General features: G+C 33.9%; 30 protein-coding genes and 9 pseudogenes (1 of these 39 only partly in view). 23 read left to right on the top strand and 16 right to left on the bottom strand.

The features are described 5' to 3' along the window. On the bottom strand, window positions 1–875 hold the 5' portion of the coding sequence (locus tag OM967_RS01665) for a Na+/H+ antiporter NhaC family protein (protein WP_211908158.1). Its footprint begins 412 nt before the window's first position; the window shows 875 of its 1,287 coding nt (coding positions 1–875); its start codon is at window positions 873–875; its stop codon lies off the left edge, out of view. 179 nt (window positions 876–1,054) lie between these two features. On the opposite strand from OM967_RS01665, the gene OM967_RS01660 reads away from it, so the two are divergent. Both OM967_RS01660 and OM967_RS01655 read left to right on the top strand, forming a co-directional pair. Next, window positions 1,055–3,403, top strand: a complete 2,349-nt coding sequence (locus OM967_RS01660) for an ankyrin repeat domain-containing protein (RefSeq protein WP_264337466.1) — start codon at window positions 1,055–1,057, stop codon at window positions 3,401–3,403. A gap of 108 nt (window positions 3,404–3,511) precedes the next feature. Continuing rightward, window positions 3,512–4,435 (top strand): RluA family pseudouridine synthase, encoded by a 924-nt coding sequence (locus OM967_RS01655; RefSeq protein ID WP_264337565.1) that lies wholly within the window; start codon window positions 3,512–3,514, stop codon window positions 4,433–4,435. Window positions 4,436–4,442: 7 nt separating this feature from the next. Here the strand turns inward: OM967_RS01655 and OM967_RS01650 are convergent, their stop codons facing one another. Continuing rightward, window positions 4,443–5,705 (bottom strand): MFS transporter, encoded by a 1,263-nt coding sequence (locus OM967_RS01650; protein ID WP_211908156.1) that lies wholly within the window; start codon window positions 5,703–5,705, stop codon window positions 4,443–4,445. Between the two features lie 177 nt (window positions 5,706–5,882). Between OM967_RS01650 and OM967_RS01645 the strand changes: the two genes are divergently transcribed. Beyond that, window positions 5,883–6,515 carry a glycoside hydrolase family 25 protein gene (locus tag OM967_RS01645; protein WP_211908154.1) on the top strand — a complete coding sequence of 211 codons (633 nt, stop codon included), beginning with the start codon at window positions 5,883–5,885 and terminating at the stop codon, window positions 6,513–6,515. Window positions 6,516–6,613: 98 nt separating this feature from the next. On the opposite strand, the gene aspS is transcribed toward OM967_RS01645, so the two are convergent. Beyond that, window positions 6,614–8,416, bottom strand: a complete 1,803-nt coding sequence (gene aspS, locus OM967_RS01640; protein WP_264337464.1) for an aspartate--tRNA ligase — start codon at window positions 8,414–8,416, stop codon at window positions 6,614–6,616. Between the two features lie 133 nt (window positions 8,417–8,549). Here aspS and OM967_RS01635 point away from each other — a divergent pair, with 133 nt between their 5' ends. Both OM967_RS01635 and ltrA (OM967_RS01630) read left to right on the top strand, forming a co-directional pair. Next, window positions 8,550–9,926 carry an ankyrin repeat domain-containing protein gene (locus OM967_RS01635; RefSeq protein ID WP_264337462.1) on the top strand — a complete coding sequence of 459 codons (1,377 nt, stop codon included), beginning with the start codon at window positions 8,550–8,552 and terminating at the stop codon, window positions 9,924–9,926. 546 nt (window positions 9,927–10,472) lie between these two features. After that, window positions 10,473–11,786, top strand: a complete 1,314-nt coding sequence (gene ltrA / locus OM967_RS01630; RefSeq protein WP_264337461.1) for a group II intron reverse transcriptase/maturase — start codon at window positions 10,473–10,475, stop codon at window positions 11,784–11,786. Window positions 11,787–11,904: 118 nt separating this feature from the next. On the opposite strand, the gene mutS is transcribed toward ltrA (OM967_RS01630), so the two are convergent. Continuing rightward, window positions 11,905–14,406, bottom strand: coding sequence for a DNA mismatch repair protein MutS (gene mutS, locus OM967_RS01625; protein ID WP_264337459.1), 2,502 nt, complete (start codon window positions 14,404–14,406; stop codon window positions 11,905–11,907). A 113-nt stretch (window positions 14,407–14,519) separates the two neighbouring features. Here mutS and OM967_RS01620 point away from each other — a divergent pair, with 113 nt between their 5' ends. Further along, complete coding sequence (locus OM967_RS01620; RefSeq protein ID WP_264337458.1) at window positions 14,520–16,847, top strand: ankyrin repeat domain-containing protein; 2,328 nt, start codon at window positions 14,520–14,522, stop codon at window positions 16,845–16,847. 50 nt (window positions 16,848–16,897) lie between these two features. Here OM967_RS01620 and OM967_RS01615 read toward each other — a convergent pair whose 3' ends face one another. Next, window positions 16,898–18,979, bottom strand: coding sequence for a heme lyase CcmF/NrfE family subunit (locus OM967_RS01615; protein WP_458694663.1), 2,082 nt, complete (start codon window positions 18,977–18,979; stop codon window positions 16,898–16,900). A 155-nt stretch (window positions 18,980–19,134) separates the two neighbouring features. Here OM967_RS01615 and OM967_RS01610 point away from each other — a divergent pair, with 155 nt between their 5' ends. After that, window positions 19,135–20,376 carry a hypothetical protein gene (locus OM967_RS01610; RefSeq protein WP_211908146.1) on the top strand — a complete coding sequence of 414 codons (1,242 nt, stop codon included), beginning with the start codon at window positions 19,135–19,137 and terminating at the stop codon, window positions 20,374–20,376. 222 nt (window positions 20,377–20,598) lie between these two features. On the opposite strand, the gene radC is transcribed toward OM967_RS01610, so the two are convergent. Further along, the gene (radC, locus tag OM967_RS01605; RefSeq protein WP_211908145.1) at window positions 20,599–21,279 is read right to left on the bottom strand and encodes a RadC family protein; all 681 of its coding nucleotides are present in this window, start codon (window positions 21,277–21,279) and stop codon (window positions 20,599–20,601) included. A gap of 686 nt (window positions 21,280–21,965) precedes the next feature. Between radC and OM967_RS01600 the strand changes: the two genes are divergently transcribed. Further along, window positions 21,966–23,072, top strand: coding sequence for a D-alanyl-D-alanine carboxypeptidase family protein (locus OM967_RS01600; RefSeq protein ID WP_250119957.1), 1,107 nt, complete (start codon window positions 21,966–21,968; stop codon window positions 23,070–23,072). Window positions 23,073–23,104: 32 nt separating this feature from the next. Here OM967_RS01600 and OM967_RS01595 read toward each other — a convergent pair whose 3' ends face one another. The 4 genes and pseudogenes from OM967_RS01595 to OM967_RS01580 all read right to left on the bottom strand — a co-directional run. Then, window positions 23,105–24,445, bottom strand: coding sequence for a DNA recombination protein RmuC (locus OM967_RS01595; RefSeq protein ID WP_211908142.1), 1,341 nt, complete (start codon window positions 24,443–24,445; stop codon window positions 23,105–23,107). A gap of 263 nt (window positions 24,446–24,708) precedes the next feature. Then, window positions 24,709–25,869: a porin gene (locus OM967_RS01590; protein ID WP_211908140.1), complete on the bottom strand. Its 1,161-nt coding sequence runs from the start codon at window positions 25,867–25,869 to the stop codon at window positions 24,709–24,711. 100 nt (window positions 25,870–25,969) lie between these two features. Next, complete coding sequence (locus OM967_RS01585) at window positions 25,970–26,773, bottom strand: hypothetical protein (RefSeq protein ID WP_264337455.1); 804 nt, start codon at window positions 26,771–26,773, stop codon at window positions 25,970–25,972. Window positions 26,774–26,893: 120 nt separating this feature from the next. Further along, window positions 26,894–27,397 (bottom strand): annotated as a pseudogene (locus OM967_RS01580) (DNA-processing protein DprA); the annotation flags it as partial. A 61-nt stretch (window positions 27,398–27,458) separates the two neighbouring features. Here OM967_RS01580 and OM967_RS01575 point away from each other — a divergent pair. The 4 genes from OM967_RS01575 to OM967_RS01560 all read left to right on the top strand — a co-directional run bounded on the left by OM967_RS01575 (window position 27,459) and on the right by OM967_RS01560 (window position 30,388). Beyond that, a complete protein-coding gene (locus tag OM967_RS01575) occupies window positions 27,459–27,836 on the top strand; it encodes a ferredoxin family protein (protein ID WP_211908136.1) in 378 nt (125 codons plus the stop codon). A gap of 441 nt (window positions 27,837–28,277) precedes the next feature. Continuing rightward, window positions 28,278–28,505: a hypothetical protein gene (locus tag OM967_RS01570; RefSeq protein ID WP_211908132.1), complete on the top strand. Its 228-nt coding sequence runs from the start codon at window positions 28,278–28,280 to the stop codon at window positions 28,503–28,505. A gap of 190 nt (window positions 28,506–28,695) precedes the next feature. Beyond that, window positions 28,696–29,649, top strand: a complete 954-nt coding sequence (locus OM967_RS01565; protein WP_250119959.1) for a D-alanine--D-alanine ligase — start codon at window positions 28,696–28,698, stop codon at window positions 29,647–29,649. Then, entirely contained in the window at window positions 29,630–30,388 is a 759-nt protein-coding gene (locus OM967_RS01560; protein WP_211908130.1) for a cell division protein FtsQ/DivIB, read from the top strand. The genes OM967_RS01565 and OM967_RS01560 overlap by 20 nt, the downstream gene beginning before the upstream one ends. Before the next feature lie 133 nt (window positions 30,389–30,521). Here the strand turns inward: OM967_RS01560 and OM967_RS01555 are convergent, their stop codons facing one another. Together OM967_RS01555 and OM967_RS01550 are read right to left on the bottom strand one after the other, a co-directional pair. Continuing rightward, entirely contained in the window at window positions 30,522–31,424 is a 903-nt protein-coding gene (locus OM967_RS01555) for an ankyrin repeat domain-containing protein (RefSeq protein WP_264337564.1), read from the bottom strand. A gap of 162 nt (window positions 31,425–31,586) precedes the next feature. Then, window positions 31,587–32,458, bottom strand: a pseudogene (locus OM967_RS01550) (IS982 family transposase). Between the two features lie 96 nt (window positions 32,459–32,554). Here OM967_RS01550 and OM967_RS01545 point away from each other — a divergent pair. Together OM967_RS01545 and mutL are read left to right on the top strand one after the other, a co-directional pair. Continuing rightward, a pseudogene (locus OM967_RS01545) lies at window positions 32,555–32,765 on the top strand (helix-turn-helix domain-containing protein); the annotation flags it as partial. A 51-nt stretch (window positions 32,766–32,816) separates the two neighbouring features. Next, entirely contained in the window at window positions 32,817–34,568 is a 1,752-nt protein-coding gene (gene mutL, locus OM967_RS01540; protein WP_405197050.1) for a DNA mismatch repair endonuclease MutL, read from the top strand. Window positions 34,569–34,672: 104 nt separating this feature from the next. Here the strand turns inward: mutL and OM967_RS08180 are convergent. Further along, window positions 34,673–35,634: pseudogene (locus tag OM967_RS08180) on the bottom strand (IS5 family transposase). Between the two features lie 468 nt (window positions 35,635–36,102). Here OM967_RS08180 and OM967_RS01525 point away from each other — a divergent pair. From OM967_RS01525 to tnpC, 4 genes are all read left to right on the top strand, one after another. Further along, complete coding sequence (locus OM967_RS01525) at window positions 36,103–37,341, top strand: hypothetical protein (protein ID WP_208571676.1); 1,239 nt, start codon at window positions 36,103–36,105, stop codon at window positions 37,339–37,341. A 100-nt stretch (window positions 37,342–37,441) separates the two neighbouring features. Continuing rightward, entirely contained in the window at window positions 37,442–40,111 is a 2,670-nt protein-coding gene (locus OM967_RS01520; RefSeq protein WP_264337452.1) for a hypothetical protein, read from the top strand. Window positions 40,112–40,813: 702 nt separating this feature from the next. Beyond that, entirely contained in the window at window positions 40,814–47,497 is a 6,684-nt protein-coding gene (locus OM967_RS01515; RefSeq protein WP_264337451.1) for an ankyrin repeat domain-containing protein, read from the top strand. 384 nt (window positions 47,498–47,881) lie between these two features. Next, window positions 47,882–49,234: an IS66 family transposase gene (gene tnpC, locus OM967_RS01510; protein WP_264337407.1), complete on the top strand. Its 1,353-nt coding sequence runs from the start codon at window positions 47,882–47,884 to the stop codon at window positions 49,232–49,234. Here the strand turns inward: tnpC and OM967_RS01505 are convergent. From OM967_RS01505 to OM967_RS01495, 3 genes and pseudogenes are all read right to left on the bottom strand, one after another. Continuing rightward, a pseudogene (locus tag OM967_RS01505) lies at window positions 49,231–49,551 on the bottom strand (Rpn family recombination-promoting nuclease/putative transposase); the annotation flags it as partial. The gene tnpC and the pseudogene OM967_RS01505 sit on opposite strands and share 4 nt — an antisense overlap. Window positions 49,552–49,646: 95 nt before the next feature. Next, entirely contained in the window at window positions 49,647–51,410 is a 1,764-nt protein-coding gene (gene ltrA, locus OM967_RS01500) for a group II intron reverse transcriptase/maturase (RefSeq protein WP_264337448.1), read from the bottom strand. 451 nt (window positions 51,411–51,861) lie between these two features. After that, window positions 51,862–52,401, bottom strand: a pseudogene (locus tag OM967_RS01495) (Rpn family recombination-promoting nuclease/putative transposase); the annotation flags it as partial. Window positions 52,402–52,514: 113 nt separating this feature from the next. Between OM967_RS01495 and wmk the strand changes: the two are divergent. From wmk to OM967_RS01470, 5 genes and pseudogenes are all read left to right on the top strand, one after another. Then, the gene (gene wmk, locus OM967_RS01490; RefSeq protein WP_264337447.1) at window positions 52,515–53,417 is read left to right on the top strand and encodes a WO male-killing family protein Wmk; all 903 of its coding nucleotides are present in this window, start codon (window positions 52,515–52,517) and stop codon (window positions 53,415–53,417) included. Between the two features lie 169 nt (window positions 53,418–53,586). Further along, window positions 53,587–54,242, top strand: a pseudogene (locus tag OM967_RS01485) (JAB domain-containing protein). A gap of 106 nt (window positions 54,243–54,348) precedes the next feature. Continuing rightward, a pseudogene (locus OM967_RS01480) lies at window positions 54,349–54,801 on the top strand (hypothetical protein); the annotation flags it as partial. Beyond that, window positions 54,752–55,393, top strand: a pseudogene (locus OM967_RS01475) (P-loop NTPase family protein); the annotation flags it as partial. The pseudogenes OM967_RS01480 and OM967_RS01475, both read left to right, overlap by 50 nt. Before the next feature lie 150 nt (window positions 55,394–55,543). After that, a complete protein-coding gene (locus tag OM967_RS01470; protein WP_264337445.1) occupies window positions 55,544–57,214 on the top strand; it encodes a hypothetical protein in 1,671 nt (556 codons plus the stop codon). Window positions 57,215–57,671: the final 457 nt, after the last annotated feature.

The raw sequence follows: 57,671 nt of genomic DNA, 5'->3' as shown, positions 1-57,671 counted from the left end.
ATAAATAGAGCAAATATCACTATCTCGTTTACTTTTTTGAAACCGTCATATATGTCATGAGAGAGTTGAATGATAGTATAGTCAAAAAAAGTCATCCCTAATACACTAGCAACAATTATATTTATAGTTATTGTTACTAAAGTAGTAACTTCAAATAACCCCATGATTATTAAAGAAATATAAGGAATAATCTTTATTACTGATAAATAATCTAAATTTGATGTAGGAATAATTTTTGTACTATCTGCCATAATTGCCAGATAGACAAGCGTTATAATGCTGGCAACAAATGCTACTTTAGAATTCACTTTAAGTTTATCCTTTATCGTGGCCCCCTGTGAAGAAACAGATGCAATAGTAGTGTCAGATATCATTGAAAGATTATCACCAAATACGGCACCTCCAACTACAGTTGCAGTTCCTATTTCAAGACCAAAAGCCCCACTTTTTGCTAAGTTAACAGCTATTGGTACCATTAATACAACAACTCCCATAGACGTACCAATTGCAGTTGATATAAAAGCGGAAGCCAAAAATACTCCAGGCAGTAGTAATCTTGCTGGAAGGAAATTGAGAATTAAATCAGCAACAGTATCTGCACTACCAATTGATTGAGTCACCACAGAAAATGCTCCAGAAAATAGAAAAGTTAAACACATAGTAAGGGTGTTTTTATCGCCCATACCCTCGATGACAGTATCGATGTTACGTTGAATTTTACCTGCACTGCATGCAACAGCAAAAAATAGCGCCGGTAGTAGGCAAATTACCGGTGAAACTTGGCGAAGCGGATTATCAATTCCAATAAAGGAAAAATAGACACCACTTCCAAGGTATAAGATCAAAAAAATAACCAAAGGAAAAAAAGCTGTCATTTTACTGCCTTAAAACCTATGGTTATAATCAATTAAGTGGTTTCAGGCAAGCTTGGTTTTCTGTAAGTTAATAACAGTCCTTTTAGACTCTCAAGTTACGCTATGGAAAATGCGTTGACTATTCTACCATAATATATAGCATCAAAAAATACTCTATAGTATGAGGTAAAGCTATGGTAATGACATATGAACAGTGGAACATAATATTAGGTGTAATTGATCAAGAGGTAAATTTAAGTAAAGACAATGTAATTGAAAGAATAAGAGAGCTATTAAAGGAAGTAAAGATACTAGGGCAAGCAGAAACATCAAGAATGTTAGAAGAGATATCGCATGGATTAGAAGTATCAAGCAAGATTCCAAGAGTACAAGAGACACAAGAGCCATTAAAAAAGAGACTAAAGGTGGTAAATGTACCGCAGACAAAAGAAGAAGCAAAAAAGATACTAAAGAAGTCAAGGGTGTCAAATGCGCAACAGATGGTAAAAAGAATGCTAAAAAGGTTAGGTGTACAAGAGACATCAGAAGAATCAAAAGCAGTGGCGCTAGAGGATGTGCTAAATGCACGAAAGATCTCAGAAAAGGTACCAGTGATGCTAGATACACAAAAGATACTAAAAACATTAAATAGACTAAAGAAAGAAAGTAAAAATGTGTATAAAGAGTGGAAGAAAGCCAAATTTGATGTAAATTATTGGTTTGAAATAGATTGTTTGCATGAACGCTTTTCATACACGTTATTATATTTAGCTATTGATTTTAAGCTGAGCAATTTAATAAATGCTATGCTTAAAGTAAAAGGAATCGATATTAATGCACCAGGTCCGTTTTCCGAATGGACTGCTTTACATTGGGCTGTTGAAGATAGGAACACAGAAGTAGCACGCAAGCTAATAGAAAAAGGGGCAAATGTTAATCAGTTGGATTCATCTCAACGGACTACTTTATATCAGCCAGCTGTAAATGGCGATATAGAAATAACAAAAATCTTAGTAATGAATAAGGTAAATCCTAATGTGGAAGATCTGATGAACTTGACTGCTTTATATGAAGCTGCCAGGAATGGCCATAAAGAAGTAGTAAGGTTCTTAATGAATAATGGAGCAGATGTTAAGAAGAATGGGGCGCTTAAACTTACTCCTTTACATATTGCTGTTGCAAATGTTGATAGAGCAATGGTGGATTGTATAATAAAAAACGACAAGAATATTGACAAAAATATTGAGATAGTAGATGTATTTGGATGGACTCCTGTATATTGGGCTGCTACAAAGAACGATATTTCAATATTAGAAGCCCTATTAAAGTGCATATCAGAACATGGAGCAGATGTTAATCTAGAGGATAATTTAATTGGACGATCTCCCTTACATATTGCTGCTACGAATGGTAATGTGGAAGCAGTAGAGCTCTTAATAAAATATGGAGCAAATGTTAACCATAAGGATGCATGGGGATGGACTCCTTTTAATTGTGCTGCTACAAAAGGCAATAGAAAAGTAATGTATTATCTAATAGCCCATGGAGCAAGTATTGAGACGAATGATCCACAGAAAATATTACTTTCTATTTGTCCATATAATTATCTAGAAGCAGTAACTACTATGATACAACTTGGAATATGGAAGGATGTGATGAAATTGATGGGAGCTGAGTTTTTACGTTGTGCTGCCGGACATGGTGATACACTAATGGTACATGCTCTATTAGAAGCTGGAGTAAATGCTAATGCAGGTGATGATTTAGGATCAACTGCTTTACATAAAGCTGCCAAGTATAACCATCCGGAAGTAGTAAAGATCTTAATTTTATATAGAGCAAATGTTAATGCGCAGAATGACTTAGGGGAATCTCCTTTAACTTATGCTGTCGAACGTAGAAACTGGATAGTAGTAATAACCTTACTATGCTATGGCGCAAATCCTTCATTGCCTGATAATTGTTATGAAACTGTAAGAGATTTAGCTAAACGTCAAGGTATAAGTAATCTTCTAGTGGAAGCAGAACAAAGAGCACTAGCTATACTTACACAGCTTGACTTAGAATCAAGTATACTCAGAAACACAGCATTAATGACAGTGCAACACATAGCATCACATATGTTGAGAGAAATAGAATTACATCTATCTATCAACTTTGAACGTATGATAAGAGATCAAGCTAATCAAATTGAACAATTACAGTATAACGCTAAACTTAATGAAAAAGGAGTAGCACTTATAACTGACCGCATTAAATGTGTGCAGTTAGGGACTAACACTAAAGCGTGTCCAGCTGAAATGGATGGAGTAAAAGAACAAATATTACATAGTCCTTTCAGGTGGTCATATCGCACTAAAAATGTTAATGTAGGAAGAGTAACATCTTTAGCTAACGGCATTGAGTGTATGAAGTTAGGGCCTAACACTGAAGCGTGTCCAGGCCCTAGTATTAAAGAGCCTAATACTCACCTCTCTATGATCGAGAAACTATCATTGTTACCACTTTACTCAGCTGTAGGAAAATATGAAGCTGTTATAAATAGTTAAATAATCCTCTAAATTCCAGCACGTAGCACTCGATGCAAGTAGCTGAAACTGAGGAGTACATTAGCTATGTTAGATTTTAGTTTACACAATAAAATTTTTATAAGTAAGATGTCAGAAGGTATCAAAACTATATTAGTAGAAGACAATAACGTTAGGCTCGATAGGTACATCAGAAGAATTTTTCCCAATTTGAAACAATCTGCAATTGAGAAGTCTTTAAGGAAAGGATTAATCAAGGTTGATAATTGCACGGCAAAATCCAGCGATAGGGTAAGCTCTGGGCAAGCTATAATGATAAGATACTTAGACTATATTGAGAACACTAATTCTGACTGCAAATATAATGAAAAGTCAGTGAATCTACTAAGAGAGAACATATTATATGAAGACGAATATATACTAGCTATAAACAAACCCGCAGGGGTCATTGTTCAAGGCGGCATAAAGGTAAAAATTAGCATTAGTGATTTACTTGACCAAATAAGAGAGAGAGAAATATTTAAAATTGTTCATAGGCTGGATAGGGATACAAGCGGAGTAATAATATTCGCACGCAATGCTAGCGTTGCAAGATACCTTATGGAAGAATTTAAAGGACGGAGGATAAAAAAAACTTACCTAGCATTAACTTCTGGTATACCGAGCAAAGATAATGGAACAATAGACTATCCGTTGGTGAAAAAATATATTTCAGGACAAGAAAGAGTGGTCATTGATGAAGACTCACTACAGAATGCCACTACACACTTTTCAATTGTGTCAGGGCTAAAACACAATGTCGCTTATCTAAAATTACAACCAATTACTGGTAGAACCCATCAGTTACGTGTACATTTAGCTCATATAAATTGCCCTATTCTTGGTGACGGTAAATATGGCGGTAAAAAAGCTTTTATTGATGGAGTAGCAAATCAGATTCACCTGCATTCATATTCTTTGTCTTTAAAATTGCCAAATAATAAAGAAGTCACTATTACTGCTCCTGTCCCTAAACATATCGAAAAATCTATTGAAGCGCTATCTTTTGACTGAAGCGATTTCACCAATCAATTTTTTTGTCTTTGGCTTTAATTTGAAGTACAGATATTAGGCTAATCAATGCACAAACAGTAAGGTAAATCCCTGCTGCAAGTTTTGTTTCAGTTTTTTCTATAAGCCACATGCATATCGATGGAGAAAGGCCACCAAAAATACCTGCTGATATGTTATGAGCTAAGCTGAAGCCAGTGCATCTAACTTTCGTTGGAAATAACTCGCAGGCAAGAGAATTATATATTCCAAAAGATGCACCTATCGGTATGCTCATCAACAGAAAAGTGAATGTTATAATATAGTGATTATCATATGATAATAGCGAAAGTACCGGCAAGCTAACACAAGCTAAAGTTACTAATGTAGGAATTATCACATTTTTTCTTCCAATTTTATCAGAAAGTATTGCAAACAGCACTGCAGACGTTCCAAATGTGATTTCAACCATGATCCTTACTAGATTTTTAATATCAATGCCTGAGAAGGTAAGTTCTTTGACAGATATGTTATAAAACATAATTACCGAATAAACGATTGCATTTTGGGCAATACCAAGTCCAATTGCTAATATAAATGCTTTTTTGTAGGTTTTGATTAGTTCAAAAAATGGAGAACTAGATAAGCTTTTATTTTGGTCATGAGTTTTGTACGCTAAACTCTCTTCCATTATGTATCTTATTAAAAAGCCTATTACACCCATAATAGAGCAAAAATAGAAGGGCAGCCTCCAGCCCCAAATTTCATAACTTTCACCTGTAAACTTTTTGCAAATAGCTATCATTACAAAGCATAGAATAGAACCAAGAGCACCACTAAAAGCTTTCATGCTACCTAAAAAGCCTAGATTTTTTTTATCGCTTGAATGCTCTATTAAAAAAGCTGAATTGATACTTGTTTCTCCACCTGCTGCCATTCCTTGTGTTATTCTACAAAGCAGAAGCAATATAGGAGAAAATATTCCTATTTCTTTAAAGCTTGGTATAATCGCAATTGTAGTAGATGATATCGAAGCTAATATTACGGAAGTCAGCAAAATTTTCCTTCTGCCGTATTTATCTCCAATGTAACCAAAAATAAATGCACCAAGTGGTCTAAATCCAAATCCAATTGCAAAACTGCCAAGAAATTTGATTGTGCTTAAATAATCACTTTCTGAAGGAAAAAAAACGTTGCTTATTATATGCGTTAAAACTCCAAACAGAGTTATTTCATACCATATAATCATATTGCAGATTATGCTTGATAGTATTGCTTTTTGAATATTGTTCATGATTTTTAACTCACTATAATTTAACTTACTAATAACAAGTATTTTTGTCTATAGATTGTAGTTTAGAACTTTGTAACTGTTTTAGTATAAAATTGTTTACAATATGCTCAAAAGATATTCATTAAATTTTCACTATTATATTTTATATTCAACATTTATTGTAATTATGAGGTTAGTATGAGTGAAAAAGGTATAGACGTATCTCATTGGAATGGAGAGATTGATTGGTCGAAAGTTGCAAAGGATGGGGTAAGGTTTGCATTTGCCAAAGCAACTGAGGGAGAAACTTCTCAAGACACTAAATTTGGACAAAATTTTCAAAGTATGAAAGATAATAATGTGCAAGCTGGGGCATATCACGTATTTAGGATGACCTCAACACCTGAAGGTCAGTTGAATAATATAGTTAACGAACTTAAAAAAGCTAATTTTGAGCCAGGTACAAATAAGTTAGCTGTTAGTGCTACAACTGGTATTTGCGAAGGAAGAACAACAAAATGTGATGATCCTACAAAACACACTAACACACAGAGAGCCGAAAAACTTCATTCTTTATTGACTCAATTGAATGAAAAAGGATACAGTCCAATTGTATATGCTTCACCAAAAACGTGGAATGATTACTATACACAAGAAGAACATAATTTTTCTCACTACCCATTATGGGTTGCTGATTGGAGAGGAAGATCGGAGCCTGAATTACCTAAAGATTGGAAGGATGCGGGTAAAAACTATACTTATTGGAATTACACCTCTCAAGGAGAAGTAGACGGAACAGAGGGCCAAGTCCCGCTAGACCAAACGTTTTGATATCCTAAAACTATAAAGTAGTGCTAGGGCCTAGCACTACTTTAACAGAATTCAATATTCTTGTTTTTTCCCCACCTAAACTCAAGTTATATACAACTTTATTCAACAACCTTTAAAGACAACTCACGTAAATGCTTATCCTCTACTTTAGAAGGAGCACCCATTAGAACATCTTCACCTTGCTGATTCATAGGAAAACAGATTACTTCACGAATACTAGGCTCATCAGCAAGTAGCATAACCATTCTATCAACTCCTGGTGCTATTCCACCATGAGGTGGCACTCCAAACCTAAATGCACGCACAAGCGCACCAAATTTTGTATCAACTTCTTCTTTACTGTAGCCTGCAATGGCAAAAGCTCTGTACATAATATCTAGTTTGTTATTACGAATTGCTCCACTTGACAGCTCTATTCCATTGCAAACAAGATCATATTGGTAAGCAAGGATATCCAGTGGATTCTTTTCTTCTAAATCTTTCAAGCCACCATGTGGCATAGAAAATGGATTATGAAAGAAATCAATTTTTTTACTTTTATCGTCATACGCAAAGTAAGGAAAATCAATCACCCAACAGAATTTGAAGATATTGTCATCTATAAGACCTAGTTCTGATCCCAAAAGAATACGCACTTTCCCTGCAATTATTGCTGCTTCATTTTCCTTATCAGAAGCAAAAAATACACTATCTCCAGGTTCTATATTTGTTATTTCTTTTATGGAATTTAACCTATTGTCATCAAGGAATTTAGCAATTGGTCCTTTTGCAATTCCATCTTTATCGAACGTTATATATCCAAGACCTTTAGCACCGAATTCCTTTTGTGCATGTTCTATTTTTTTATCAAAAAAGCTACGAGGTTCCTCTGCTGTTTTAGGAGCAGGAATGGCTCTCACTACCATACCGCGTTCAATATTGCTTTTGAAAATATTGAACTCTGAATCACGGAAAATTTCTGTTACATCGCTAATTAATAATGGATTACGCAAATCTGGCTTATCAGATCCATATTTGAGCATTGCTTCTTTGTATGTAATACGTGGAAAATCTTTATCGACAGACTTGCGAGAAAATTTCGCGAACACTTTATATAAAGTAGATTCAATAACCTGAAATATATCTTCTTGAGTCACAAAAGACATTTCAAGGTCGAGCTGATAAAACTCCCCAGGAGAACGGTCAGCCCTTGCGTCCTCATCACGAAAACAAGGTGCAATTTGAAAATATTTATCAAACCCTGAAACCATAAGCAACTGCTTAAAAATCTGTGGAGCTTGTGGTAATGCATAGAATTTACCAGGATTTAGTCTGCTTGGCACTAAGTAGTCACGTGCACCTTCAGGAGAAGAGGCAGTAAGTATTGGAGTTTGAATTTCCAAAAATCCTTGCTCTATCATGAGCCTCCTGAGCTCTGAAATGATCTGTGAACGCAGAATAATGTTATTACGAACCTTTTCACGTCTTAAATCAAGAAAACGGTATTTAAATCTCATGTTTTCTGGGTATTCTTGCTCGCCGGCGATACTTGCTAATATACTCCTTTCTTCTTTTGCTATTTCTTCATCACAGTGGAACTCAACTTCCGATTCAACTTGTAAATTACTAACTATAACTTCAATTTCTCCTGTGTAAATAGAGCTGTTTACCGTATCTTCAGTTCTAGCTTTGACTGTTCCTGTGACAGTAATCACACTCTCTGATTTTAAATTTGAAATTTCATCAAAAAAGTCTTTGTCATTATTGAATACCAGTTGAGTAATTCCATAAAAATCTCTTAAATCAACAAAGATTAGGTTACCATGGTCACGTTTACGGTACAGCCACCCAGAGAGAGTAACTTCCTTTTCTACATCATTCTTCCTTAATTCATTACACGCGTGAGTTTTATAGCAGTTCATTTAATTGAAATTTCTAGAATACAGAAAGATTATAAAATAAATTAACCTTTGGGCAAGATAATATCTAAAGATCCTTTACAAACAATTCCGATTTGGATATAATTTCTTTGATTGTGTGTGTTGAGGTGTATTTATGAATCCTAAAGAACTACAGAAAATTCTAGCTGAAAATAAGAAGAAAGATTCTGTATTAAAAAAGCTTCTTAGAGCTGTTAAGGAGAATGACTTAGAAAAAGTAAAATCAATTTTTGAGAAAAACAGCTCTATTATTAAAGATGTTGTTGCTGAGATTAATTCCCAAAATGGTACAAATTTATTAGGTTATGCTGTTGATAGTAAAATGGCCAAATATCTAATAGAAAAGGGTATAAGCTTTAGCGCTGCAGTCACAAAGGCAGTTCGAAGAAGAGATTTAGAGTCAGTAAAATCAATCTGTCAGGTGAGTAGCTTAATAGCTAAAGATGAGTTACAGCAAAATCCTGAGCCACTACAATCTGCAACTTATGATCACAAATTTAATGATAAAATTGCAAGGTATTTGATTGAACAAGGTGCAAATCCTAATGCAACTGATCATCTTGGTCGTTACTTACTTCATCTGCAAATTGCAAAAAGCAATTTCAAAGGAGCTAAGGCTTTAATAGAAAACGGCGCGGATGTTAACTTAATAAATCAAGGGGTAAAAAGCTATCAGACATTAATTATGGGTGGTAGTGAGTTGAAGGGTGAAACTGCGTTGAATTTTGCAATTAGAATATATTACAAACATAAAGACATAGACAATCAAAAATCTGATGAAACCTTAAAATTTATAAGTTATTTAATAGAACAAAAAGCAAACTTAAATATTAAAGATTGTAATGAGATGGTCCCTTTAGATATTGCTATATTTCATAATTCTCCAAAGATAGTAGAATTATTGATAAAAGCTGGTGCTGATCTTAATGTTGGAAGGGAAAAAGCAGAAGGTGTTTTAAAGTATGCAATTACTGAAGGGCATATAGATATAGGGAAAGCTACAATTAGATATATTTTGGAACATGACTCACACTGGTTAACAACTTCAAATAAACCAGATCTTCTCAATGACCAACAAGAGTTATCAAACTATTGGGATGAATATAAAGCTCAAGTTAAAGAGCTTCATGATATAGTGGGAGATAGAATTTACTTGACTGGTGACCGCTCTACCCGTCCTATAATGAGAACAGTGAGTGGCTTTTTAGATCATGAAAGTAGAAAAAATCTAGTAAAATCATCATTCATATCTAGTGCTGAGGCACCAGAAAATTTTTGTCCGAGAAAGCTGGCTGTTATAAGTGTAGCTGCAATAACTTGCGCTTTAGCATTATATTTTCTTGCTCCATTAATCATTGGGTCTTCTGCTGGAATTGGTACTCAACTAGCATTAGGAGCTGTAGGTGCAGTTGTAGGTGGTGGAATTGGAATCTTGACCAATGTGGCAATAGATCAATGCTACGTTAATTCAGCTACTCAGAAAGCTGACTAAAATTAAAGCGCCATAGATTGCTAAAACTCCATAATTGTGGAGTAATATAATGTGTGCGCCAAGAAGTGCGTAAGGAACAGTTGGTGAAAATCCAACACGGGTAAAGCTTAGCCAGCAACCTGGAACAAACCATTATGCTGCGTAAGGTAACGAGCGTAGTAAAGCTAATGGAATGGACAACATAGGGTGCAACGAAAGTGAAGGTATTGAGTCCCGTAATTCACGCGTCATGGGGGCCGACACTTTACATTTGGTGGAAGGCAACATGGGTAATAACGCTAAGGAAAGATATTACTCACCCCATCGGGATCGAAGGCCGCGTCATGTGTTGAGATGGACCTTACGTGAACTTGGGAGATCCTTTGTATTCCTGTAAGGGTACTCTGGAACAAGTCAATAAAGGCAAGGACTGGAGGAAGATGCAAAGGAAGTCGGACTAACTGATAGTACTCGGAGTGTGGGAAAGCCACATACAAGGGGAAGCGGTTAGCAATATAGTGACTGGTATAGGGATTGCTATACCAATACAACAGAGATTGGAGGAGTATGCAAGGAAAACTAAACCAGATAGCAGTAAGGGCTAAGCAAGATAAGCGAGTAAAATTTACATCGCTAGTTCATTTGATTAATGAAGAGAATCTTGCAGAGTGTTACAAGGAACTAAAACGCAACAAGGCTTGCGGTATAGATCGTGTGACAGTGGAAGCTTATGGAGAAAATCTAGAAGAGAAACTTAGAACGCTAGTGGATAGTATAAAGAGAAAGCAATACCGACCGCAACCAGTGAAAAGGGTATACATACCCAAAATTGGAAGCAAGGAAAAACGCGGTCTCGGAATACCATCAACAGAAGAAAAGTTGGTACAGGTAATGCTAAAGAAGATATTAGAAAATATTTATGAAGCAAACTTTATGGACAGCTCGTATGGATTTCGACCAGGAAGAAATTGTCATCAGGCGATAAACGCTCTAGATAAAGCAGTTATGCACAAACCAATTAACTATATTGTAGAAGTGGATATCAAGAAGTTCTTTGATAATGTTCAACATAAATGGCTAATGAATTGTCTAAGGGAACGAATAGCTGACCCAAATTTATTGTGGTTAATAAAACGATTTCTAAAGGCAGGAATAGTCGAAGTTGGATGTTACAAAGCAACCGATCAAGGCACACCACAAGGTGGTATAGTAAGCCCTGTATTAGCTAATATATACTTACACTATGTGCTGGACTTATGGTTTGAAAAGAAATTTAAGCCAAAAGCCAGAGGATATATACAGCTAATAAGGTTTTGCGACGATTTTGTAGTTGGCTGCGAGAGGGAAGAAGACGCAAAAGAATTTCTAGAATTACTGAAACAAAGACTAAGTAAATTTGGATTGGAAATAGCTGAAAATAAAACAAAAATAGTAAAGTTTGGTAAGAAAGAATGGTATCAAGCAGAAAGAGAGAAACGTAGGACGGCTAGCTTCAACTTTCTAGGATTTACACATTATTGTGGAAAAAGTCGTAATGGTAAACTTATGATGAAGCAGAAAACTTCAAAAATAAGCCTAGCTAGAAAGATTAAAGAAATCAAAGAGTGGTTGAAGATGGTACGAAGTCGTATCTGTCTCAAAGATTGGTGGCAGAAACTTAAAGCCAAACTAACAGGACACTATAGCTACTTCGGAGTTAGCGGAAATTATCGGTGTTTGATTCAATTCAATCGACTGGCAACAAAGTTAGCATTTAAGTGGATAAACCGACGTAGTCAAAAGAAAAGTATCGATTGGGAACAATTTATACACTATTTAAAAGTAAATCCATTACCAAAACCAAAGGTATATGTTTCTTTATACACAGGAGCACTAGTGTGAACGCTGTATTGTGGAGCCGTGTGCGGGAAATCCGCAAGCACGGTTCTTTTGGGGAGACTATGGTTATGAGACCAAATCGCTGATTTCAAGGTCATAAGTCTCTACCAGACTACTTTCCTCAAGCCTTTAGCTCCTCAAATACTTCTCTTGCTCTGTTTAAAACAGAATCAGGAAAACCAGCAAGTTTTGCTACATGTATTCCATATGACTCATCTGCAATGCCTTCAATTACTTCATGTAAAAAGATGACTTCTCCTTTCCATTCTTTTATTTTCATACAAAAACATTTCACATCTTCTAAGTATTCACCTACTTTAGTCAATTCATGATAATGAGTTGCAAAAATGGCGCGGCACTTATTTATGTTGTGAATGTGTTCAATCACCGCCTGTGCAATAGATAATCCATCATATACCCCTGTGCCCCTACCAATTTCATCAAGTATCACCAAGGAACGATCTGTTGCCTGATTTACTATCGTTGCTGTTTCGATCATCTCTACCATGAAGGTAGAATAACCAGCTGTTATATTATCTGTTGCACCAACCCTGCTAAATATCTTGTCAATCACTCCTATATGCGCACTCTCTGCTGGCACAAATGACCCCATGTGAGCTAAAACTGCAATGAGAGCGTTTTGCCTCAAAAAAGTGCTTTTTCCCGCCATATTAGGCCCAGTAATTAGATGTATACCAGCTAAATTGATGCTATTTGAAATGAATTTATCGTTAACTTCAACCACTGGATGTCTTCCACTACAGATATTGAACTCTTTACTGTCATCGATAATGGGTTTTACGTAATTATTTTGCACTGCAAGCTCCGCAAACGTGGCTCTAATATCAAGTTTTGCCAAAGCATTTGCAGTAAGAGCAATTTTTTCAGATTCTTTAGCGACTTTACTACATAGTTCACTAAAAATTTTCACTTCTAAGCCGATTGCAGCATCACGTGCCGTAAGAATTTTATTTTCTAGTTCTTTCAATTCATTAGTAGTATAGCGCATGCTATTTGCTAAGCTTTGCCTATGAATAAATATATCCGAAGTTATTTTGTGATTTGCCGACACTTCAACGTAGTAACCAAGTATATTGTTGTGTAATATTTTGAGTGCAGCAATGCCAGTTAGGTCGCGATAAGACTCACGGAGCTTAGTTACCAACTTGTTACTGTTGTTCAATATATAATATAATTCGGATAATTCTTGATCATATTTTGGATTGATAAATCCTCCTTCTTTTACGGAACTGAGGTTGTTATCAAGTATAGCACTGTTTAGAAGCTCGAATAGATCTTTATGATTACCAAGACTTTTATGTATTGTGCTTAGTTCACTTTCGTTACTACTTATCACCTGAGTAGTAGACTTTTCTCTGTTCAAGCATTGGAATGACATCTGAGAGTTAGCTGCCGGTTCTTCACTTAAACAATAATTATGCAAGGTAGACAGAAACTCAGATAACTCTAAAGTTTTTCCTAGGCCTATTTTTAATAGGTTCATATCCTTTGGCGAACCACGTCCTAGTATCAAGCGCGATAAAGACCTCTCAATATCCGGAATGTTAGATAATATCTCTCGTATTTTTCTACGTGGCTCATAATTATTTACAAAAAATTGAGTGGTGTTGAGCCTCAAATTGATTGCCTTGGAGCAAGCAAGTGGTGAAGCAAGCATTTGTTTGAGCAGGCGTCCACCAGAAGCTGTAACTGTGTGATCAATAACTGAAATTAGTGAACCTTTCTTTTCACCAAATTGAGTTGAGAATAACTCAAGATTTCTCCTTGCTGAAGCATCAATAAGCATGAAATTTTGTTGCTTATAGGTTTTCGGGAATTCAAGCCTTGGAATGGAGCCCCTTTGTGTTACTCTGACATATTCAAGCAGTGCACCGCACGCCATGATTTCTACTTTGCTGAAATTTCCTATACTTCCAAGTTCCCTGATTTTATAAAACTCGCATAACGTTCTGTGAGATTTACTATACTCAAAAAAACTCTGTACGTGTTGTGTAATTGATATTTTATAATTTTTTAAAATCGATCTAATTTTTTCGTCCTCAATGAATTTTTCAGAAATTAATAATTCTCTTGGTGATATACGCAATAAATCACTATCTAGAGCTTTCAAACTCGTTAAAGTGTGAAAAAATTTTCCCGTCGATAATTCAAGCCAACTAATAGCATATTCGTCATTTTGTTCAACTATGGATGCGAGATAATTATTGCTTTTATCCTCCAGTAGTGAATCTTCTATAATTGTACCTGGAGTTACAACTCGCACTACATCACGTTTTACTATGGATTTATAGCCCCTCTTTTTTGCTTCATCAGCAGTTTCTAATTGGTCACAGATTGCTACTTTGAATCCTAAATCTATTAGCTTGTGCAGGTAAGACTCACTACTGTGTGCTGGCACTCCACACATTGGTATTTCTTGTCCATTTGAATTGCCCCTCTTGGTTAGCACTATATTCAGCAATTTCGCAGCTTTAATAGCATCATCGAAAAACAATTCATAAAAATCGCCCAGTCTATAAAACAATAGATGATCCGTGTATTGAGCTTTCAAATTTAAATATTGCTCCATTACAGGGGTATTTTTTTCTCTTATTAAGTTCATAACATTTTTAAATATGTTAGCAGTAAACCACTTACTCTGGTGTTGGTTATTTTATTATGGATAAATAATTTTTTTTAGCTATAGTACAAAAACAAATAGTTTGAGGTATAATTATGGAATATGAACGGTTGTTAAAAATATTAAGGACAATAAGTGACTTAAATGAGAACAATATAATCGAAAGGGTAAAAGAGGAATTGGAAAAAGAAGATTCAGACACGTATAAAAAGTGGCAAGATAATGAATTTAACATAAATTATACATTCGATGATCAAAGTACATTGTTACATATAGCTGCTAGAAATGATCTTGTAAAGATAGCAGAGCTTTTAATAAAAAAAGGGGGTAATGTTAATACAGCAGATCAAGATGGATGGAATCCTTTACACTTTGCTGTTGCAAGTGGCAGTATAGGAGTGGTAGAGATTCTCATAGCAAACGGGGTTAATGTTAATGTAGCAGATCAAAATGGGTTTACTCCTTTGCATTGTGCTGCTCACAATGAAAATAAAGAGATAGTAGAACTCCTATTAGACAAGGGGGCTAATGTTGATGCAGTAAATCAAAATGGGTGTACTCCTTTGCATTGTGCTACTATCAATGGACATGAAGAAATAGTAGAACTCCTATTAGAGAAAAGGGCTAATGTTGACGTAGCGGATGAATACGGGCGTACTTCGTTATGCTGGGCTATTAGAAATGGCTATTCAGAAATAGCAAGAATTCTACTTGAAAACAAAGCAGATCCTTTATTGGGACATAAAAGTTTTAACACATTAAAGCTTTTGATTGAATTAATAAAAAATGATTTTAAGCACTCTAAGAAAGCAGAAGAAACACAGCAACAAGAAGATGATGAATATGAATTGATTAAATACTCGTTGCTACTTCGCAATGACTGCTCCTTAACGGATGTTGTCGAAAGAGGTGCATTTGGCAAGCTGATATCTACGTGGCTTGTTGACATATCCAACTTAACAGAGAGTCAGAAGGAGTTGAATAAAAAATTCTTAAGTACTTTTAAAGACTTTCCACATGTTACTTATAAGGATTATAAGAACGATGTTGAAAAAATTAAAAAATTTTTACTAGATCATAAAAGTAATCAAGATCTAAAAACCATTCTCAACCTTAAAAGAGGAGAATCTAAACTGACAATACTGCATATTCTATCAAGTATGGAATGTAGCAATTCAGAAGAATGCATAGATTTACTGTTGAATTCAGGCGCTGATCCTAATGAAAAGGACGACACAGGAAGAACGCCTTTGCATTATGCTACTCGTTCTGGTCATTGTGATACAATTATCAAATTGCTTCTAAGGAAAGGAGCTAATCTTGATATAAAGGATAAAAAAGGTAAAACCCCAATAGAATTTGCAGTTAATAATCCCAACCTTAATATTAAAGAGTACTTTTTAACTGATGATGTTATTTATGGAACTTTTCGTAAAAAAACTCAAGTTGACTATAATGGAAAAAAGTATTTGTGCAAAAGTGTAAATCTATGGGGAGAGGATTTTCTACTAGATGAGCAAGATCCAGATAAATATTTTTGTAAATTAGATGAAGTTCAAGACATAAATCAGCTAGAACAGGTTGTAAATGAAGCTATAAAATCTAGGGTAAGGTTCAATCTTACTTGTGAGGGAAATATATATGAAAATACTTATGAGAGTAAGTATAATTTTACAGATTATGTAATAAGAAGAATTAGTGAATTAAAGATTTTTCAAGGTGAAAGGGACATAGAAGTTGCTAGTCGCATAGTATGTAATTTGGTAAAAAGAGGTGCAGTATTTGAAACTCTAAGTAGTATAATTGTAATTGATAAACTAGAGAAGTTTAAAGACCACAAAGCTAATCTTAAAGAAGCACGTAAAAGCTATATACATTACTTTCTAAGGTTTTTGGAAGCTGCAAAAAACGCAACTACTGGTAAGGTAAAAGAGGCAAAAATGGACAACTTCACTTTCTACTTGAAATACTCAAAGAATAGTATAGTCGAGGTTGCAAAAATCATAAATGGAACAGATGAAAGCACAGAATTTCGAAGAGACGTGATAGCAATCGGTGAAAGCGAGACAGAAATTTTAACAGAAGGTGGGGTAAGAAATTATACTGACCTTATAGGTAATATAGTACTGACTTTTCATACTGATTTGGGAAAAGTAGATGCTAGATTGTATTCTGATGTGCAAGATGAAGGAAAAATTATAGTAGAAGTGAGTAACAAGGAGGAAATATTGGAAAAGTTTAAAAATTATAAAGAAGAGTTAGGTGAGAACTGCTTGCTTGGTGGTTCTTCTGTCTACGACGCTATTAAGCAGGGATATTTTAAAAGGCCTGAGGAAGTAGATTCCATATATCATGTAAGCTCTTCATTAGAAAATATATCTTTATTGCCTATTGTACAACAGAACATAGAGAAAATTCGCTAGCAAGGTTAGTGTTGCTTAGCTTAAGTTTAAATTGCCAAAAAATGCAAACTTTATGATACTGAAGGAACTACTTTTTTGCTAGAAGGCAAAGCAGCAAGGAGCGAACCAAAAGCGATAAGAAAGGATCCAAGCCAGATTATAGACATTCCAGGTTTATAGTGCACTTTAGCTGCGATTTTGCTCTTACTCTTATCAATCTCTCCAATTACAACATAAATATCAGAAAATAAATTGTGGTAGATACTGCTTTCAACATTTTTCTGATCTTCCGCAAGGTAAAATCTATATTCAGGAGTTACTTCACCTAATATCTTATTATTCAGCAAATTCCTGATATCCATTGTACCCCTCACTGCATGGAAATTTTTTTCTTTTATTAGCTCAATATTTCGTAAAGTAACTTTAAATTTATTGACTGTTATGCTGTCTCCTATTCCCAAGTAGTTTTCTTTTTTCTCCTGCCAACCAACTGAATAAGATATACCAAGCACTAGAATTGCCACTCCAGCATGAGCAAGCATCATTGCATAGTAGGACTTAGAAACTCTTCTTGCTAATAAAATTGATTCACCAAATGCTACCTTAAATAAACAAATTCTTTTACTATATGCTTCTAAAACAAAGATTAATAATGCTATGGAGATGGTAATTGATAGCACAATCATTAGCTCCATGTGAAAGATAAACGGCAAAATAGCTGCAGCACTACAAAATGAAAATCTATATTCACGGAATATTGGCAATAGACTATTTCCCTGCCAACTGCAGTATTGCCCTATCATGGTGAGCACTAGAATAGCTAGTGCAATAGAGTTAAATAAAGAATTGTAATATGGTGCTCCAACTGAAATTAATTCACCGGTTAAATACTCAAGCACTGTAGGGTATAAAGTGCCAACGAACACGATGAAAAAGGCAGTGATGAATAATAAATTGTTCATCAGCATCATCGTAAGGCGTGAAAAGAATCTTCTACCTTCTGTCACTTGAGTAGCAGATTTCTTTTCAGATTCCAATATCGAATACTGGAAAGATGTGTGATTCTTTCTCGTAAACACTACAAATATTACTAAGCTACTGACTGTAATTACACCAAGTAGAGCTAATATATACAGTCCATATCTTGGGTCATCTGCAAACGTGTGCACTGAGGTAAGTATTCCTGAGCGGACTAGAAATGTTCCAGTCACACTCAATATAAAAGTTGTAAGCGTAAGTAAAATAGTAAAATTCCTTAAAGTATTGAAATTTCGTACAACGAGCAACAAATGTGTCAGCGCCACTGCAATTAGCCACGGCATCAAAGAAACGTTTTCCACTGGATCCCAAAACCAAAATCCACCCCAACCGAGTTCACGATATGCCCACCAGCTACCCAAGCTGATGCCCAAAGTGAGCAGCGACCAAGAAATAAGTACCCAAGGCCTGACAACTTTAGCCCAAACATTTCCTTCAGTATTTAAAATTAATCCAGCTATAGAGAGCGAAAAAGGAACGCTAAATCCAAGGTACCCCAAATATAATACCGGTGGATGAATAGCAAGGCCTATATCCTGCAATATCGGATTAAAACCCAGTCCATCTGTTTCAATGCCTGGCATTTTAGTGAAGGGGCTGGATTCAAGTAAAGTGAACAGTAAAAAACAAAAGCAAATCAAGCCTTGGGTGATAAGAGATATTTTTTTTAATTTACTACCATTAGTTCGTTCTGGTGTCATTCCAGTGCTTGACACTGGAATCCAGTTTTTATTACACTGCCATTTGATGTACTCATTTGCAATTAAATTGTCTGGATCCCAGTGTCTGGGCACTGGGATGACAGAAGGTATATAAATATCCATTAGTAATAAATACATGACAAGCACTAAGGTCCAAAGCAACATAGACCCTTCTTTATTTCCCCAAACACCACAAATCTTATAGATCAAAGGTTTTGTTGTGTGTGAGTGGTAATATACGTTTTCAAGTGAGAAATCATTTTTAATGTGGCAGTAGATCAAAATAGCCATTGATGCTGACACAAAAAAAAATATGGCAGAGGAGACGAATCGGTAAGAACTAAACGGTAGAAACAAATACGTTAAAGATAACAAACAGGCTACCAATAACAATATATTCCCAAATTCAGGCATAAGATTCATATAATGATATTACTAATAATAAATTGGGAGTTAAAGTTTTAATATAGGAACAAAGTTAATCTTCAATTATATTAATAGTAAGTAAAAATTAATCATTAAGCTTTTATACTTTATATTATATAACATTAATATTGTGAGGTAATATTATGGGCACAACTAAGATTAGTGAATTTCTATTCAATATAAAAGGTAAAGTGGCAAAACAACATGCTGAACCAATAATTGAAAAAAATCTCTATACTATTTTAGGATTCAAAGATGTAGAAGATTTAGAACATAAGACAAGTAAGTCCGTTAACAAAAAAATTTGGCAGCTATTTATTGATTGCTTTACAAAGGAAATAGATTATGTAGCAACTAAGCAAGTTGTAAAAAACGTTGTTTGTAATATTGCCAAAAGTGCCCAAGGCAATGCTTTTACTGAAGCTGAAAGCTTAATCTTAAACGAAAAACAAGATAATAAAAAGAGAGAAAGAGCGATTAAAAAAGCTACTAGTATTTTAAAAAAAATCAATCCAGAAAAAGCCTTCAATGAACTTTCAGTAATAAAAAAACAAGCCGAAGATTTTTTACAAACCGATTTTTATAAGGCGCAGAGCAAACCACTGCCAGGATTTGCTACATCTGGTGCGCAGCTTTTTGCGGAAACTTTGAAATATATAGAAACACTAGAAAAATTATCAGAAGTTAAAAAGGAAGATTTAACTAAGAGTTTCCTATTAAATTATATTAGTTCACTGAACAAAAAGTATCCTAAATCACAAGGTAAAAGGGAAGATGCTATACGAATACTATCAAGCGATGAGTTGAAGAATTTTTATAATAAAGGTGTAGAGGAAGGAATACTACAACCGCTGGTATCATATAAAGAATGCAGAAATCTGTATGATAAAATGAGCCAAACAAAGAATGAATGTATAATCAAAAAAGAAGATCAGGTGAAAGCAAGTAAGTCAATAACCAGTATAATTAGTGACATAAAAAAATGTAGAGAAGCAGTCCTTAATTGCAAAAATTTTCAGAGCTCCTACATAAAGGAAAAAGCAGAACACCCATTTAGAGGCACCTCATGTCAAAAAATGATTGATATATATCAAGAGGGAATTGCTGGATATCAGGAAAAAATTCGTCAAAATCTAAACCAAATAAGAGCAATATTAAAAGATACGCCGCAAGATGTGGAAGAATTTAAGGAAATAATCAATTGTGTGCATGAAGCAGAGCAGTATGATGAAATTTTTGATTCGGCTTTAATTTGTTTATCGAACATACAGAATAAGCTAGATATTCAACCAGAAAATTCCCTAACAGAACTCAGAGCTTCACAAATTAACGTTGAAATTGAGCTAACTAGGCTCTGTGAACAAAATATTAGAGTAAGCATGTGAGTGCTTCAACAAAATTCAAAAAACCAATAAAGACCTCATAAGTCTTATCAAAACAGGAGATTTCTAATAGTGGCAAATACCATGTATTTCTTTCAATTTGCCACTATTACGCCACCTAAATCACACATTGTCTTCCAGAAGGAAAATTTTTGTTCCACTGGCAACCACCTCATGTATAGCTTTACTTCCATAATAAGAAAAATGGCAAAAGCAATTTTAGATCTACTCTAATAAAAGCCTATTTTCCTTGAAACTAAAATAGCTACTAAATGTGATAATAATATGATCTATTAATTCTATTCCTATGCTTTTGCAAGCTTCTGCAAGCTGTCTGGTGAGAAACATATCGCTACTTGAAGGTTGTATATCTCCACTTGGGTGATTGTGGGATATTACAATCGATGTTGAGCCAATCAAAAGAGCACGTCTTATGATCTCTCTAACGTAAATAGGAGTTTGATCTATTGTACCAAAGTTCTGCAGATCTTCCGCTATTAGACGATATCTTTTATTCATATAGATGACGCGAAAATTTTCTTTATTAAGGCTTCCTATACTTACTTTTAAATAATCAAGCAAATTTTCCCAGTTATTGATTATAGGTAGGTCCTTTACTTCTTCTCGTGCAGAACGAACAAAAGCCTGTTTAACACAAAAGATAGCAGATATAGCTGCATTACTAACTCCTTCGATATTCTGCAGTGCTTCTAAATCGGCATTAAAAACCTTATTCAAACTGCCGAAAATTTCTATCAAATTCTTTGCTACTGGCTTTACATCAATTCTACTATATGCTGAATATAAAATGTGTTCTAAAATCTCATAATCAAGTAATGATTGTCCGTTATCTGAAATAATTCTCTCTCTTAGGCGCTTTCTATGACCTTTTTTGTAATCTTTCATTATTCATGAATTGCTTATCTCTTATAATAAGAAATTGAATTTTTAAGTAAAATATTTAATAAAATATATGAAGCATAATTGTAAATTTTTGAAGACAGCAAATGAAAGTAGCCCCTCTCTTGTCATCTCCTATTCCCTCCTTCTTGTCATTCAAGTAGCCTCTATCCCAGTGTCCCTTCTATATACCATCCCAGTGCTCCTTCTATGTCATCCCAGTGCTTGACACTGGTTTCTTACCAACAAAAACCTAGCATAACTTTTGTGCTCAAAAAATTTCCAGCATCAAGTGCTGGCCTGAAGCTTTAGCTGTAAATGTTAAGAAATTTACCAAGCGAAAAAAAGGCAAAAAAATCCCCGTGTAACGAGTTTTGACCCTATAATAATGTAAATTGGCGCTATAATAATGTGCTAACGCTTAAAATAAGCGCGTTTTGCCTGAATGTAGAAAAAATAAAAAAGACATGCAACCGCTATAATTTTTATGTAATTTGCCAATAAATATCTGAGTTTTTTACTGAATTTTTGTTATTGAACCCGCGCGGATCGAAAACAAGGATAAATACTCTTATTGTCATAAGAAGGGGGCTGGCGCAGTTTGTCAAGGAAGTTTTATGCGAGAGATCTATTGAAATGCTCGTGCAAAATCATACTATTAATTAGTACACTATAAATTTAAAATTATAAATATGTTAAGCAAATTAGTAACTTTGCTATTAATTTTTATATTTCCTTTTTACTCATACTCATATCAGTTTAGAACCAAAGCAAAGCAAGCAATTGTCTTAGATTTAGCTTCAGACTCGTTCATTTTTGAACACAATTCCAGGGAAAAAATGGCCCCATCTTCAATGAGCAAATTGATGACTTTATATGTAGCTTTTGATTATCTAAAAGCTGGAATAATAAATATGGAAGATAAATTTCGAGTGAGCAGAAAAGCGTGGGAAAGAAAAGGCTCTTCTATGTTTTTGAAAGAAGGTCAATTTGTTACGGTAAAAGAACTACTTGAAGGAGTTACAATTGCCTCAGGTAATGATGCATGCATAGCGCTAGCCGAGGGTATTGCAGGATCAGAGGAGAATTTTGTTGCTGAAATGAATGAAGTTGCACAAGATTTAAATCTTAATGATAGTCATTTTGTTAACTCAAGCGGGTGGCCAGATGAAAACCATTTTATGAGCGCAAAAGACTTGGTAACACTGGCAAAAAGAATTTTCACCGATTTTCCTGAATACTATGATTTATTCTCTGAACAATATTTGACATATAATGATATTGTACAAAAAAATAAAAATCTTTTACTTTTCCATGATATTGGAGTTGATGGTCTAAAGACAGGTCATACAAGTGCTGGTGGTTATGGCATTATAGCATCTGCAAAACGGAACGATAGGAGAATTTTTGCTGTTGTGAATGGTTTGGACACCGAGAAAGAGCGAATAGAGGAAGCAAAAAGACTAATACAATATTCCTTAAATCATTTTAATACCAAGAAAATATTTGCTAAGGATAGCGTAGTTGAAGAAATAAATATTGTTTATGGAAAAGATAAAAAAGTGCCCGTTACAGTTGCAAACGATGTTACCATAACTTATAACCGCAGATTACATGATAAAATTAAAGTGCGTATTGAGTATAAAGATATGGTACCCGCACCAATTAAAAAAGGTCAAGAAGTGGGCAAAATTTTTGTAGAAATACCTGGTACTGAGCAAAAAACTATACCTGTTTATGCAGCAAATGATGTGCAGGAATTGAGCTATATAAAAAAAATTTTTAGAAAGTTGTTTTAATCAGCAAATGTAAGTTAAGGAGACCTGAAATACTAATCTACTTTCAACCTCTCAGCATGTAAACTGCGTGGTAAAGATTCCAACTCTTTTGCAGCAGTGAGTTCTTTATTTTTTGCATGTATACCAAGCTTATTGAATTCTCGGGCAGCAGGAAACACTCTTGCCTCAAGCGAACCAGCAGTTTTATTGTAATGATCAACAGCACTTTTTAAGCTTCTGCGTAAATTATCAAAATTTTCGCCCATTGTGCAGATTCGCTCATATAAAATATGGCCTAGTTCACTTATTTTCTTTGCATTTTCAGCTATTATCTCTTGCTTCCACCCATAGGCTACTGCCCTAAGTAGCGCGATTAAAGTGATTGGTGTTGCAATAATTACTTTTTTTTCTATTCCAATTTCTATCAAAGCTGGTTCACATTCTAGTGCTGCGCTGAAAACCCCTTCTCCTGTTAAAAAAAGCACCACAAACTCTGGCGTATTTTCAAATTGGTTCCAATATTCCTTTCTGCCTAGATTATTTATATGTTTTTTTATTGCCAGAGAATGATTCTTCAATTTTTCCTTTTGTATCTGTAAATCATTTTGCGACATAGCATCCATGTAAGAATCAAGTGGTACTTTAGCATCTATTATTATTTGCTTTCCTGATGGCATTTTTACTATTAAATCAGGACGTAACAAATTGTCCTCATTTTTATCAATTACTGAGGCTTGAGTAAAAAAATCGCAATATTCAATCATTCCCGCCATCTCTATCACTCTTTTGAGCTGCATTTCACCCCACTTACCTCTAATGTGAGGTTTCCTCAAGGCGTTAGCAAGGCTAGAAGTTTGGTTCATTAATGCTCCAATTTGCTCCCTTAAACCTTCGTAGGCCCCTACCCTCTCTTTCTCTAGCTCACGTATTTCACTGTCGAATTTTTCTAATTTTTCTTTTATTGGAGTGATAACTTCGTTGATCGTTGCTTGCCTTTTTTTGAAGTCACTTTCTGTTTCTTTTAGCTTATTATCGATCACTTCTTTTGCTAAGTTCAGAAAATTATTATTGTTTACCTGAAGAGCATCAAGAGAAAGTGCTTTAAAAGTGTTCGTAAGCCTCTCCTCTGCTTTTGTTAGTAATTCTATTTCCTTTTTCTTTTCTTCACGCTCTTTTTGAAGAATTACTTCAAGTTCTGCGTTCCTCACTTTCAAATCAACTATTTCCTTATTTTTATCTACTAAAGCCTGTTTTGCCTCTTGAAGTTCATGTGCTACTTTAAGTAAATTCTTCTCAAGATTCTCACTAAATTTTCTGTTCTTTCTTACAACAATATAGAGAAATAGTAGTAAAAAAAGGAAATTCAATACAAAAGCTATAGAATTGAAAAGCATCAGAACACAGAAAAAACCGCACTCACAATACTATCTAATTTTTTTATATATAAAAAAGAAAAAAAGAGCACCTGAAGAGATGCGCTTACTGAAGGGCTTGGTTTGCTAATTAATAACCGTTTTCTTCTACACTTGGATTAGTAACAGAATGTCTTTTTATTGAAAATCTTATGTAATAGTTATTTTTATAATATCAAATAGCACATATATTAACAACTCAATTTTACTCTCATTATTACAATACTTACATACCAGTTACTTCACTAAAAACTTAGCTTCAATCCGGCCAAAAGCACATATCCGGAGTTATTATCTTCCACTGCAAGCTCCTTAGTACTAAATCTTACAATATCAAAGTAATATGAAGTACCAACAGCTAATGGATATTCAAGACTGAAAGCCTGTGATGTTAATTCGTTTGTACCTTTGTCTGCAATATCCCTAACACTATTAAAATATGTTAAGCTCACTTTACGAGAATCAGAATGATAAGCAATACCTGCATTTACATAATGCATATTATTTGTTTCATGACTACGCTTCTCACCAGATTTACCACCATTCCCGTACGACAAAATGCAATCAAGTTCAAAAAGCTTTAGTTTCACACCAAAATTCCAGTGTAGTAATTGATTATGACACTGAAGATCGCTAGAATTTTTGTTTGTACAGTCAGTTAAATTTTCCCTTGCAAATTCGCCAGTCAAAGCAGTAGTAAAATTTATTTCATCTGATAGGGCATTTTTATAGGAAAGACCAGCGGCTATTAAATTATTATATTGTAAATTATTTTTACCTGGAACATAACTGAATCCAAGTTGAAAGTTATGAATTTCAGGAGAAATATAGTTTATCATTGGTTGTTTTAACTTCAGCTCTAGTCCATTATAGTCGCTGTAAACATTGGGTTTTACCCAAAATACCTTGTCCTTATCGTACCCAGAGTCATCATCTTTTTTTCCATTACCGCGCAGATTTGCATAGTTTGTCCAATGACCATTTATTCCCCCAGCAGCTGTATAAATTTTTGAAGTGTTAATTAACATACTCTGACTAACTAAACTTCCTTTACCATATTCAAATGATCCAAACTCCTGATTCTTTATGACAAAATACCACTTCTCCATTTCTAACTTTTCTATGTCTAGTGCCTTTAAGTTTGCAATACCAGAAACTCCTGCCTTAACATCAAAACCCATTTTAGTATTTGGATAAACTTGCTGTAAATAAAGCAAGCGCAGGTCTGAATAACTTGAGGTCTTGTCTTTGGTAGAGCTAAAAGAATCTCTATTGAAAGCGTAGCCAAATCTTAAATCTACTTTTCCATCTAGTTCTACATAAGACATCTCCTTATCCAGAATTACCCTAGCGTTAGCACTTCCTCCCACGAGTAATGATAAAAACAGTGTGATTAGTAACCTCATAGGTAAGCTTAAATTCTTAATATAAGCTTAACAGAAATAAAAAACAATCCTTATATTGTGTAGAACTTAGATACTACAAACCAATTAATGACAAAAGCGTTTAAGCATTCTTCACACTATGCTTTTGAATTATATTTCCATAAATAATTGATATACTTGGTAGTTTTCGCTTTAATAACTGCTTATTAATAGCAGAGCGTATACGATTCACTATTTTAGACGTGTTTTTTGTACCACAGTTCATCAAAATAAAAAGTACCTTATTCTCATCAATAAATCCCAAAAAATCATCACTACGGCAATTTTTATAAAAATGCCCTATGATAACGTTCAATGGATCGTTCGTCTCACTCAATTTACTATTGAAGCCTATTATCCCTATAACTGCATTAATTTGATATTCAAAGGCAAAATTTAATACAACATATAACTCAAAAATAGTGGACTCATTGTCTGGTATGTTAAACAAATTGTGGTTTTTATATTTTTTACCTATCAGGTATTTATCCCTAAACATTCCTAGCTTATGAAACAGGCTAATGTCACGTATTAATAGCTCATAATTAATCTTGCTATTAGTAAATTGCGTTGTGCGAAAAACTTTTACCTTTGTTTTTATATCTTCTCCTTTAGCGTCGATTAAAGAAAAGCCTATCACTTTTGGCAATATATCGGGCAAATCGCGCCCATCTTCAGTATACTCCAAATAGCTTTTCATATCTTCAGCTGCTCTTTTACTTAAAATATTGATTAACGGCTTATTAAGTAAATTCTCTTCCTCACATTTTAATAAATTCCTTGCAGCTTGATTGAGTCCCAAGATTAATACGTTCTTTTTCTCATTATCCTGACAAACAGATATCACAGCATCATCTTTCCTTCTTTCAGTTATAAAATCTTCCATATCTTCTCACATATAACGTATTTATAAGTATAATAAGATTGTATTAAAATTCATTTACCCATTAATATACTTGATAAAGTATAGACAAATCGTCATGTTGCTGCATGTTCTAAGTCATGCTACGTCAATTCCGCTTGCTGTAACAGCAATAGTGGGGTAATTTTTGTATATTACACTGTTTGCTGCAGTATCAATCCCTCTTGCAAGACCAGAAATTACGATGAAACCAGCTTCGCTTAAATCGAGTGCCAACTTATTGGCAAAATTTCTTCCATTCATTGAAGAATTACGTCCACCGATTATTGCAATTATCTCACGACTTAATAATGATACATCACCAAGTGTAGTTATTACAGGAGGACAACCAGAGATATTCCTTAAAATTTCAGGGTAATCTGGATCACATGCTGGTGTTATTTTGGCTCCAATTTTTTCTGCATTCTTAATTTCTTCTCGTGCATTTTGAATTCCATAATCCTTGTTAGTCAACTTATTAAGATATTTAAGCACTTCATATAGCGACCCATATGCTCTAAGTATACTAAAGAACTTTACTGGTCCCACAGTTCTAGCCAAGCTTAGCCATATTTCTAATTCTTCGTTATTTAATTTATTTATCTTCATAAAAGGCTTGAATTTCTTATCAATTTAGTGTACCCAAGATAATGTAAATATACAGTGTTTTATGACGCATTTTGTTACAGATAAATGCATAAAATGTAAATATACGGACTGTGTAGAAGTATGTCCCGTTGACTGCTTTTATGAAGGTAAAAATATGCTCGTGATTAACCCAGATGAGTGTATTGATTGTGGAGTATGTATACCTGAGTGTCCAGTGGATGCGATTGTAACTGATGATTCCATAAAAGATATTATAGAACTAGACGAAGGCTTGCTGAACAATGAACAAAAAATCTTTAAATCATTTTACAACATAAACGTAGAATATTCGCAAAAATGGCCAAACATTACAGCTAAAAAGCAACCCCTAGATACAGCAGAAGAGTATAAAGAAAAAAAGGATAAGACAGCTTATTTTGATGAAAATTTAGGGTCATAGAGTACAAAAATAGACTTACATTTTTTTGATTAAATAGACATTGAATTGTAAGCGTCTATTTCATCTGCCATAGACGATAATTATGCACTCTCAAAACGGAGATTGTTTGCAATTTCTACTAATTTCTCACTAATTTGTGAATGAGGTTCAGGCACTGGAAAGAAAGCGTCACATCTAGTCTTGCATAGAGGTTTGTCTGTTTCATTGAACGCCTCTTCACAGTTTTTGTGGCAAATATGAGATAGGTTACGTGCCTGAAACGTTAATGAATTCGAGTTTTGTGTAGGTATAACCATAATATACTCCTAAATTAAAAAACTAACGCCACGGTAGCATTTATGTGTTAATAAAATTGTAATATTTATATCAGCATAATTACTTTCCAGATAAGTTTACTTTCTTGAAAATTTCAGGAAAATATTGTACAATTACTCATGAACTTTGGCAAAACTTACGGCAAATGCTAATGTATCTTTCAGTAAAAAAACTTTACAGCATTTTACTAAACTAGTTGAGCTTACTAAGCAGCCCACTCAAGAATCAGCAGAAAGGTTTTTAATAGATCATGAAATGGAACTATCTGTAGTTGCTGATCAATATGACATTGAAGGTGTAGAAACAGTTGATTACAAAGATGTAAAGTGGAAATCAAGTGGATTACAAAATTAAATTTTTAAAGAATATTACTGAAAAAGATCTTCCAGTTTTACTTGCAATCTGGTGTCTGATCATAAAGGAACCAGTTTGCATGACACCATCTGCAAGTTTCAATATCTGTACAGCTGTGGAATTTTTCAAAGCGTTTTTTCTATTGAAGATAAAAGTATCTTTTATATATGATATATAGCAAAATATTAGGGTGCTTATGGTTCCAACTATAGCAATTTTAAGTGGTGGATTTTCTTGCGAAAGAGAAATATCGCTTATGAGCGGAAAAGCAGTAAAGAAGGCGCTTGATAGCCTTTCATATAATGCAATAGAAATAGATGTTGATAGCAACATTGCTCAAAAGCTTAAAAAAACTAATCCCGCTCTTGCTTTTATTGCTCTACATGGACCTTATGGTGAAGATGGCTGTATTCAAGGTTTGCTGGAGATTTTAGGTATAAAATATACACACTCAGAAGTTATGGCTTCGGCTGTTGCTATGAATAAAGTGATGTCAAAGCATATATTCCATTCTCTTAATATCGACACTCCAAGAGGTTATGTAATTAGTCGAGAAGATGTGCTAAAAAATAATATTAAAGTTGATTATCCGTACGTCTTAAAACCGATTAACGAAGGCTCAAGCATTGGAGTACACATGATTTTCTCACATGAGGATTACTTAGAGCTAAAAAATAACAGTTCTACTATAATGGAAAAGATAATCATAGAAGAATACATACCGGGTATAGAGTTACATACTGCTGTATTGCTGAACGAAGCAATTGGCACTATGGAAATACGACCAAAAAATAAATTCTATGATTATGAAGCAAAGTATACAGATGGATTTGCAGAACATATATTTCCTGCTAAAATTCCTGACAACATATATAGAATGACCTTGGAACACGCACTAAAAGTTCATCAATTTTTAGGATGCAAAACTGTTTCCCGCTCAGACTTCCGTTATAATCCCCAAAATAACACTTTAAAAATGCTTGAGATTAATACACATCCTGGCTTTACTGAATTATCGTTAGTACCAGAAATTGCAAAATTGACAAAAGGAATTGATTTTAATGAATTAATTAAAATTATTGTCAAAGACAGTTTACACCACAAGAATATTAGAGATCAAGCCGATGTTGAACAATGTTACTAGAAGCCAAAGGAGTTTTTTGCGCAAGTGTGCTTTCATGATTATAACTGCACTCTTCCTTACACTAGTACTTTATAGTTCACTTGATAAAATAACAAATCGATTCAATTACTACTTTACTTGGTGTAACGATCGCTTATCGAGCTTATTAATTAGCAATGGATTTTCAATCGACAAAGTAACCGTTACTGGAAACAAATTTACAAATGAACAGGACATTCTAAGTTTAGTAGATAGAACACAACCTATCATGTATGTATCACTCTCAAAACTAACAGATAATATACAATCTGTAAGTGAATGGATAAAACATGTAAGAATTTATAGGATTTTACCCAACACCTTACTCATTGATGTAAATGAACACAAACCTTTTGCTCTTTGGAAAGATGATAACAGAACTTCAGTAATTGACTCTGAAGGTAAAGTAATCGTAGATGATTACCAGATAGATAACCTCGTTATAATCAAAGGACAAAATTCGTTATCAAGCCTAAAATTCATTAAGTATATACTAGAGAGGAAAACTCAATTAAGTGATCATATTTCTTCTTGTGTTTATGTAGGAAATAGAAGATGGAATATCATACTCGATGACAGTGCCACAGTAAAATTGCCTGAAGATAATCCTTATAGCGCATGGGATTATTTAAGCCACTTGCAAAATACAACCGACTTTACTTTTAGCAATTGGAGCATAATTGATATGCGTGTTGCTGATAAGATCCTTGTGAAGAAGTGATCTGCTCGGTGCTCCTTTTCATGTCATGCAAGTAGCCCTTTCTCTGTCATCCGAGTAGCTTAAAACTGGAATCCAGATTGCAAGTAATCAATTAGGTTGGGTGAGTATGGGTTTTGCATTATAGAAGGAAGCATTAACCATTACTAAACAAAAAGCCTTGATCTGGAGTAGAATGTTTTAAAACAGAAACATCACAAAGATCTCTCTTAGAATGAGAGTTTTCTTTAGCATGTTTGAGTCGTTTAAATATTTCAGTGTCTGTACCTATATTCTTCTCAGCATAAGTACATAAAAGATCTAATAACTTTCCACCAGCTTTAATAGCAATTTCAATAGTCGTATTTTCATTATTACCATCTGGAGAGTAGTTTAAGCTTGGTTTGAAACTATACTTATTTTTTGATTCCAGTAATTCATCTACTTTATTTTCATCTATTTCTGTTGCTGCTTGTTTTAGCATATTAAACAATTCATTATCTTGAAGTCTTTTTTGAACAAGATTTTTTTTGCTTGCACTTTTTCCAGTAATAAGTTTAAGATCTATACAACCAACATTAATATTTGGGTTAGAAAGCAGAAGATCAACTATATCTATACGATCATTTTTTGCTGCAAAATGTAAAGGAGTAGCACCTTTCTTATTCTTAGCATTAACATCAGCCTTTTCCTTTAGAAGAAGATCAACTATATATGTATGACCATTTTTTGCTGCAAAATGTAAAGGAGTAGCACCTTTCTTATTCTTAGCATTAACATCAGCCTTTTCCTTTAGAAGAAGATCAACTATATATGTATGATCATTTTCTGCTGCAAAATGTAAAGGAGTAGCACCTTTCTTATTCTTAGCATTAACATCAGCCTTTTCCTTTAGAAGAAGATTAACTATATCTTTGTGACCATTTTGTGCTGCCAAATGTAAAGGAGTAGCACCTTTCTTATTCTTAGCATTAACATCAGCCTTTTCCTTTAGAAGAAGATTAACTATATCTTTGTGACCATTTTGTGCTGCCAAATGTAAAGGAGTAAAACCTGTAATAGCTTAGACTTAATCTGACACTTTAAAAAAGTAAGTTATAAAATAATAAAAGAAAGGAGTGTTAGAAATGAACACAATACAAACAAAAATATTAAAACCAAAACTAGGTTTATTAGAGCTAGCAAAACAGCTCGGGAATGTATCTCAAACCCCAGTTATGGATTAACCAACACAGTAAGGCTTAGAAATAGAAGGCTTTTTTGACTGCATGGAATATGAAATTAATGTAGAAAAATATGTACCAGAAAATTTATTGGCGATCTGTGCCGTGTATTTTCAAGCTCAAATTTATTTTTTAAACAACCAAAGACTGTCTCAATAATCGACCTTTTTCTCAATAAAGCCTTCTCTTTTAGTGAGATTAGTGCGTTTTTCATGCCTTTTTTCACTTTAGTGACAAGCTTTAAACCTCTATCGAAGAGTTCCTCAAAGAGCTCCTTCTTGATATAGCCTTTATCTCCGAACAAAAGTCCTGTCAGTCTTTTAATTATAGTTGGCACAGGTTTTCTGTCATCAACGTTACCTTTGGTTAGAGTAAGTGATTGAATTTCTCCAATTTCGTTAATCACCAAGTGCAATTTAAAGCCAAAAAACCAACCATACGTGCTCTTACCAATTTCTGCTAAACCATCAAAAACTTTGTTCCTAGAGATCCTTTTCTTGTGGCAAATGGCAATCGTAGAAGTGTCAATGTAGGAAGTACCTGTCATTTTCGCTTGTTCGCAGAACCATTGAAGAAGTAATGCTAAATACCGTAAAACTCTCGGCTTTAAGGCAATAAATCTGTGATATGAAGGCATCTTTGAAAATTCTGATCTATAGAGTAACTTAAGGTAACAAAGATAAAAAGCCTTGAAGTTTTTACATGGCGATTGGTGGTATAACAGGATTATGGTTAGCATTTCTGAGTGCGCTATTTCTGGTACTCTGGTTGGTTTTTTGCCATTTGATAAGAACTTATTTGCAAAATTTTCATCTACTACACGACAAAAATCCTCGACGCAGCAGTAAAGTTCTGTAATATCTTTCTTCATGGGTAACCTCTTAAATTATTGCTAAAATACTTGAGTTTACCCTATTTCCCTCTTTATTAATTCTACTTTTATCTGTTTTCTAATCCATAACTGGGGTCTCAAGCGTGCAAGGTAATGGGATATTCAAGAGATACGTTTTATAGATTCAAGGAGTTATACGAAAATGGAGGAGAAGAGGCGTTACATGAAATCAGCAAGAAAAAAACCGCTGTTTGCAAACAGAGTTTCCGAAGATATAGAAAGAGCAGTAGTAAATATTGCAACAGAATTTCCAGCATATGGACAGCAAAGAGCTGCAAATGAGCTAAGACCACTGACAGAGTTCTCCCCTTCTCCATCTAATGCTTAAGCTTAAAACATTAGATGCTTTGTTCAAGATACAAGGCCAGCGAGTGTAGTAAAGGAATTAGTAGAAAATGCAATAGATGCTGGAAGTTCAGAGATAGAGATCAAAATAGAAAGTGGTGGACGTAACCTTATAACTGTGATAGATGATGGAAATGGAATAGAAAAGAACGATCTGGAACTAGCACTTATGAGGCATGCCACTTCAAAATTAAGTGATAGTGAGTTAATAGAGATCAGACATCTTGGCTTTAGAGGAGAGGCTTTGCCTTCAATTGCAGCAGTGAGTAGAATTAGGCTATCATCGAAAGCAAAAAGAGTAAATGAAGCATGGTCTATAAGTTATGAGGGAGGAGAAAAAATAAGAGAGATTACACCTTGTTCTTTGCTACAGGGTACATATATTGAAGTTCGTGACTTATTTTTTGCCACTCCAAATAGATTAAAATTTCTAAAAACCGAGAGGGCAGAAACACAAAGCATTGTTGACATTGTAAATAACTTAGCAATGATTAACTATAGTATTGGGTTTACTCTCACTTCCGGTAATAAAAAGCTCTTAAAATATGTTAAGCAAACTTCATTATTTAACAGATTATGTGAAACAGAAGAAGAATTTCAGAGCAATTCGCTGGAAGTTAAAGAGGAAGAAGACGGCATCAAACTTACGGGACACATCTGTAAACCAACTATTAGTCGTGGCAATTCAACTCAGATCTATACGTTTGTTAATGGAAGGCCAATAAAAGATAATCTACTTATTGGTGCAATTAGATATGCGTATCAAGATTTTATTCTAAGTGGGAGGTATCCTTTTGCAGTGCTGCACTTAGAGATACCATACGATCAAGTAGATGTAAATGTGCATCCAAATAAATCGGAAGTAAGATTTCAGAATAAAAGGCTAATATATGAAATAGTGAGAAGAGGGATAATAAAAGCATTATCAACGAGGTTTGCAGCAAGTGGTCAAGGTATTGAAGAGGAGCTAATTTTTAATGATAGTAAAAGCCAAGAGCAGGTTGATAGTAAAGAGAAAAAGAATCAAAAAGAGTTTTATGAAAAGAGACCAAGTCTTTTAGAAAATCGTCTAATGAAAGAATTCAATGCACCAGATGAAAGAAGGCAAAGCTTACCAGAAACGTTTAAGTATGGAGAATCTCCACCCCAAAAGGGAGCGATGGTTCTAGAAAGGGAGCAAATTGATTTAATAGAGGATCATCCTCTAGGGTATGCACGCTGTCAGGTCCACAGTACTTACATTATTGCTGAGGCTGGAGATAGGCTGATTATAGTAGATCAACATGCAGACCACGAGAGATTGATATACGAGTGCTTAACAAGCATAAAAAGACAAAAACTTCTCCTTCCTGAAATAGTTGAGATTAAAAACCAAGCAGGGACGGAGATGGTTGAAACTTATAAAGATAAGCTTTTTGAAATGGGTTTTGGTATTGAAATAGAATCAGAAGATAAAATAATGGTGAAAGAAATACCTTCAATCTTGGGAACAATAGATATAAAAGGGATGCTAGTTGATATAGTAGATAAGTTAACGGAAATGGAAGATACGTTGTCAATAGAGGATAAGGTGAATAAAATATCAGCCACAATCGCTTGCCATGGAGCAGGAAGAAAAATGAAATTGGAAGAGATGAATGAGATACTAAGACAAATTGAGAAAACTCCATATTCTGGTCATGAAAGACCAACGTATATAGAAATGAAAATAAGTGATATAGAAAAATTGTTTGAAAGGAGATGAGTTCAGTTTGTCAAAAAGGTTGCCAATTAAGTATACGTAACAGCTCTTCTGATTATGGATGGCTTTGTTGCATAGCACTGATAGGCATGTAAATCACAGTGAATTTACGCAGCTAATTTAAATTTAGCCATACCTATGTCAGTAAATTTGTTCAATAAGTAGCACTTAATTAACAGCTCTTTTTCACGATTTACCTCTGATTTATTTTTCAAGCTAAACCCAAATATTTGCTTCAACCTATAGAAAAAGACTTCAATATAAGACCGTGCTCCATACTTAACTTTTTTCTTCCATTCATTAATACCATCTTCATAATTCTCATATGACCTAATTCTACTAATATACTTGTTTCTTTCTGATAAGTAGTCAGCTAAACAAATTTTAGTATCCTTCCTAGGGCGAATAATAGGCACAATATTGTATTTTCTGCATTCTTTATACACACTTTTTATATCATAAGCCGCATCTGCTCGAATAGAACAAATGTTATATTTATCACTGACTTCTTCTAACATATCGCAGACCGGCAAATAGTCTACAGCAACACCACTAGTGTAGTTCATGCTTATTGCTTTCTTATCATTTATGTTTAAAACAACATGTAATTTTCTTACTTGACCATAACCACTGTATTTTCTTTTTCAAATATTAAGCTTACTATGCCCACCGTTATTATTGTAGATACTAACTCTAGTGCTATCTACGGCAATTTCAACATTTTCCAGATCATCTTTATTGCTTCTATGGTCATCAATCTTCAAATTAAGCTTTTTAAATCTTCTGGAAGCTTGTGTATAGCTGATAATCTTAAGTTTTTTGCCTATTTTTGTACCATATAACCTTTTACAGAACCTACAGCTTGTCTCAAGCCAATTCTAAAAAGATGAACTATTATGTGTATTAAAATTACAACTTTATCACTATAAGTGTTATTGCCACCTGCAACTTTTGGATTATTTTCATACCAATTTTCTATGGCTTGATTAACAAAATGAAAAACATTTCCTCTTTTTTTGAGAAACTCGTTATATTCTCTTTGGTTACTTACTCTCATTTTTTGTGGCATAAGTTGTACTTGTTTGAAAAATGCCTATTTTACAACAAAATGCGTTAGTAGCCATATATTAAAAAGCTTTTCTTCTTACAATAACCTCAACCAACACTAGCTATGCAACAAAGCCATTCAGAATATAAAAAAAGTTCGTATGGTACACTTGGTAGACCAACCCATCCCAAAACAAAAAGCTCTCACCGCCCTTGGTTTTGAGTGCTGAAAACGGTTATCTTACCTGAGATCTTAATAATATGTTTTGCTAAATTAATATTGATTTACTTGCGGAAGAATAATGAAGACAAGCTCATGACGAAACAAAATTCAAAATAAATAAAATGTCATGTATTGAGTCTATTAAGGGTCTTTTGCCTAAAACTACTTTGGGTTAGAAAATTTTTCTATACATAATGGTAATTGACAAAGTTTTAAAGGTAGAGTAACATGTCTAAAATATATTAAATCTTGTTAGGGGGGGTAAGTATGGGTTACGAAAATGTACAAAAGGTATTACTAACTTCCATTAAAGAGGATGATCCTCATAAAGGGCTTAAAGAGTTAGAGATTAAAAGATGGTGTATTGCATATCAGACATTGCTGAATAAATGGGATAGCACAATAATACCACCCCTTTTTAAGAAAGTTTTAGAAGATGAAACTTGTTGGAAGATAGAAGATGCTTCAGGACAAATTAGACTCAATAGGTATACTTTCGGGGAAAAATTGTTAGCCTTGAAAACTTTAGATGGGCAAAGAAGTCTTATTAGACCCTTTGATCGCTACAGGATTGCATGCTGGTGTTGTTTTGAAGACGAGATAAGAGCTATTTTTGAAGAATTTAAATTAACGTTAGGTAATAAGACAGTAGAGAGTTTAGTTAAGGGATGTAATAACGGGGCTTTAATGATCTACTGGTCACATGCTATAAATAACCAGGAACATCAGTTGAAGTTAAATAATGAGCATCCATACGTTTATGCTTTTAAATCTGCGATGCTAGAAAAGCATGTTGAAGCTTTGGAATTCTTCTGGGATAAGTTACAATCAATTGATTCTGTGTCTTCGAAAAGGAAAGAAGATTTGTTGATGGAAGTGGCATATAATAAAGGACGTTTTTCTGCTGACGATGTTGGAATGGTTGATTTCTGTCTACGTTACCTTCCTGAAGATAAGTATCATGAGCTATTGAAAAGGGATTTTAAACAACATGGATGTTATTATACTTTAAGTATATTAAGAAGAAACCATTCTTTCGAGAACGCCAGAAAGCTATTTGAACATTTAAAGCCAGAAGATTTATCTCCTGAAGCTTATAGTACATCAATGTTTTCAGCATTAAACTCGCTTGTTTCTGCACCAGGTGATAATTTTGTTAAATCTGGCAGTGATATGCTTGCCTCTATTTGGAATTGTCCTGACTTTGATGCTCATAGACAACACTATTTAAATAAGCTAAGCGAACAACTCTCATCAACTAGAGATTTGGTTGCTTCTCTTATTAAGGCAAATAAAGCTATTGAAATATTATCTAAAATTGTTAACTCCCTTAGCCAAGAGCAAATGTACTCTATTATGGAAGAAGATAAATCAGAATATGAGCTGTTTATGAGAGTTAGAAACACGCAATTGGATCGTGGGGCAGGTGATAGTCAGTTGCCAAGTTCATCATTAGATGTAGAGTCTGTAAAACAGGAAGTTACTGATATTAGAAGCAGAGTATAGTGTTTCTGTTTAGGGAATTCAGTTGCTTAGACTTAAACGAAAGCATGAAAAGAGCTTAGTGAGGATAAAATTTGTAAAAGGTTAAAATCGGGGGCTAGTTATGGTTGATAACAATCAACAGCAAGAAAAACCACAAGATTTCGAGCTAATGGAGTTACTTTTTGGTAAGGTAGATTCTTCAACTTCTGATGCAGCGGGTTCACTGGATAAATCTTTTGAAGCAAGATATCAGTCGTTGGTTGATCAAATACAATCCTATTTACATTCTAGTAAGAAACTTGGCTTTTTTCCTCATAGATTTTTAGCTTCTTTTTCCAGTGTATTAGATACTAAACTTAATGATAAGCTAGGTATAAAGAAGTTACATTTTCGTTTTGAGGGAGCAAGAACTTTAAAGGTTGTAGCAGAAACGGAATCCAAAATACATGTTTTTATTTTTACTGAAGATATAGAAGCTCAACACTCTAAGCCTTCAGATGCCCATACTAGGAGCTTTGAATTCACAAAGGGCGAGTTCAAGAGTGTAATAGGTAGAGATTACAATGAATTGGATGCTCGTAAGCTTCAAATTGATGTGATAAAAATTCTAAAAGACAAATATGAGTTAGTAAAAAGCAAACCTAAATCAGACAAAGATGTTAAATCAAAGAAGTTATACTTATATCTGAAAAGGGATGGTGTGCTAGAGTATAAAGCTAAGAATGTATATGGTAATGTTAAAACAATCGAGATTAGTCGTGACCAATTAAAAGGCAAGGTTTTCGATGAAGTCAAGCAGTTTCTAGGTAAGCAAGGTAAAGATCTTAGTGATGATGCCAGGAAGGAGTTATCTAGAATGACTTCAGAAAAGGGATATACCTTAAAGAGCGATGGAGAAGATGAAAAAATAAATATTCAGGTAGAAAGTAAAAAGAAGATCAAGGATATACCTATCTCTCCTCCAACAGAATTTCCATTTATAGAAGTGAAAAAAAAGCTAGGTAAATCTGTCTATCTGGAAAGTTATATTGAAAAGCTTGCTAATCCAGATGCAGAAATAGATCAAGTTCAGGAAAATCTTAAAGCCATTCTGAATTATATTAAAAAAGTTCATACTAATTTAGATTTACAAGCTAATGTTTATGGCATTAAAGCTCGTGAAGCTGGTCAACATGGTTTTGTAGCAGGAATGTTTGATAACTTTCGATATCGTGATAATACCAAACTCTATCTGGAACAATTTGCTGGAGGAGGTTATGCTGATATTGTTTTGCTTGTTCGTGGACCTGATCGTGCTATTGATTCAGTTCCAATTCTTATTGAACTCAAGGCTGGAACTGAAGGACAAGTTGATCCAAGTGATGCGCTGGAGCAAGCTAAAGGTTACATTGAAGGTTTTAGACCAAATAAGATGAGGATCTTAACCAATGCGGAGAATGCTATTGCTGTTGGGTTAAATTTAGATCTCAAAGAACCATTTAAAACTGAAGTAAAACCTATTAAACAACCACCAGCTCCTTTGATGGAGGAATTTATCGAACTAGTTGGCGAGTGGGATAATCAATCAATTTCTGAGGAAGTTTTTAAGCGAAAGGTAAAAGATTTGTTATCAAGCGAATACCATACTTTTCCAGCGAATAAAGAAACAAAAGATCATTACTATTTCAGTAGAGATATATTAGGTCAATCAATTTTAATTAACGAGATTGGTCAAGATCAGGATAACGTAAAAAAATATATATACTCATATGGTGAGTACCCGCTGAACTGGCCTCAGGGAACAGAATACACTTTATCTAAAAGCCCTGTCACAACATTAATATTTGTTCAAGGTAATGAAGGGCAGGAAAAAACAGCATTCATTTTTCATATACGAGAGTCCAATACGAGAGCATTCTATGCTGATAAAAAAATTCCAGTGCTAAACATACCTGGAATAGGAGAAGTAAAAAATGTCATAGAAACTAAAATGAGTCTTAAAAAATATGAAACAGGGTTATCTTTTGAAGAACTTTTTGAAATAGAACAGGTAAGTAAATATAAGCCAAGTAGTATCGATCAGCAGTTTACAGGTGGTTTTCTTAAGATGCCTAATTCTGATGAATTAAAGGCAAAATTTAATCAAGCAATTACTTCTCAATATGCTACTTCTTCTGAAGGTACAGACTTATTGCTAGGTTATAAAAGTCTACTTACTGAGATAGCAGATGCGATTTACCCTGTTAAAGGTTTGATTACAAATGAAGCAAGATTACAAGCTGTGCTTAATGGCTTCCTTAGTAGTTATAGTGATTTGAAGCTAAAAGAGACTTCTACAAACCAAGAAGATTCTGCAAAAATTATAATTATACCTGAATTTCAAGTAGGAACAGGTGGTCATGTAGATATGGTAATACAAGGTATTGGTCCTTCACCTCAGGGTACTAAAGAATACACTCCTATAGCGCTGGAATTTAAGCTTATAGATAAAAATTTAAATCAAGATCAGCTGAAACAGGAAGTTGATAAATTAACAAAAGAACAAAATATTAGATATGCTAAAGGGGCAGCACTGAAAGCAATCACAGATAGTGATAAAATATTTTTCATGGGTGTAGTTGTTAATATAGGGGCTAAAGATAAAAATTCTTTAATATTAACAAGTGATGAGTTTGTTCCTGCTCTAGTAGTTCACAGTTCTATTCATATGATACATCCTGATACAGTAGAACAACAAGGAGAAGATCGGCGGACTTTAGAATCTACAGGGATTAGTAGTGTTCCCAGAGGTCGTGGGCGTGGAAATCAATGAGTAAAAGAGGATATTAGATTAACTCAAAGTAGTGCAGTTGCCTTTCTTCATGATAAATATGATTTGATCAGTACTGACGCTTTCAATGACAGTGTTATGACAAATAACGCGAATGATCTGGAGGTAGGGGATTAATTTGGTATCCGGTTTAGGAGAGTGGTTTAAGAAACGATAGATAGAAGATTGTGAAAAGGGTTTAGGTTACTTTATTTCCATGTTAAGTATAACGAAATAAATTATCTGTTCAAATTCCTCGCCGTGATTGTGCAAAATATGAGTTTTGACGATAAACGACATAATGCCTAATTTCCCGTTCAGCATTAGACTTGCTGCAAAAGAGGAGAAATGTTTATATAAAGAAAGATAGAGCAAGTAAAAGTGAGGTAAAATGACCATAATCTAAGGTAATGTTCAAAAAAGTGTGTCAAACCAAGAAATAGATTGATATAAAGAAAAGTTTGTGTACAATATTTAATAGATCAACTAGTCCCAAGAAAAATACTTTTCACATTTCTTGATCTCTGGGAATGGTTATTTTATTAAATTTTAGTAGAATATGCTGCTAAATTAAAGATAGCTCTAAGATAAAGTATTTATACAAGCTAATTGCATTGCTAACTTTATTTACTAGTATGTATGGGAATATAAAGTTTAGGTTTTGAGTTAAATAGAGGGAGTTTTATGCTATAAAAACAATCTTCAGTGGGTTATTTAAAGAGCACAAAGATTAATTCACAAGCAAAAGATAAATCTTTTCAGTTTAAACGTAGAATAAGACGTATGTATAATCCTGATGATATTGACATTGCCAAATTGTTTCTTGTTATACGTGAGCATAGAACAGGTAATCTTCAGCTAGACAAGACTAATGCAATTAAAGAATTACTTACTCAAGTAGATAATATTAATGATATTGATTACAATGATAATGGTAATACACCACTACATGTTGCTGTCAGCAAAAGACATCTAGACATTGTCAAACTTCTTTTAAGTACTCGCGATATAAACCCGAAAGCTAAAAATAATAGGGGTCAGACGCCTCTCGATGTTATTAATGAAGATCTTAATAGTAAGAGTAAGACATCTTTGGATCAAGATATTATTCAAGAATTACAGGGAGCTTCATCTCTAAAAAGGGAAAACATTGGAGAAAATAAGCCAGAAGTTGGTTCTCCTAAAAAGCTAAGAATTTCCTCTATAAAAAAAGAAGAGCCTGAAGGAACAAAAATCGAAGAGGGTGACCCAAGAACATACCCTGCTTCTGGGCTAAAGAGTACTCTTCATGGAGTTATTTATCAGCTAAAATTGTTAATGCTTTTTTTAAAGCGTGGATTAGATCAAGGATACTCTTTTTATTTGGCTACAGAGTGGGATGATGCTGAAAAATTTGATGACTTGGTATTTATATATGGTGATTCAAGAGAAAAAAAATGTCGTTTTTTGCAAGCTAAACATAAACTAGATGAGAAAAGTAACAAGATTACAGTAGGAGACTTATTTACAAAAAGTAAGGATGGTGAATTTAATTTAGAGAAGTATTTTGTTTCTTATTTAAGAATTAAGAAGAAAAAAGAATTTAAAGACTATAGCCTAAAAGATTTTATTGTTTGTACTAATATTAGTTTTGATCTGGATAATTCGGTGCAAGATCAAATAAAGAAGCTTAAGGAAGTTAGTCTTGGAAAGAATAAAGGAAAAAAAGTTTTAGTTGAGGAAATTGGTGAGAATGATAGCTTCTTTAAAGCAGCCACTGGTACAAGATATAGAATAAAATGTAATGATGACTTAGTCTTGCATTTAACACAAGGTAGCGAAGTGCAAAATGAAATGCGTGGACAGTCAGTAGATATTATAGGTAAGGAAATAAAAGAGTTTCTTGAAAAGTTAGTATTTGCAGTTGATCAGCCAAATGAAGGCCAACTTACCGAAATACTTGAACATGAAATAAGTATAGAATTTAGTAAAAGATTTGATTATATCGGTAATTTGAGTAAAGACGCTTATAACAAATTTGAGGAAAGAATGCTAGGTTGGTTAAAGGAAAGGCAAGGAAGGTTTTTTGGTAACAAAGAAGCAGGAGACCTTTTTAAAGAAATGCAACAAGAAGTTAATACTTTAAGTATAATAGAAAGAGGGGTCAAAAATATAGAGCAAAAGGTGAGTGAAGTGCATTTGTTATTGCAGGGCGCTGAGAAGGGAGTAGAAGTAATGTCACAGGCGTACTCAATTAGCGGTAACTTAAAGACAATAAATTTTAATGCAGTAGATTATAATCAGAATACACCTCTACACTTTGCTGCCAAAAGAGGTGACTTAGATGTAGTGGAGTATTTGATAAAAAATAATGCCAATCTTAATGCAGAAAACAAGAATAAGGATACACCCCTACACTTGGCTGCCGAAGGAGGTTGCTTAGATGTAGTGGAGTATTTGATAAAAAATAATGCCAATCTTAATGCAGAAAACAAGAATAAGGATACACCCCTACACTTTGCTGCCGAAGGAGGTGACTTAGATGTAGTGGAGTATTTGATAGAAAATAATGCCAATCTTAATGCAGAAAACAAGAATAAGAATACACCCCTACACTTTGCTGCCGAAGGAGGTGACTTAGATGTAGTGGAGTATTTGATAAAAAATAAGGCCAATCTTAATGCAGAAAACAAGAATAAGAATACACCCCTACACTTGGCTGCCGAAGGAGGTTACTTAAGTGTAGTGGAGTATTTGAAAAAAAATAAGGCCAATCTTAATGCAGAAAACAAGAATAAGGATACACCCCTACACTTTGCTGCCGAAGGAGGTGACTTAGATGTAGTGGAGTATTTGATAGAAAATAATGCCAATCTTAATGCAGAAAACAAGAATAAGAATACACCCCTACACTTTGCTGCCGAAGGAGGTGACTTAGATGTAGTGGAGTATTTGATAAAAAATAAGGCCAATCTTAATGCAGAAAACAAGAATAAGAATACACCCCTACACTTGGCTGCCGAAGGAGGTTACTTAAGTGTAGTGGAGTATTTGAAAAAAAATAAGGCCAATCTTAATGCAGAAAACAAGAATAAGGATACACCTCTACACTTTGCTGCCAAAAGAGGTTACTTAAGTGTAGTGGAGTATTTGATAAAAAATAATGCCAATCTTGATGCAGAAAACAAGAATAAGAATACACCCCTACACTTGGCTGCCGAAGGAGGTTACTTAAGTGTAGTGGAGTATTTGAAAAAAAATGGTGCCAATCTTAATGCAGTAGATTATGATAAGAATACACCCCTACACTTTGCTGCCGAAGGAGGTGACTTAGATGTAGTGAAATGTTTGATAGAAAAAGGGGATGGGGTCGGTGTTAGAAATTATGAAAACCTTACTCCTCTAGATTTAGCTATGAAAAGATTTGATCAAAATCCGCAAATTTATCAGGGAATTATAGATGTTCTTAAGTCTAAATCTACTAATCTAAAACGAAAGAATGATAATATGTATCAAGTAGGCGAAGTTTCAGCAGAAGAATGCCTGCCCAGTACAAGTAAATATAGCACAAGGAAAATAAGAGAGGTTGGTGGTAAAGAGTGTTTATTCACATGGGAAGATGTTGATGAGTTTAATGTTGAGAAAGGTGAGAAGAGAGACTTCAATAAAATTGAAATAGATAGTGAAAAGTTTGTTGATTACGTTAAAGACCTACCAGAGGAAAAGCGCTCTCAGCTAATTCATCTAGCAGGTGAGGTTAGAGTTAAAGGCAGATCTCAAGGCCTAGTTAATAGGCTGATCAGTAATCAAAAAATCATGAGTTATCTAGCTGTAGTAGGAAGAATCTCTGGTATAGCAATGCATGGAATGATGGCTAAAAATATTTTAGCTGACTTTTTAAATGGAGATTATCAAGGTGTAGCAGTAAATGTTGGTTTTATAGCCGGTGGTCAAGGATTTGCTAAAATCGCTGAAGCTACATCTCTTAAAGGATTAAAATTAGCTTCAGAAGGAAAATTATTACTTGGCAGTTCTTTAAGAGCAGCATCTCCTTTTCTTTCTCGTGGTACTTCTGCCTTTGTTATCTACGATCTAGTAAATCAGGTAAAAGCATTTAAAAATGGTACTGAGGAAGCATTGGTTGGCGTAGTAGGAGATAGTATTTACTTGGGAGTTGATGCTGCAGAGATTGGCATAGAGGTTGCTGAGGCTTTTGAATTATTAGAAGGAGTTTCGTCTGCTGCTGGACCTATTGGAACAACAATTGGAGCTGTAGTGTTTGTTGGCACTGATATTTATATGGCAGTAAAGAGAGTTGATAAAATTGATGAAATTATTCACTTAACTGCGAGTGAAAAGTTTGTTGAAGGATTGCATGCATTTATAGGTATGGAACCTGAGAAATATATAAAAGATTTAATGGAAGAAAAGCAGCTTAATAATCAATTAGTCAATCAAGGACTTGAGTATTTACAGCAACATAGTGACATTAAAAGATATATTTTTCCAACTGGAAAGCAAGTTACAGATTCTTGTTCACTAGTACCATATGATGCAACTGAGTGTGTTAGGATTCTTGGATTAGATAGTGGTCGTTGCCTTGAGAGAAGAACAGTAACAAAATATTATCAAAAATGTACAAGTAAGTTTCAAGTAGATTTGAATAATGAAGTACTACTTGATAGAAAAAGAACTGACATAAAGTGGAGCAGAGCAAGATCAGATAATCCAAATGGCGGAAAAGTATTTTGTCTATCACAAGGAGACTATGAACCTGTTAATGAAGCTTACTTATGTAAAAATACAATTGGCATAACTGACCTAAGTAGAAATAAAACTGGAAATCATACTCTAATTAACTTAGGAAAAGGTAATGATCATGCAAAAGGATTTATAGATAGTTCTAATGTTTTTGTAGTAAATGATGGATTCAAAAGGTATTATGGTGGTAATAAGGATGATATATTCATTTTGCAGGGAAGTGCTATAACAGGATATTTTTATGGAGAAAGTGGAGTAAACACTTTAGATCTTACATCATTTGCTCGAGAAGAAGAGAGTATGAATGTGAGATTAGATGTAGGTGAGGTTGAAGATTATTATCGAGAAAACTTTTTCGGAATGAGTGGAATAAATAAGTTCTTAGGTAGAAAAGATAAAGCAGATCAAGTGTTTATTACATGTGATAGTGGTACTAGTGATATTAATTTTGTAGATGGCCAAAGTGGTAGTGAAGGATTTGTAGATCACATAAACATATATGACAAGGATTGCGCTTATGAGATGCAAGTAGTGGTAAGGCCTAATACCGTTATATATAATCGAGCACTGAAAGGAGATTTTCACTATATTATACCATATGCACTTGGTAGTGCTAAAGTTGATTTTATTTATACTGCTGAAGCATTGAACTTAAATAATACTTTTGCATTTGAGTATGAACCTGCTCAGATAAAGAATATTGATGCAAGGAATATCAATGTACTAAATAAAACTTCTCATATAATCACATTCAATTTTGCACCAATGTCAGACAAGGAATTTAATATAACAATCTCTGGTGCATCTAACCCTTCTTATAGACTAGGTAACAATGCTGAAATAAAAGTAGGAGATAGTGGCAACCTGTATATGCTTGAGAACACGAATAAATCAGTTGATGAAATTATAAAGGAGTATTTAGTTGTAGCGAATCGACTAAATAAAATGTCATTTTTTATACAATCACTATTGAGTAATGAAACTGTTGTAATAGGGAGTGGTAATCATGAGGTAATACACAATAATCCACTACATAAGAGTCATCTAGTTGGGAATGGTGGTGAAAATGTATATGTGATTGATTCTACAGATAAGAAACTTGAAGTTCCCGAAGTAGTGATTTACGATCTTGATGTAGAAAGTTCAGTAGATACAATTGACTTGAGAAGTTTAGTACAAAAAGCAAGAGGTAAGTTATCGAATAAAGAAAGTTTTGAATTAAAAATTATAAAATTAGCAAATGATTTACTATTAAAAGGAGAAATAACTGAATTAAAGAAAACAGAAGATTCGTTCGTAAGTGGGATAAAAAAGCACGAGTGTTTTACTGTGAGGCTAAAAGATGGGGTGAATTTGTATAACAAGACTCACATAATTTTGAATAATGTGCCAATGGGAATAAACTTTGATAACAATGAGTGGAGTTTAAAACCATTACCTTTAGTGTTTGAAAGAGATAAAGAAATTATTATTGTAACCAGTCAAGATATAGAGGTAAACGCTGTACTAATAACGCCTAAAAGAGCAGGAAACTATAAGTTTTTGAGTAATAATGGTAATGACCTAGTAATAACTAATGCTTTTGACGCTAATGTTGATAAGAATGATCCATGTACAATAGTACTGAGTAAATTTTATGAAACATCTAAAATGGAAACACTATCTATCAAGTTTGCTGATAAGGAAATAAACCTAAAAGATCATCAGGAACAAATAAATACGGCAAGGGATATAAATGTTGTAAAAAAAGAATATAACGATCAAGTCTATAATGATGTTTTCAATAAGAAAAGAAGTCCGGAAGTGATGTTATCTGATCAACCCAAGTTGATTCATAAGCACAGGCATGAACACAGCAGAAAGCAAACTCGTCATCGTCGTCACCATCGTAATGAGCAGAATTTATCACATGCAGTCGAAGAGTTGAGTAATCAACGTAATATAGCAGTAAGTAGTAGTATGAGGCTATCTTCACGTATAAATGATTTGTTTGTTTGGGTAAAAAGCTCTATAGGTGGATTATTAAATTCTAAGCCTACATTATCTAAGGAAACATCAAGCACCTCAAGTCCAATTTCACAAATTGATGCAAAAATGGATGTAAATGGTACGATAATGTTACTTGACATGCTCATTAGAAAAGTTACAGGTCAAAAGTATGTTTCTACAGTAGATCAGTCTATATCTCCACTAGAAGCACAGGGATATGCACTCAGTATTACAGAGGGATTTGAGAAAGTAGTAGAGCAAGCTGGATTAAAAAGTGGTGTATCAATGCATCGATTAAATATTGATTATATGGGAATGCAGAAAGAGATTACTGGAAAAATCATGAGTGGTAAATTTAATGAAATTTCAGGGATTTTAAAATCGTATGTAGAGAAAGCATGTCCTGGTGAAGAAGCTGGTAAATTAAGTCCGAAGAAATTTGAAAAGTTTATAGCTCAATTTAATAAGGGTCTGCTAAATCAATCAATAGAGCAGATATTACACAACAGAGATGGTACATTAGAAGTTGATGATGCAAAGCAAATGAGTTTAGAGCCTCAAAGTTATTTAAGTAATGCTTCAGTTCACAGCCATTCAAAAGTATCAACTTGTCTTTCTGAGATGGGAGTAACTAAGCTTGGAAATACTTTGGGTAAGTAGGTGAGAATAGGGAAATCAGTAGCAAGTTTGATGGTCCCAATACTAAAGTAGCTTTGATATAGAAGTTTGGGTAACGTTATGATAGTAATTTATATAATTCTATGTGCAATCTTTATAGCCATTTTAGACAGTTCACTAGATTCTTAATTAGGGAATATGTCTCACTTAGAGAAGGTTTACATAAATGTTAAAGTGAATAAGTAGGAATATTATGTTTTTTCTTTGAGTTGTGAAATTTCAGAATGAGAGAGACCAGTAATTTGAGCTATAACATCTATGTATCCGTTCAGAGGTATGGTAAGGATAAAAAAGAATTGACATAATATATCAAAGTAATAATAACAGAAAATGTTGATAGTAAGGTAAGGCTAGGTGCTTCAATTGTTGATCAGTATTGTAGAGTTATATAAAAACTTAGAGCAAAAAGTAGCAAAGCTTGAAGAAAAAAATAAAATCTTAGAAATAGAGAATGCTGAACTAAGAGAGAGACTTGGCTTAAACTCAAGGAATTCATCTTTACCAAGTTCAAAAGAGCTGTACAAAATAAAAAAAGACACACCAGAAGATAAGTCAGAGGGTGGCAGGAAGATAGGCGGTCAAGTTGGTCATAAAGGAAATTATCGGATAAAAATGGAAGCAGATGAAGTAATTAGAGTAAGATTACATGATACTTGTGAATGTGGCGGAGAAATTGCAGTATGCAATAAACCGTATATTCACCAGAATGTTGATCTCCCAAAAATCAAACCTTACGTAGTGGAATACCAACTAGAACATGGACGCTGTCGTAAATGTGGAAAAAGAAGGAGTAGCAAATTACCAGAAGGAGTTACACCTGATACCTTTGGTCCTAGAGTTAAGTCAGTAGTTGCATCACTAAGTGGGTTTTATAAGAATTCAAAGCGAGAAATAGCGAATATTATGAAAGACATCTTTAACATGAGTATAAGTGTTGGTAGTGTGTCCAATAGCGAAGCAAGGGTCTCGTCAAAATGTAAAGAAGCTTATGAACAAATAGAGGAAGAAATGAAAGCAAGCGAAATTTTGCATATTGATGAAACCAGTCACTACAACAAAGGCAAATTGGGATGGTGCTGGATGTTTGCCAACAATAAAGCAAGTCTTATGAAGTTAGCAGATACAAGAGGAATGAGGTTTTTAAAGAATAGTGCATTTTGTGATTACAAAAATCTGATAATTACCGACAGATATGCAGTTTACAACCACTTCAGTGATGAAAAACGACAAATTTGTTGGGCTCACTTATTGAGAAATTTCGAGAGGTTATCTCATAGCTGGAATAGTGAAGTAATGAGACTTGGCCATTGTTTAAAAGATGCAGCTAATGGATTATTTGCATTAAAAAACGCTTTGTCAGAAAATGAAATTAGTATTTCAAAGTTCACTAAGCAAGCTAAAGAGTTACGAAGATTTATGCAGTACTGCATGATAAAAATATCTTATATACTTGAAGCAAAAGGAGCTTCACGAACGGTAAAGGGTATTATAAAATCCGAGCCAATGATGTGGACATTTTTGGATGATCCAGAGAATATTCCATTAACGAATAATCATGTTGAGCGACAAATACGGCATTATGTTGTCCATCGTAAGAATTCATATTTTGCACAGTCAGAGCGAGGGAATAGATTCCTTGAGCGGATAATTTCGCTGTATCTCACTTGGAGGCAAAAAAAGTTAAATCCATTTCAAAACCTTCTATCTATTGTCTCTTAAGCCACACCTCTGAACGGATACACATCTATAGGGACACCGGCCTTGAGTGAGTTTTTGGCTACTTCAATATCCCTTTCTTTGCGACCTTCCACTCTGCCTTTTTCATGGCCGATTTGGATGCCTTCATGTTTAGCATCATCAAGTTTTTGTTCCAAGATAGCAGCTTCTTTTTGTAAATCCATTACCCTTTCTTCATAAGCTACAAGATCTTTTTCATTCCAATGAAACTTATCTAACTCATCATATGCTAGCTTTATTATTGGTGACTTTTCTGCTATTTTTCTTAAATCTTCATCCGTAGTTTCTTCTGCATACTGTTGTCTAAGTGAAGAAGGTCGCCCCTCTTCACTCGACTTCAAAACCGTACGTGAGACTTTGCGCCTCATACGGCTTCTCTCTAATTTGGTGCTTGTCATGCACACCTCCTGTGTAATTCATCGTGACAATGCCCATGTAACAAAGATAAATTTTTGATCATATTGTTTCGTCTATTCCGGTCTTTATGATGTATTTCTATTATATCATCACTTTCAAACCATAGTCTACAATTACCGCATTTACTTTGTTGTAACTTCAATAGTTTTATTACTCTTGATGGCTTATCTGGTATTTCTCTAAGACGATTACCCCAATAAACCCAATCACCATCATATGGAGATCTGGTTTTTTGCACTTTGATATGTCGTTTAATAACATGATCGCTGTGTATAATAAGATGTATCTTGTTACTTGTCATAAAACGCCAGTTATCGTTATTATACTTTTTAAAGTATTTTCTTTTTATCCAGCATTTCCCTTTGTTTGGGTGCCTAAAGACTGCCCACTTCCAGAGCTTTCTATGTATAGTATTATCCAATGAGCTAAAGATTTTACATGAAACTACTGAAGAGTAATATTGACTCCACCCTCTAATGATTGGATTGAGATTCCTTATTACTACTTCCTGTGGCGCCCCACGCATTTCTCTAAGTTTATGTTTAATAGCAAATATATGCTGCTTTATAGAATTACGACTTGGTTTTATTAATAATTTGTAACCTTTCTTACTTTCTTTTGTTGGATATTGTCTTATTGAAAATCCAAGAAAATCAAATCCTGGTTTTATTCCATTAATGATTTTTAATGTATGAGAAACTTTTGTCTTAGAAGGCTTTAATTCTAATCCAATGGTTTTTAACCATTCTTCAACTAGAACATTTGCCCTAAGAATAATTTCTTCACTTTCATGTATGACGACAAAATCATCACAGTAGAAAATTACACTAATAGACTTTTGCGCATTTTTATGCGATATCCTACCATATTTTCTTTTCATGCATTGAAAGAGTTCGTTTGTTAATGCTTTTTTGATATGTTGCTCTAATCCGTGTAATGCAACACAAGCTAGCAACGGTGAGATCGTCCCTCCTTGAATTGTACCACGTTTTGTGGATTGAAACTTTACATCTTCCATAACGCCTGCCCTTAACCATCCTCTTATGATTTTCTTTAACGTTGGTGTGGTATTGAGCTTTTCAAGCAGTTTATTATGGTTAATATTGTCAAAACATCCAGAAATATCAGCATCTAATACATATGCTGTTTTCTGTTTTAGCACATCAAATATGGCTTCAATTGCATCATGACATGATCTACCAGGTCTAAAACCATAAGTGTTTGGCTCAAGTTTTGCCTCCCATTCTGGTTCTAAAGCCATTTTTACAAGTGTTTGTTTTGCTCGACACGATATAGTAGGTATACCAAGCGGGCGATGCTCCGATGGCTTACCAGGTTTTGGGATCCAGACGCGTCTTGATGGCTTTGCTTTTTCTTTTATATCTAAAGAATATGATAGTTGTAATCTTTCTTTTTGATTAAGATTAGCCTTTCCATCAATACCTGCAGTCTTCTTCCCCCTATTGTCCTGTGTTACTTTCCTAACAGCGAGTGTTTTTGCACTTGTTGATTTGAGTAATAATCTCTGAAGATTATGCATCTTTCTGATATCATTACATTTAGAAGCTTGGTAAATTCGTTTTTGTAGCTTAAATGAAGATTTCTTCAGCTTTCGCCAAGGAATTCCATTCCATTCATACCTAGCTTTTTGCTGGTCCATAACATATTCACTACTATTCACCACTTTACCTTCCAAATTAAAGTGTTTACGTCTGCGTATCCCAGATATTACTTTGGGCATTAGCTTCTTAAACAATCCTTCCACATAGCAGCTTGTGGTTGGCTACCTACTTATATTTTTATGAATATAAGAGCTTTTATGTGGTTACTCCGTTCCATGGCTTCGTTTCACGTTAAACTTAGATTCCTACTATTTGCCGGAAGCTGGGAACATCAATAACTAAAGTCTTCAATCTTTAGTTCCCCTTTTGCTTCGTACCATTTTGGTCTATGCGTAGTTCAACCTCTTTTCGCATACTATGCTTTGACGACAATTCAAACATAGGTTCCTCTCGTAATCATATCTAACTCTGTTTGCAGGGATTCACCATGAGGTTTAGTGTTACTTGCTTTTATCTCATGCTTGCATCCCAAAGGTTGCCACCCTTTAAAATGTGAAATATACATTATCCCCGATGTCTAGGGAAAGTGGAATTTAACCACCACAAAACCACGACTTTCAGGGTCGCACTAAAGAAAAAGCACCATCTCTCAACAGTAGTTTCCAACTGCTCTACTTTACTTTTTGTAAATTTAGGTAGTTCAATGAAGACAAATTGAAAATCTTTTAAATAATGTCCGTTAGTCTTTATATCGCGTATATTATGAGTGGAAATATAATAAACATCTGAAGGGAAAAGAGTACTATTGGAAATAGCAATAAAGAAAACAGTTTTAAAATCAATGTAATTGCCAGACTGTCTTGAGTAAGCCTTAGCAGCATAAAGTTGAGCACGTTTTTCAAAGCCTTTATCACGAGCAAGCTGCATTTCTGCAATATAACTATTTCCGAGAGAATTCTTACAGAGGACATCAACGATGCTTTGTTTATCAGAAGCAATCTCAGGGTTCATAATAGTGCTGAGAAACTCAACATCTTGAATAGAATTGACTCCAGTAAAGCCTAAGATATCATTCAAAAAATGGATAAGGATATTCTTATTTTTTTCAGTACCAAAAATTTTCTTAAATGTTAAATCTAATTTTGGATCGAGAAACTTCGAAAGAGCCATGAGAAAGTAAGATAAAAAGCATTAATAATTATACACAATTGTGAAGAAATATTCAACTAAAATGCAAACATTTTGTATATCTTTATTTGATAGTATTAACCCATATAATATTTATGGCAAATATCTCTACAAGGTATCAGATAGCAGAAAAAGTAAGGAGCTGGAGGTTAAAGCGAGGTTATACTCAAAAAGATTTAGCGGGAAAAATTGGCGTAACGTATCAAATAGTACTACAATATGAAAAAGGAACACGTAAAATTTCGATTGAAAAATTGTATGCTATAGCAGAGATATTGTCGATTGGTATTGTAGACCTAATTCCTGTATCAAATGAAAAAATCTGTTTTGAAGATGAGGGAGAGAAAATATTAAATCTAGTAAGAAAATATAAAACGATTAATGATCAAGAGTTGCGCAAGGTGTTTTACTTGCTAACAAAATTTACCCGAGTTGGTGAGAAAAGTAGTAAAAAAGCAGAGAAAGTAAAAATTGCAAAGGGCCTGGTTAAAGCAGGGATTTCTGTTGATATTGTTTCACAAGTAATTGGCCTCTCTGCTGATGAATGTGTTGAAGAAAAAATAGGTTCTATATACTGCAAAATAGGAAAGAAGATAAAAGAATGGAGACTAGTGCGGGAATATACTCAGAAGGATTTAGCAAAGAAAATGAGTACAACACGTGATGAAATAAGCAACTATGAACAAGGAAGAACTGCTGTTCCACTGGGAAGATTATATGAGATAGCAAAGGCGTTATCGATTAATATCATGGACCTACTTGAACTAACAGAGGATGCAGATGATAAAGTGGTACCTAATTTAATTGAAGAATACAAAAAAATTGAAAGCCAAGAACTACGTCATGCACTAATGAAATCTCTGTTTGAAAGCATACAAATTTGCGAAGAGAAAGTGAAAAGAGCAGAAAAGATAAAGGATTTAGTGAAAGGAGGAATTTCTACCGATATTATTTTGCAAATAACAGGCCTCTCTTTAGGCGAAATTCAACAGATTTAAAATAAAAAATCAGTATATATTAATATCTTTACTCTTAGATGAAAAAATAAGTAAAAAAGATTGAGAAATTGATTTGACTTCACTCGAAAGCTATGGCTTTATGCCAATGCTGATAAAAAACAGCAGTAAATATCTAAAAAAAGTTTGTTGTTAGTGAAGGGTAAATTATATGAATAAAAGTAAAGAAGAAATCGAATTCAGAATATTAGAAAGCAAAGGCAAAGCACTACTTGATCGTGAAATAATGGAAACATTTTTAAGTGCAGTACATGAAAGGCCACAAGCTCAAGAAATTGCTAAAAATCTGGTGAATACTTATGCAGGAGAGGAAGGATTTTAGGTCGAGAAATGGATGACCTGAAAGTCATAGAAGGAGTAACTGATTCTGCAGTAGCAATGATTATGTGCGTTAAGGAAACACTAGAAAGGGTACTGAGAGAAAAGCTCAAAAGTGAGCCAATAATGGACTTACAAGGGCTAGTAGAGTACTTAAACGTAAGTATAGGCCACTCAGAAAGGGAATGTGTAAAAATACTGTACTTGAATAAAAGGCGTCAACTAATTGGAGAAGAATCCTATATTGGTGAAATGGAAAAAGCACCAGTATACATAAAGGAAATTACAAGAAAAGCATTAATAAAGAATGCAACATTAGTAATAATGTCACACAACCACCCTGGGGGAAGTTTAGAACCTTCAGAAGAAGATCAAGAAGTAACAAAGAGCTTAGCAGCAGCATGTAGTACTGTAAGCGTTAGATTATTTGATCATATTATCATTACAAGTGGGGGTTATTTTAGCTTTAGAGAAAACGGATTGTTATAGCAGAAAGTATTTACAAATCTACTCATATTAATTTATAATGAGTAATATAATGTATAATAACAAAGTTTATTGTACACTTAAAAAGTATTTTTAATATGAGGTTTATATGACTAGTAAAGATCAGAATAAAAAGACTAGTGTTAATCACAAGAAAATATTTGGTGCTCTTGAAAGCGTTGATATAGAGCAGTCTAAATTTGTGAGTAAAATTAATAGCCAGAAGGAGATAAAACTGGAAGATACAATGCCTTTCCCTAGCAGAAACGTTCGCGAAAACAAAATCAACTATGGAAAAGGACTTGATTATATATATGGCACAAAACCTGTAAGTGATCAAGAAGATAAAAATCCATTTGCCTCAGCTTTGCAAAAAATAAAGCCAAATACAGAGAAGCTGAGCTGGTTTAAGAGTTCTATAGTAGAAGCAAAAAACGTAAATGAATTGCACAAAGTTATAGACAAAGTACTAGCTTCTGGAGCAAGGCTAAATGCATGTAATGATGGAGAATGGAGCTTCAATTATTACTGCTCACCATATGAGAAAACCAAAAGGAGAAAAACCTATACTAACTGTTGAGCAAGCAAGAGATGCAATTAGAGGTACCTCTGCCCTTGTTAATGGTGTTAGATGTTCATATGCTTTTTGGCCAATAGAAGATACAGCTAAGCAAGAAATCTTTAGGTCAATGGGTGAGACTCCAAGACAAAATGCTTTATTTTCCGGGGCAGTTGTTAAAGCAAATGGGTTAGCTGATCGCACTGTACGTACTTACCTAAGAAATCAAGAAACAGGACTACTAGAAGATATAACGGCACAATTAAAAGTTAAAGACATTAGTGATAAAAGTCTTAAGATATACCTTATCAATGCAATTAAACGATCTGCTATTGCAGGACATCCATTTACTCATACAGGAAGCACAGGAGTATATAAACAACGGCATAGGCTACCTGAAATCTTTCACAGTATGGGAAGAGATAGATTAGAACGTGTGGTGCAGGAGCTTTTACAGGCAAAACAATTAGTAAAAGGAATGTCTAAAGGTTCAAGAGAAGATAAGTGGCTTGACGTTATAACAGGACCATTTGCTTGTGGTATAGGAAAATTCACTCCTGGAGCTGAAGATTTTAGCTGTAGACAAAGCTTATAAGTCTCTATCTTTATTTACAAATCCCTCATACAGGTTTAAAATACTATAAATAGGGATTCTAAAATATACTATCAGTTTTCTTAATATATTATCAAATTATTTATCATTATATGATACAACTTACAGCATATTTATAGTAAGGTGTTAATCATGAAAGAGGCAAAGAAGAATCCAGTAGTTAGATTAAAGGCTACAGCTAAAGAATTCAATTTTAGTAAATTAAGAACAAATCAAGATAATAAATTAGCGAATTCCGGTGAAACAATGTTCTTAGATTTTCAAAGGATGAATTTTATTATTAACGGAAAAGAAATAGATAAAAATTTTATTATTGCATTTAAGGAAGGAGCTAAGTACCGCAGAAGCGAACTTTTTAATAGTGATGATATATATAATGACGAAATATTTAACAAAAAAGGAACAAGAGAAATAGATACGGATCATGGCAAAGCATTTGTTGCTTCAGTACTTAAAGATATTGAGAAAGAGCTTGTACAAGATGCATTTGGCGAGTTGTGGAAGGATCATTGCGAAAATCCTGAAACTGCTGATAATCAAAAAACTGATTCATATAAGAAAGAATTTGAAGAATTTTACAATGCTGGTCAAGAGTATACCGATCTACTACCTATAGAGAGAGATGAAAACAAGGATTACCGTTCCTTTGCAAAAAAAGTTTTCAAAAAAATGTTTAGATACGCTGGGGCAGAAGTTCCAAGTGATGCTATTTTAGAAGAGCTAGTCACCAATTGTAATCAAGCTGGGTATGAGGCTGCTCCATTTATACAAACCCAACTTGCACTTGGACAGTCGTTCATAGTAGAAAATCCTAAAAAAGTAATAAACATTGATTGTGCTAACCAAAATAATGTAAGAATTAGATCTAACATGAAGCTACCAATACTTTCTGTCAAAGATCATATGCATGGAGATAAAATATGTAATCTGTCCAGTTCATTGGAATTTATAATTGAATCTTGTGATGGTGAAGACTTTGTAACATACAGAGATGGTAAATTATCACTTACTATTCCTAAAGAGTTGGAAAACTATAAAGATAATGGCAAGACCTTGTTTGACATTATTAAAGAATATTTTCAGAAATTCTGTGCAGAATTAGGGTTTAAATATGAGACAAAAATACAAATAGAGCATGTCTTAGGTACTCAAATTAAAGTAAGTAACCATTTAGATGGTACGATATCAACCACAGGATCAGATGCAAATGAAGAGTTCATCAATCTTTTAAGGAAAAATCTCAGAGGGAGGTTATTGGGATCAGGAGTTACTCTAGGGGGTGAAGATGTTGATGATATTATTGAAGTCAGAGTATCTGCAGTTATGGATCTATTAAGTGATTATGCTAAATTGGAAGATAATAAAGAAAATAGAGAGTTATTAATAAGTGAAGTAGCAGATAATTTAGGGCTTTTCTTTCAAGGTAAAATAGCACCAGAAGTATTGAAAGAGTTTGATGATAAAATAATAAAGTTGATGAATAGCGAAGGTATAGAAAGTAATATAGATCAACATGTAATGGAATTAGAATCTTTACCTTCTTTGATAAAAGGTGAGGTTGATCATAATCAAGTCCAGTGTGTTGTAAATATTTTTACCAATTTAATTATTGAAGGGAAAAGAGAAATATGCGAAAAAAAAGGTGCGATTAATGCAATTGATGCAATTCATAAGAAGGTAGATAAGGCAATTATTGAACAAGAAAAACAAGCAACCAATAAACAAGATATAGAAAATGATAAATGGACAGATAGAATCAAAAAACAGAGATTATCTATGGAACCACATGAACATTTACATTAAAAACACTGGTATGCTCTTTAAATATCTTAGAGTTTAATCTATTTTTTTATTCAATCTACTTAATCAAAAATATTAACTTTGGAGCCAGAAACTACAACCTATTATAAGCTATGATTTCAATTAAAAAGGGATAAGACATCAAATGGTTGAATTACATTCCTGATTCCTGGGTTATTCACTAAACAGTTAGAAATCAAGGAAGCTAAAACCTGCATAAAACCTAGACTTTTTGACCTACATTCCTAAAAGCATTCCTAGTAACTACATACTTAAAGTGAGCTAATATGGCTGATTTTACCATTCCTAAAACCCTTATATATTATATATATATAATAACAATAGTAATAAATAATAAATAAAATAAATATATAAACTACAAATAAAAATTATCAAAAAGAAGGAAGATCAAAAAGACCACTGCAAAACATTACTTAGATTTTATGAAAAAGATACAATT

This window comes from Wolbachia endosymbiont (group B) of Dolichovespula media (assembly GCF_947179505.1).
In the GTDB taxonomy this organism is placed as follows: domain Bacteria; phylum Pseudomonadota; class Alphaproteobacteria; order Rickettsiales; family Anaplasmataceae; genus Wolbachia.
This window is presented reverse-complemented; position numbering and strand designations above follow the sequence as displayed.

Excerpts from the sequence above, each read along its gene's own strand:
- OM967_RS01660 (WP_264337466.1), top strand. The coding sequence starts at position 1,055 with ATGACATATGAACAGTGGAACATAATATTAGGTGTAATTGATCAAGAG.
- OM967_RS01655 (WP_264337565.1), top strand. The coding sequence starts at position 3,512 with ATGTCAGAAGGTATCAAAACTATATTAGTAGAAGACAATAACGTTAGG.
- OM967_RS01650 (WP_211908156.1), bottom strand. The coding sequence starts at position 5,705 with ATGAACAATATTCAAAAAGCAATACTATCAAGCATAATCTGCAATATG.
- OM967_RS01645 (WP_211908154.1), top strand. The coding sequence starts at position 5,883 with ATGAGTGAAAAAGGTATAGACGTATCTCATTGGAATGGAGAGATTGAT.
- aspS (WP_264337464.1), bottom strand. The coding sequence starts at position 8,416 with ATGAACTGCTATAAAACTCACGCGTGTAATGAATTAAGGAAGAATGAT.
- OM967_RS01635 (WP_264337462.1), top strand. The coding sequence starts at position 8,550 with ATGAATCCTAAAGAACTACAGAAAATTCTAGCTGAAAATAAGAAGAAA.
- ltrA (WP_264337461.1), top strand. The coding sequence starts at position 10,473 with ATGCAAGGAAAACTAAACCAGATAGCAGTAAGGGCTAAGCAAGATAAG.
- mutS (WP_264337459.1), bottom strand. The coding sequence starts at position 14,406 with ATGAACTTAATAAGAGAAAAAAATACCCCTGTAATGGAGCAATATTTA.
- OM967_RS01620 (WP_264337458.1), top strand. The coding sequence starts at position 14,520 with ATGGAATATGAACGGTTGTTAAAAATATTAAGGACAATAAGTGACTTA.
- OM967_RS01615 (WP_458694663.1), bottom strand. The coding sequence starts at position 18,979 with ATGCCTGAATTTGGGAATATATTGTTATTGGTAGCCTGTTTGTTATCT.
- OM967_RS01610 (WP_211908146.1), top strand. The coding sequence starts at position 19,135 with ATGGGCACAACTAAGATTAGTGAATTTCTATTCAATATAAAAGGTAAA.
- radC (WP_211908145.1), bottom strand. The coding sequence starts at position 21,279 with ATGAAAGATTACAAAAAAGGTCATAGAAAGCGCCTAAGAGAGAGAATT.
- OM967_RS01600 (WP_250119957.1), top strand. The coding sequence starts at position 21,966 with ATGTTAAGCAAATTAGTAACTTTGCTATTAATTTTTATATTTCCTTTT.
- OM967_RS01595 (WP_211908142.1), bottom strand. The coding sequence starts at position 24,445 with ATGCTTTTCAATTCTATAGCTTTTGTATTGAATTTCCTTTTTTTACTA.
- OM967_RS01590 (WP_211908140.1), bottom strand. The coding sequence starts at position 25,869 with ATGAGGTTACTAATCACACTGTTTTTATCATTACTCGTGGGAGGAAGT.
- OM967_RS01585 (WP_264337455.1), bottom strand. The coding sequence starts at position 26,773 with ATGGAAGATTTTATAACTGAAAGAAGGAAAGATGATGCTGTGATATCT.
- OM967_RS01575 (WP_211908136.1), top strand. The coding sequence starts at position 27,459 with ATGACGCATTTTGTTACAGATAAATGCATAAAATGTAAATATACGGAC.
- OM967_RS01560 (WP_211908130.1), top strand. The coding sequence starts at position 29,630 with ATGTTGAACAATGTTACTAGAAGCCAAAGGAGTTTTTTGCGCAAGTGT.
- OM967_RS01525 (WP_208571676.1), top strand. The coding sequence starts at position 36,103 with ATGGGTTACGAAAATGTACAAAAGGTATTACTAACTTCCATTAAAGAG.
- OM967_RS01520 (WP_264337452.1), top strand. The coding sequence starts at position 37,442 with ATGGTTGATAACAATCAACAGCAAGAAAAACCACAAGATTTCGAGCTA.
- ltrA (WP_264337448.1), bottom strand. The coding sequence starts at position 51,410 with ATGCCCAAAGTAATATCTGGGATACGCAGACGTAAACACTTTAATTTG.
- wmk (WP_264337447.1), top strand. The coding sequence starts at position 52,515 with ATGGCAAATATCTCTACAAGGTATCAGATAGCAGAAAAAGTAAGGAGC.
- OM967_RS01470 (WP_264337445.1), top strand. The coding sequence starts at position 55,544 with ATGAAAGAGGCAAAGAAGAATCCAGTAGTTAGATTAAAGGCTACAGCT.